We start from the raw sequence: 57,671 nt of genomic DNA on the forward strand, positions 1-57,671 counted from the left end.
GTACTGTAGCGAATAGTTATGCATTATTTATTGGTAACGGATTTAATCAAGGAACTAACGAAAATTTTTCAATATTTTCCGCTTCAAGCGCTGATTCGTACTTTTTCGGAAATATAGGTGCAGGTATTTTTGCGCCACAAAGAAAGTTACATGTTAGTGAAGCTATGCGTTTAGAACCTCAGAATGACCCACCAGCTAATGGTGCACTAGGTGATTTGTATGCTGATACCGATGGAAATTTGTATTTTCACAATGGTACCGAATGGAAACAGGTACAATTAGCGCCTTAATTTGATAACTTTTTAAATTCATTTTTATTTGTATAACTAGAAAAAGTTTTTACATTTGTCATAACAATGAGATCAATTTTAAATTATACATGGTGGTGGAACTTTCGAAATGTAAACTTCGTGAAGTAACACCTGCGTATATTTAAACTAATAATATCAAAAAGGCTTGTCATTCACGACAAGCCTTTTTTTAATTGAGAATATGTACACATTAAAAACACATTATAAAAAAATTATAGCCGATACGATTACGCCTGTAAGTATCTATCTAAAAGTGCGAGATCAGTTTCCTAATAGTATTTTACTAGAAAATAGCGATTATCGCGCTACCGATAACAGCTTCTCGTATGTTTGTTTTAATACAATAGCCTCTATAAAAGTGGCTGATGAACATGTGGTACAAACATTTCCCGACGGAATCAATAAGAAGGTTAATATAACCAAAGAAACAAATGTACCAGCCCTTTTTCATGATTTTTCACGAAAGTTTAGTGTTGATCTAAAAGAAAAATTTAAGTTTATTAGCAATGGAATTTTTGGATATACAGCTTATGATGCGGTTCGCTATTTTGAAGATATTGAGATTTCAAAAAAAGAGGCTTCACTCAGAATTCCAGATATGTACTATGCCGTTTATCAGAATATCATTGCGATTAGTAATTTTGAAAATGTAGCCTATGTTTTCTCTAATAGCTTTGATGGCAATCACAATGTAGATGAAATTCATCAGTTACTAAAAGCGAAGAATTATGCAACGTTTGATTTTTCAACAGATGGCGAAATAGTTTCTAATCTTACAGATGGTGAATACAAAGAACATGTTGACTTGGCGAAAAAACATTGTGCCAGAGGAGATGTATTTCAATTGGTTTTATCGAAAAAATTCTCGCAAAAATTTAAAGGAGATGAGTTTAATGTGTACAGGGCATTAAGAACCATAAATCCTTCACCCTATTTGTTCTTTTTCGATTTTGGTGATTTTAAAATTTTTGGAAGTTCCCCAGAAGCGCAACTAGTAGTAAATAAAGGAATAGCTGAAATTCATCCTATCGCAGGAACCTTTAAACGTACAGGAGATGATTTAAAAGATGCTGAATTGGCAAAACAATTGGCCGTTGATGAAAAGGAAAATGCTGAACATGTGATGTTGGTAGATTTAGCACGAAATGATCTAAGTCGTCACGGCTCTGAAGTTACTGTAGATCGCTATCGTGAAGTACAATTTTTCTCTCATGTTATTCATCTAGTGAGTAAGGTTACTGGTAAAAAGCACGAGAAAAATTCAACCATGCAAGTAGTCGCAGATACCTTTCCGGCAGGTACCTTGAGTGGCGCTCCAAAGCATATGGCGATGCAGCTTATTGAAAAATATGAAAAAACGAGCAGAGAATTCTATGGTGGCGCCATAGGCTTTATGGATTTTGAAGGTAATTTTAATCATGCCATTATGATTCGAACTTTTTTGAGTAAAAATCACACATTGCATTGGCAGGCTGGTGCTGGGTTGGTTTCAAAATCGAACCCTGAGCATGAGTTGCAAGAAGTATATAACAAATTAGGTGCTTTAACAAAAGCATTAGAAGCCGCAGAAAGAATAAAGTAACGTCATTACGAGGAATAAAATGACGAAGTAATCTCACATTAACAGATTGCCATGGCTTAAAGCCTCACAATGACGAAAAGTAATAAAATGAAAAAAATATTAGTAATCGATAACTACGATAGTTTTACGTATAATCTTGTTCATTATTTAGAAGATTTAGATTGTGAGGTGGTGGTAAAACGAAATGATAAATTAACCTTAGAAGAAGTTAATGAGTTTGAAAAAATAGTACTGTCTCCTGGACCTGGCATACCCGATGAAGCAGGTTTGTTAAAACCGATTATAGAGAAGTATGCTTCTACAAAAAGCATACTAGGTGTATGTTTAGGGCAACAGGCCATAGGTGAAGTATTTGGAGGAAGTATTTCAAATTTAGACACTGTGTATCATGGAGTGGCAACCAACGTTAAGGTAACGGTAGATGACGAGATTTTGTTTAAAGGTTTGGAAAAAGAATTTCCTGTTGGGCGCTATCATTCTTGGGTAGTCGATACAAATTTACCCGAGAGTCTAGAAGCTACGTCATTTGATGAAAACGGACAAATAATGTCCTTGCGTCATAAAGAATATGATGTTAAAGGAGTACAGTATCATCCTGAGTCGGTTTTAACACCTAATGGAAAACAAATATTAAAAAACTGGATTGAGAGCTAGACAATAGATATAAGAAATGAGATTTTAGAATATGAATAATTATAAAGAATTAAAGGTTTGGCAGAAATCTATGGATTTGGTTGAACGAATTTATAAGATTACTTCTTCTTTTCCTAAAGAAGAAAAATATGGATTAATAAGTCAAATTCAACGAAGTGCAGTTTCTATACCTTCAAACATCGCAGAAGGAGCGGGACGAAATTCTAATAAAGAATTTAGAAATTTTTTGGGAATTGCAAATGGTTCATCAAATGAATTGTCAACTCAATTATTATTAGCCATCAGAATAATAGGGTATTTGGATGGAGAAGATTGCAGAGAAGTTTTTGAAATGATAAATGAGGTACAAAAGATGAACTATACTTTAATTAAAAAATTCTCTAATATCTAATGTCTCAAATCTATTATCTATGAAAAAATTATTAAACAGATTGATCAATCATGAAACCATTTCTAGAGAAGAGGCTAGAACTGTGTTAGTAAACATCTCAAAAGGTGAATACAATCAAAGTCAAATCGCTTCTTTTTTAACGGTTTATATGATGCGAACCATTACAGTAGAAGAATTAGAAGGTTTTCGAGATGCGTTGTTAGAGTTATGTATTCCACTCGATGTTTCAGATTATAATACCATAGATCTATGTGGTACAGGAGGCGATGGAAAGAACACATTTAACATTTCTACACTATCCTCTTTTGTAGCGGCTGGTGCTGGCATTCATGTGACTAAACATGGTAATTATGGAGTATCATCGATTTCTGGATCTAGTAATGTGATGGAGCATTTGGGTATTAAATTCAGTAATGAGAGTGACTTTTTAAAGAAATGTTTGGATGAAGCAGGTATCTGTGTACTGCATGCACCTTTATTTCATCCAGCTATGAAAAATGTCGCACCTATCCGTAGAGAATTAGGCGTAAAAACTTTTTTCAATATGTTAGGCCCGATGGTGAACCCTGCCTTTCCGAAAAATCAATTGGTAGGTGTTTTTAGTTTGGAATTGGCACGATTGTATGGATATTTATATCAAAAATCTAACAAAAATTTTACAGTGTTACATGCATTGGATGGATATGATGAGATTTCGCTGACGGGGAATACTAAAATGATTTCTAATCATTCTGAAGATATGTTATCTCCAGAGGATTTCGGCGTAAAAACTATCCGTCAACAGGATATTTTTGGTGGTAATTCTGTGAAAGAATCAGCAGCTATTTTTATGAAAGTTATTTCAGGAAATGGTACTGAGGCGCAACACAATGTGGTATCAGCAAATGCTGGAATGGCGATTGCAACAGTAAAAGGATTGCAACCAAAAGAAGGATTTGAACTAGCAAAAGAGTCCTTACTATCAGGTAAGGCACAACAGAAGTTAGAAAAGTTAATAACTTTGAGTGATGCTTAGCGTCATGCTAGATTTATTTCAGCATCACATAATAATGATGAGATCCTGAATCAAGTTCAGGATGACAAAACAAGTTTTGAATGACGATACTAGATAAAATAGTAGCCGATAAACGCAAAGAAGTTGAATTAAAAAAGCAACTAATTCCTACAAAACAATTGGAACAATCTATTTTGTTTGAAAGAGAGACTGTTTCATTAGTCGAAAGATTACGAAAAAGTACTTCAGGTATTATTGCTGAGCACAAAAGACGCTCACCATCAAAATCAGTAATTAATCAAAGCTTAAATGTACAAGATGTTGCCTTAGGATACGAAGAAGCTGGTGTATGTGGTATGTCTGTATTGACTGATGGAAAATATTTTGGAGGTTCTTTAGATGATTTACTATTAGCGAGAGCAAGTTGCGAATTACCATTACTGCGTAAAGAGTTTATCATAGATGAATATCAAATTATAGAAGCGAAAGCACATGGAGCTGATGTCATTTTGCTGATTGCGGCTATTTTGAAGAAAGAAGAACTTAAACAGTTTTCAGAATTAGCACAAAGTCTGGGCTTAAATGTATTGTTAGAAGTTCATAATGAAGAGGAATTGCAAAAATCAATAATGCCAAACATAGATATGTTGGGGGTTAACAATCGAAACTTAAAGACCTTTGAGGTAAGCACTCAAATTAGTAAAGATTTAAGTGTGTTAATTCCTGCTGATTTTGTAAAAGTATCAGAAAGCGGTATTAGCACTGTAAATACTATTAAAGATTTAAAACAATATGGATATCAAGGGTTTTTAATTGGGGAGAATTTTATGAGAACTAACGATCCTGGATTGAGTGCAGAGAAGTTTATAAATGAATTAGAAAAATGACTTGTCATTCCGCACTTGATGCGGAATCCATTGAAATTTTAAGTGTAATTAAAAAAGATCCTGAATCAAGTTCAGGATGACAGAAATTATGAAACTAAAAGTTTGTGGTATGAAATATAATGCGACCGAAGTTGCTATGTTGCAGCCAGATTATCTGGGCTTTATATTTTATGATAAGTCTCCCAGAAACTTTGAAGGTGAAATTGCTGAGTTGCCAGATAGTATCAAAAAAGTGGGCGTCTTTGTTGATGAAAAAATAGATGTGGTTCTTGAAAAAGTAATTGAATATGGTTTAAATGCTGTTCAATTGCACGGCAATGAATCACCAGAATATTGTAAAAAGCTGAAACGTCATTACGAGAAATGTCAGTTCGAGCGCAGTCGAGAACAGAATAACGAAGTAATCTCATTAAACAGATTGCCACGCTCAGCTCGCAATGACACATTAGAAATTATAAAGGTATTTTCAATCAAAGAAGAATTTGATTTTTCGGTATTGAAGGATTATGAAGAGGTTTGTGATTACTATTTATTCGATACAAAAGGGAAATTACCAGGTGGTAATGGATATGCTTTTGATTGGAATGTTTTAAAAGAATACCCTTCAACAAAACCTTACTTTTTAAGTGGGGGAATTGGATTGAATGAAGTTGAAAATGTTTTGTCATTCCTGTATAGGCAGGAATCCAGATATTGCTATGCCATTGATATTAATAGCAGGTTTGAAACCGAACCTGGATTAAAGAATATAGAGAAGTTAAAAAAGTTTAAAAACATAGTTATTACGAGGAATGAAATGACGAAGTAATCTCATGAAACAGATTGCTGCGCTCAGCTCGCAATGACGAATAATAATAATTATGAATTATCATGTAACAGAAAAAGGATATTATGGGGAGTTCGGTGGTGCGTATATTCCAGAAATGTTATATCCAAATGTAGAAGAATTACGTCTGAAGTATCTTAAAGTAATGGCTGATCCTTCGTTTCAGGAAGAGTTTAATCAATTATTAAAAGACTATGTAGGGCGTCCTTCTCCATTATATTTCGCCAAGCGATTAAGTGAAAAGTATCATACCAAAATATATCTAAAGCGTGAAGACTTAAACCATACGGGTGCTCACAAAGTAAACAATACGATTGGGCAAATATTAATGGCAAAACGTCTTGGTAAAACCAGAATAATCGCCGAAACAGGTGCTGGCCAACATGGTGTTGCTACAGCAACAGTTTGTGCTTTGATGGGTCTTGAATGTATTGTCTATATGGGTGAGATTGATATTGCTCGGCAAGCTCCCAATGTAGCGCGTATGAAAATGTTGGGAGCTGAGGTGCGCCCAGCACTTTCGGGAAGTCGTACCTTAAAAGATGCTACTAACGAAGCAATACGTGACTGGATTAATAACCCCGTAGATACGCACTACATTATTGGTTCAGCAATTGGGCCACATCCATATCCCGATATGGTGACTAGGTTTCAGTCGGTTATTTCAGAAGAAATTCAATGGCAATTAAAAGAACAAGAAGGAAAGGAAAATCCTAATTATGTAGTAGCTTGTATAGGTGGTGGTAGTAATGCCGCAGGAACTTATTATCATTTTTTAGAAAATGAGAAGGTTGGTATTATTGCCGTAGAGGCTGCTGGTAAAGGGATTCACTCTGGAGAAAGTGCAGCGACTTCAGTTTTAGGAAAAGAAGGGATTATTCATGGTTGTAAAACCTTGTTGATGCAAACCAATGATGGCCAAATTACGGAACCGTATTCTATTTCGGCTGGGTTAGATTATCCTGGGGTTGGTCCTCTGCATTCACATTTATACAAAACAGGGCGTGGAGAATTTTACTCGGCTACAGACGATGAAGCCATGCAAGCTGGGTTAGAATTGGCAAAATTAGAAGGCATTATACCAGCTATTGAAAGTAGTCATGCGTTGGCAATATTTAAATATAAGCAATTTAAACCAGAGGACATCGTAGTTATTAGTCTTTCAGGAAGAGGTGATAAAGATTTACAGAATTATATTGATTATTTCAAGCTTTAGCTTGAATGCTGAACTCGATTCAGCATCTTATTAAATTAAAGGTCTAAGTTTAATCAAAAAGATACCTGCTTTCGCAGGCATAAAATGAATAGAATACAACAAAAACTTCAAGAAAATAATGGGGCCGGTGGTAAGGAAAGAAAACTACTATCCATCTACTTTACGGCAGGATATCCTAGTTTAAATGATACCGTTTCAATCATTCAAAACTTAGAAAAAGTAGGTGTAGATATGATTGAAATTGGGTTGCCATTTAGCGATCCTTTAGCAGATGGTCCAACCATTCAGGCAAGTTCTACACAAGCGCTTAAAAATGGAATGACTACCGAAACGTTGTTCCAACAACTTAAGAACATCCGTGAAAGCGTTCAAATTCCGCTAATTATTATGGGTTATTTTAATCCCATACTACAATACGGGGTGGAAACTTTCTGTAAAAAATGTCAGGAAATAGGGATTGATGGATTGATTTTGCCCGATCTACCTGTAGATGTGTACAATGAACAATACAAAACTATTTTTGCAAAATACGGATTGATCAATGTGTTTTTAATTACGCCTCAAACAAGCGATGAGCGCATCCATTTTATCGATTCTGTTTCTAACGGATTTATCTATATGGTGAGTTCGGCAAGCACTACTGGAGCAAAAAGCGGCTTTGGTGATGTACAAACCAATTATTTTAAGAGAATAGCAGAAATGAATCTTAAAAATCAGCAAATAGTTGGATTTGGTATTTCTAATAATGAGACATTTATGCAGGCAACTCAATATGCTAAAGGAGCAATTATTGGTTCAGCATTTGTAAAACATCTCACAAATAATGGCATAGAGAAAATAGATACATTTATTCAATCTATTCGTAACTAAAATTTATCTACTACTTCAAATAATTCTTGTTTTACTAAAGAATAATGCTTTCTTAAAATAAAATGATTTGTTTTAGAAAGTGAGATAGGTTTCAGCAAAGTTTTAGATACTTTACTTTTAATGAAATTCATATTTTCATACGGTACAACACGATCGTCGGTACCATGAATATAGGTGATTGGTGATTTAATTTTCTCCCAATCATTTTCCATTTTTATTAGTTCTGATACATGAGCTAATTTTTCATCATTGGCAATAACAAATGGCTTCGGAACCATCCATTTTGTGAGTTTCCAATCAATAAGTCTAGCTATGGCAAAATAGCGTTCGTGTTTTGGTGAAATAGCACCAGCAAGTAAAATACTCGCTTTAATTTTGTTGTATTTATAAGCCATTTTTCCGGCGATTGGTACACCATACGACCATCCAATAACCACAACATTTTTTAATGCATGCTTTTTTATTATGGTATAGATACTATCTGCTTGTTTTTCAATAGAAGTTTCAGAATTTCCATGATCTGAATATCCATATCCTAAACGATCAACTGCTATAAGATTCGCTTTTGCTCCTAATTCTTTATCTTTCAAAAATTGAAAAAAATTACTTGACGAACCAGGCGCTCCATGTATAAATAAAAGCGTCAGATAATTTTTATCGATCACTTTGTTAGAGATGTAACGAAGGGTTTTTCCCTCAAAATCAGCATACTGTATTATGGGTACAATTCCGCTATCTTTGAATTTACGATAGACCTTTTTTTCTCCTTTTCTAAAACACACCTTAGCGGTGTTGACAACCATATTATATAATGCCCTAATAGTTGAAAAATTTAAAGTGAAATTTGATTTTTTATCCTTTTTATACGCACCAAAAGTAATTAAAAATTAGGAACGATATTTGCTATCTTTACGCCAATAGATTTTTATGCAGCTTAAAAAATTATCCTTACGACTTCGCATTTTCTTAGCAATGATATTGCTGGTGGTTGTAGCCTCTGTACTGATTGCATTGGTAACAATTTACCATTATAGAGAGCAAGCGAAAGATTACCATCGCGCTCGTTTAGAACGTAAAGAAAGTACCATAAAATATAGTATTGACCTCGAATTAATGAGAAGAACTACGTACCCAGTTGATACAGATTATTTAGACGAAATATTTAAAGATCGTATTTATGATATTTCAGATATCAATAAGATGGATGTTTATATTTATGATCTTGAAGGAAAGTTAAAGATAAGTTCGGTATCTACGTTTAGTCGAGATACCACAGATTATGATATTTCTAAAGAAACACTTGCCAAAATTGAAGATGACGCAAATCATAGAGTAGTCTTAGAAAAATCAACACCTCAAGGAGCTAGATATCAATCCTCCTATTCGTATATTAATGACAATAAATTCAAGCCTATTGGTATTTTACATTTGCATTATCTTAATGACAATACATTTCAGGAAGAAGAACTCAAAGAATTTTTAAAACAGTTAGGTGTTAGTTTTTTACTAATGTTACTTAGTGCCATTACGATCGCTTACTTTATGTCAAAGTATATCACAAAATCTATAAAAACGGTAAGTGAGAAGATTAATCAAACAAAATTACATAAGCGAAATGAAAAGATTATTCTTGAAGATGCCAGCGAAGAAATCTACAATTTAGTGAATGCATATAATGATATGGTTGATGAGTTAGGAGAGAGTGCTGTAAAATTAGCTAAAAGCGAACGCGAACAAGCTTGGCGAGAAATGGCAAAGCAGGTAGCACATGAGATTAAAAATCCGTTAACACCCATGCGCTTAACGGTACAAATGTTTGAGCAACGATTTAAATCTGATGATCCTCAAGCTAAAGAAAAGTTGAATGAATTTAGTAAGTCACTTATACAACAAATCGATACAATGAGTTCAATTGCCTCCGCATTTTCGAATTTTGCTGAAATGCCGAAGCAAAAAAGCGAAGAACTTAATGTCGTAGAAGTAGTACGATTATCGCTTGATATTTTTTCTAAAGATTACATACATTTCTTTTCGAAAAAGGATGAACTTATTACTAAACTAGATAAAACGCAACTTACACGTGTGATCACAAATTTGATAAAGAATGCAGATCAGGCGTGTGAGAATATTGAAAATCCAAAAATTGAGGTGAAGGTATTAGAAGAAAACGGCAATATTGTGATAAGTGTTGCCGATAATGGTAAAGGAATTTCTGATGAAGATAAACCAAAAGTTTTTGAACCGAAATTCACGACAAAATCAAGTGGTATGGGACTTGGTTTACCTATGGTAAAAAATATTGTAGAAGCTTACGACGGAAATATTACTTTTGTGTCTGAAATGAATCGAGGTACCGTATTTACAGTGACAATTCCAAAAAAATAACATATGAACTACAACAATATTTTAGTTTCTAATGATAATTGTATTACAACAATAACCATTAATCGTCCATCAAAATTAAATGCTTTAAACAGAGATACAATTCAAGAATTACATGATGCTTTTGAGGAGGCTGATTCAGATACAGCAACTAGAGTTATCATTATTACAGGCAGTGGTGAAAAAGCATTTGTTGCTGGGGCAGATATCTCTGAATTTGCAGATTTTGATGTAGCGCAAGGAAGTGAATTAGCAAAAAAAGGGCAAGAATTATTATTTGACTTTGTTGAAAACCTTTCAACTCCTGTAATTGCTGCCGTAAATGGATTTGCGCTAGGAGGCGGATTAGAATTAGCAATGGCAGCACATTTTAGAGTAGCTAGTGATAATGCAAAAATGGGATTGCCTGAAGTGAGCTTAGGAGTCATTCCAGGTTATGGTGGTACTCAACGCCTTGGGCAATTAGTAGGTAAAGGACGCGCAATGGAACTAGTCATGACAGCAGGAATGATCTCAGCTGAAGAAGCTTTAAAGTATGGTTTGGTGAATCATGTTACTTCTCAAGAAGAATTACTTCCCTTAGCTGAGAACATTGCGAGTAAGATTATGCGAAATTCATCGACGGCGATCGCATCAGCAATTAAGGCAGTAAATGCTAATTTTAAAGATGGCGTGAATGGGTATGCTATTGAAATTACAGAATTTGGTAATTGCTTTGGTACCGAAGATTTTGAAGAGGGTACTACAGCGTTTTTAGAAAAGCGCAAGCCGAATTTCAACTAATGAAGGTTATAAATCAAATATTCATACTATTTATTTTTTTAGGATTTGCCAAGTTTGGAAACACACAGTCTTCACAAAAGCTGTATAATTCAATTTTAGAAAATACTCGGTTGAATCCGAATAAAGCTATTGAAGATTCCAAACAATTATTGACCTTAGCTAAAGAACATAAAAGCTATGATACAATTGCTATTGCGTATATGTATTTAGGAAAAGCAAGTCGTGTAGCTGGAAACTTTAAGCAAGCCTTAGCATATGTTGATTTAGGTATTGAGTTTGCTGAAAATAATGCTATTTCAAAATCAATTTTGGCTGAATTGTATTTAACCAAAGCAAATAACTTAGCAGATTCTGGTAGATCAGATGAATCTGCTAAAGTAATGTTTAAAGGAGAAGAAATTGCCAAAGCATCAGGTGATATTAAAGCGCAGGTACTACTAAATCATGGGTTAGGATATACCTATTTAGCATCTCAGAAGTATAATAAAGCCATTGCTATTTTGAAAAAAAATATTTCTGTGATCGAACAGAATGAGCTTTTAGATAAGAAGAGCTTCGAGGCGTATTATAAAGGCATGGCAATACTTGCTAGAGTTTATGATAATAAAAATGAACCAGATTCTACATTAGTATATTTAAACAAAGGTTTAAAACATGTACTAACTACGGATGATATTTTCAGTACAAATGGATTTTATGAGGGTTTAAGTACTTTATATCTTGATAAAAAAGAATACAAAAAAGCATATGACGTACTTATTAAGAGTAGAATTCTTGATTCGAAAATTGGCAATGAACTTACAAGTAAATCTTCTGACTATAATTTAGCAAGATACTACTACGAAACTAATGATTATGAGAAGAGTATCGCACAATTAGATTCTATTGTTAGCTATTATGAAACTAATGAGAGTATTGTAAACCCTGAGGTATATAAACTTTTGGCTAAAAGTCATAAAAAGTTAGGCAATCTTGAAGAAGCAAATACATATTATGAGCTGTATGTGATTAATTATGATAATGCAAGCATGGCTAATAAAAAATTGTCAGATCTTGTTCAAGATAAAGAACTTGAAGAATTAAAATCTGATAAGGAGCGCCAAAAGAAAATTGCATCGTATTCTCTAATTGCTGGAGGATTGGTTATTCTTTCCCTTATTAGTTATGTATTCTTTTTCTCTGTAAAAAGAAAAAAAGAAAAGGCTTATTTTGAATCGTTACTATCAAAAATTAATAGTTCTGAAACTCAAAAAAGAACTACTGTTATTGACACCAAAGATCTTATAGTAGAAACAACATCGACTTCTGAAATTAATGAGGAAACTACACAAGAAATTATTAGTGGATTAGAAAAATTAGAGCAGCAAGAATATTTTTTAAATCAAGAATGTAATTCTTATAATGTCGCTAAAAAGATAAAGACCAACACGTCATATTTATCGAAAGTGGTGAATGCCTATTATCAGAAAAATTTCAATACATATATTAATGATCTACGTATTAATTATGCAATTCTTCGCCTAAAAAACGACAAACAATTTCGCTCGTATGCGATTCAAGCTATTGCCAATGAAGTAGGGTATAAAAGTGCTGACTCTTTCACAAAATACTTTAAAAAACATACAGGTTTAAATCCATCTTTTTATATTAAAAAGCTCAATAAAATAACTTAGCGCAAATTAAAAGTACCACTAATAACCCTAAATTTATAAAAATAGGGTTGGTAATATTCCTTCTTACAGCACTATTAAAAAATAAGTTTAAACAGCTTAAAATCAAATAAATACTATTTATTTTTTGAACCCTAATTTTCTAAAATCAGTGATACTTCACTTTTTTTTTCTGATATCTCATCATTTCTTTGTTTTCGAATTAATCACAAAAAATAACATATGAAAACATCAGTAAAAACAATTTTAACAATTATAGTATTTCTAATTCTAGGATTACTTTTTGGATATACTACAGGCTCATTTTATCATGCAAATGATAGATCAGAAAAGGTTGCGGCCATTTTAAAGGAGAACTGTGATTGCAAAGTGGTGAATCAAGTTATCTATGCAAAAGGTATGCAATTTGGTAAGGATGGTATTACTACCGAAAAAGGAGAATATGAACTCATAGATTGTGAAATTTTGAGCTCTTTTAAAGATGAAGCGAAAAGACTCAATGCAATTTTAGATCAAAAAATTAAAGGCTATGAAAAGATTGATCTTTTAGAATTAGAATTTATCAATGAGAATGATCATGAAATTATACAAATAAGAAACGGTAAAATTCAATAACAAATGATAGTGGTAATAATAAAATTAGTAATAACCATAATTCAATTAATATTTTAAAAATTTAAAACTATGAGTACATAGACAAAAAGTTATAAGAAAAAACAATTAATAAAATTTTGTTTTGGGCTTGTTATCGGAGCAGTACTATACATTCTCAAAGAAGTCACTTTTTAAACAAAATCAAATTTTAAATAAACTAACATCACATTAAAAACACAAAAAATGAAAACAATAAAAAAATTACTTTCGATTATAGTTATAGCGCTAGTTACTGTAACAACATATGCACAAGAAGAGAATTCACTTTTATGGAAAATAGAAGGAGATAATATAAAAACATCCTATTTGTTTGGTACTATTCATATGCTTCCTCAAAAAGATTTTAAATTAAATGAGCATGTAAAAAAAGCATTTGATGATTCAGAAATAGTGACGTTAGAATTAGATATGGATGATCCTAGTTTTATGAAAGATGTAATGAAATATTCGTATTTAGCTGAAGGAGAAACGATAAAATCATATATGGATGAGAGTGAATATAACCTACTCGATAACTTTATGAAAGAGAATTTAAAGGTTGGGATGAAGCAGTTCTCAACAGCAAAACCATTACTATTAATGTCTTCTATTTTAATTTCATTTGTAGGAGAACAGTTGGCGAGTTATGAATTTACATTGATTAACATGAGTAAACAATCGAATAAAGAGGTCAAAGGATTAGAAACATTTGCTAGCCAAGTTGCAGCATTCGATGTACAGCCATACGAAAAGCAAATTGATGGATTGGTAGAAATGATTGAAGACTATGAAGAATATAGTACTTATTATAAAGAATTAGTTAAATCATATAAAGAAGAAAACATTGCTGCTATTTATGAAAAATCTAAAGAATATTTTAAGGAAGATAAAGAACTAGAAGAAAAATTACTAAATGAAAGAAACAGAAATTGGATTCCAGAAATAGCAAGAATTTCTAAAGAAAACAAAGTTTTCTATGCTGTAGGAGCCGCACATTTAGCTGGTGAGCAAGGCGTAATTAATTTACTAAAGAAAGCAGGATATAAAGTGACTCCTATTTTAAAATAAACAACTCAGTATTTTTAAAAACCTTTAGTGAAAGCTAAAGGTTTTTATCTTAGAGACCTTTCTCAAATATTATTTTAGTTTGCCCACTATCGTTGGTATAAACCTGTTTGATATCAAATCCGTTTTTAAGATTTAAAATCATCATGGCTTTAAAACGATTCATCGATTTGGTTCTGAGCTTAGCGTATCCTTTTTTCTTTGCCCAACTTTCTTGTAGCTTGGCTAGATGCTTAGCAATACCTTTTTCTCTGTGCTTAGGTAAAACACCACCAACCCAACTATAAAAAGTGTTTTGGTTATAGCGATAGCCAATTTTGAAACCCACCGCTTTTTTATCTTTAAAACTGATAATAGCCAATATATCCTCTTTTTCATTCAGTCGTTGTTCAAAAAAAAGCGGTTTTGCATCCTCAAAAATAGCTTGATATAATGCTAACAATTCTTGCATTTGAATAGCATTTGGAGTGCCTTCAATGAGTTGAAAGCGTAAGTCATCATTTTTCCCCATTCCATTCATCATAAAATTGTTGAAGATATTTTTCCATAAAACGATGACGTTGTTCAGCAATTTTTCGCCCTGTAGATGTATTCATTTTATTTTTTAACAATAGTAATTTTTCATAAAAATGATTGATTGTTGGTGCAGTTGATTTTTTATAAGCTTCTTTAGACATTTGTAGGCTTGGTTCGATCGAAGGATTGTACAATTCACGATTTTTAAAGCCACCATAATTAAAAGCTCTGGCAATACCAATGGCGCCTATGGCATCTAATCTATCGGCATCTTGAACAATTTCCAATTCTTTTGAGGTAAACTTTATGCCGTCTGCTGAAAGGCTATTCTTAAACGATATGTTTTCAATGATCTTAACAACATGTTCAATAATCAAACTATCAACATTTTGCGACAGCAAAAATTTTGCTGCTTTTTTTGGACCAATAGTTTCATCACCATCATAAAATTTAGGGTCTGCAATATCATGAAGTAGAGATCCGAGTGCAACTACAAAATCATCAACATTTTCTCTTTTTGCAATGAGCTGAGCATTTTTTAACACCCTATGGGTGTGAAACCAATCGTGACCTCCTTCAGCGTCAACGAGTGAATTTTTTACAAAAGCAATCGTATTTTTTATAAGTTGTTCTTTGTTCATAGTGCAAAATAAAAAATCCTCTAAATAGCATAGAGGATTTGAGAATTATATTTTTCTTTATTTAGCAGAATTCAGCGTAGGCTTCACTCAAATTTTCGGCAATCATTTCTGCAGATCTTCCTTCAATATGATGACGCTCTAGCATGTGTACTAATTCACCGTCTTTAAACAATGCGATGGCAGGAGATGATGGCGGAAAAGGAATCATATGTTCACGGGCTTTATCAACGGCTTCTCGATCTACTCCAGCAAATACGGTAGCTAAATTATCAGGTTTTTTAGCACCTTGAATAGATGCAATAGCTCCGGGTCTTGCTGTACCTGCAGCACAACCACAAACAGAATTTACCATCACTAAGGTTGTCCCTTCTTTTTGCAATATATGTTCAACTTGATCGGCAGTAAACAATTCGTTAAAACCAGCTTCAACTAACTGCGCACGCATAGGTCTTACTATTTCTTCTGGATACATATTTTCTTAATTTAAACTTCATTGCAAAGATACATATATTTATATTTGAAATTTATTAGAAATAACTACAGTTTATGAGTTTTGCAAAATGGTTAGGTGCTAGTTTAGGATGGTCTTTTGGTGGGCCTATAGGTGGTATCGTTGGTTTTGCTTTAGGAAGCCTTATTGATGGTTTTGCTGAAGGAAGTACTAGAGAGTACAAACGTATTGAATCAGGAACGGGCAATCGCCCAAGAAGAACACATAGAGTTACCACCTCGGGTGATTTTGAGGTGAGTTTATTGGTATTAGCCGCTGTGGTTATAAAATCTGATGGAAATGTAGATCAGCGTGAACTTAATTATGTACGACAGAATTTTAAACGTATGTATGGTGAACAACGTGCAAGTAAAGCATTTAAGTTGTTTAAAGGTATTATGCAGAATAATAATATTTCTACACGTCAAGTATGTTATCAGATTCGCAGTCATATGGATCATGCTTCGCGTTTACAGTTGCTTCATTTTTTGTTTGGCATTGCTAAAGCTGATGGTAATGTAAGTCAAGTTGAAATGCAATCAATTCAACGTATTGCTGGTTATTTATATATAAGCCAGAAAGATTTTGAATCGATTAAAGCGATGTTCTATGATGCAGTAACAAGTGCTTATAAGATTTTAGAAATTCAGAAAAGTGCTAGTGATGATGAGGTTAAAAAAGCCTATAGAAGAATGGTAAAAAAGCATCACCCAGATAAACTACGTCATTTAGGAGAAGAGCATGTAAAAGGAGCTGAAGAGAAATTTAGAAAGATACAAGAAGCTTATGAGAAGATACAGAAGGAACGAGGATTATAAATACAAATCTAAACTTTTTGGACCCTCTAAAACAGTTCGTACAATTTTAGCTTGATTTTCTTCATCAATACTATTATGCCATTTTACCAATGAAATTTCTAAGTCTTTAATTTCAATGCCAATAATAGACTTTGGGTGCACACAGCTACCATCGTTAAAATAAGGAATATCACCTGGTTCAGGAAAACGAGGTCTATGCGTGTGCCCTGCAATTACCATTTGATTATTGTTATTAATAATCCAATCTTGTAATCTTCGTTCGACTTTAATTAAATTTTTGTAGTTTTTTGCTGGGCTCGTAGGGTCTTTCACGTTAAACCACTTCTGTAAAGGCATCCATAAATAACGCACAAAGAACATACTGAGTTTCCAAAATTTATAATTAAACCAATCTGCCTGATGACCATGTAATAACAAAATACTCTTGTCAGTATTTTCAATTTCTAACAAAATACTTTCGTTATAATGTAAATTAAAAAGTCGCTTTTTTTCTCGCAATTCATCAGGGGTATAAATGTACTTATAGACCATGTCTTCAACGACTAAAGGATCTCTAAAGATCATGTCATGGTTACCCCAAATCATATAGGCGCGGTTTTCTAAATGAAACTGACGTAGTAATTCAAAAGTATCTTTATGAGCATTATAAATCGGCTCGAAAGAAGTGTTTTCCCACAGTTCAACACCATCACCTAATTCAAAATAGGTAAATTCATCTTGGTAATAGGTTTGCAGCGCATGTTGATAAATTTCCATATTATGTGAGAAATCATCAGCATAACTATTATCACCACGATGTAAATCACTGAAAAAAATAAGCTTAGAATCACAATTTATAGTGACTTTTTTTGCATTGCTAAGGGCGTTATCTAAGATAGAATTCATGAGGGGTAGGAAAATTTCACATAATTCAGTAAAATTATTTGATTTTGGCGACAAATATGTCTTTACCTCCTTTGTTCAGAGTGATATCTCCATCATTACTCTCTGTTTCACCTACAAGAATAACACTAGCATCTGAAGTTTGTATAACTCCATAGGTAAAATCTAATCCCGACCCGCCAAGAGATTTTTCAAATAGTAATTTGCCATTTGTATCAATTTGAAAAATCCAGAAATCATTTTCTCTTTTATTTTCTGAAAGATCACCGTCATTACTTTTAGAATTACCACCTATAATATAAGAGCTGTAAATACCATTACTTCTTGCAATAGCATGTGATGCTTCAAAGGCAGAACCACCGAATGATTTTTCCCAAATTAAATCACCATTTTCATTGATTTTAATAAGCCAAATGTCTGCATTACCATTAGGATTAGAAATCATACCATCAAAACTAATACTAGTTCCCGTTACAAGATAATGACCGTCATTAGTTTTTATAGCTGCAAATCCATCATCGATACCTGAGCCTCCGTATGATTTTTCCCAAACTTTAGTACCTTTTGTATCTAATTTTACAACCCAAAAATCATAACTACCATTAGCAGCACTTATATCAAAATCGTTACTTTCTGAAGAACCAAACAGCATGTATGAACCGTCATGACCTTGAAGTACTTTATATATCCTATCATTATTAGTGCCTCCAAAATATCTACGCCATTCTAACTCACCGTTAATGTCTAATTTTTGAGCCCAAAATTCACCAACCCCATGTTTCGTAGTCGTTTTGGCACCTATAGTTTCGTTACCAGCTCCTTCAGAGGCTGTTACATCTAAATACCCACCGATGAAATACCCGCCATCGTTGGTTTGAAATAGTGAATGACTGTGATCATGACCCGCAAAGCCATACGATTTTTCCCATTCTATATTGCCTTGAGCATCTAATTTCACTAACCAATGATCATGAAAACCTTGATTTTGAGAGCCATCTCCATCTGCACTCATACTCGGTCCAGTTACGGCAAAACCACCATCTGAAGTTTGTATGATAGCGCGACCTTTATCATCACCACTACCGCCGTATGTTTTTTGCCATTCTATAGAGCCATTACGATCTAATTTTAATACCCAAAAATCATTTTCAGCTACTGTTTTATCTGTAACATCTCCATCAATACTATTTGTATAACCTACGACTGCATAACCACCATCTGATGTTTCAATAACACCTCGTGCTGAATCATTACCAGAACCTCCAAAGCTTTTAGTCCATACTAACTCGCCTGTTAATTTATTTTCCTGAAAAGTAGTACTTTCTTTTTCACAGCTGATCAAAGAAAATAATATCAAAAGAAGGATGAATAAGAATCGCATTTAATTACTTTTTTTCAGAATAAATAAACCTCTATTTATATCACTTACAACAATGTTTCCACTCTCAAAATATGGATATACGTTCCATACACCATTAAAATTTGCTGAATTATTAGTGGGAAAAGTATCAAAAAAACCAACTTCTGTTAAATTACCGTTTGATATATCAGAAATATCTATAGTTCTTAATCCTGCTGTATAATTAGCTAAGTAAAAAGTATTTCCTTTAACATAGCCATTGTGATCAATAGCTGGGGTTGGACTAGTATATTCAACTTTTAAGCTAGGATTATCTAAATCAGAGAAATCAAAAACAATGGTTCTTGTATTGAATCCAAAATTACTTTCATCTAATTCATCTCCTAATAGAAAATAGCGTTGATCTTCTGTAAACCATCCTTGATGTACATACCCTACGTTAGTATATGATATGGTCGAGATTCTTTTAGGATTAGTTTTATCAGTAACATCAACAATGGCAATTTCATTTTCATTACTACCAATTAGAATTTCTTTACCTGTATAATCTGAGTCAGGTCCACTATAAGTCACAACTTGTGCATCATGACTATAAGAGTCATCTCCATAACCACCTTCATCAATAGGGTTTTTTGGATTCTGAATGTTTATAAATAAGGGACCTCCACGAAAAGTATTACTTCTGCTAGTTCCTACAGGATAAGCATAACCCGATTCTTCATTGATGACAATATTATGAGCACTTCCAAAACCAGTAAATCGAGTATCTGCACTAAAAGTTGCTGGAGCATCTGAGACATTTCTTAATCGTGTTAAATCAAAAACTTGCATACCGTGATTTCCAACATTATCAGCAACAATAAATGCATGATCTTTATATACTTTTACGTCGCGCCAAGAACTAGCTACAGTAGCAGTGGGCAGTTTTCCTAAATATAAGGCTTCGCTAGGGTCAGAGATATCAATAAAAACAACACCATTGTCTAATGCCATTAGCGCATACTCTTTTCCAGTAGTAGTATCTGTCCAACCCCAAGAATCATTTCCAGAGGATGCTTCAAATACGCTTAGAGGAATATTTAGCATCAGGTCATAGTCATTACACGGAAATTCACCAGCAGATCCGTCAGAGCAGGGTTGTGATGAAAATTTAAAAGTAGGATCACAAACATCACCTACACCATCATTGTCACCATCATTTTGGTTTGCATTCGATCTATCAGGGCAATTATCAACATCATCATTAATTCCATCATTGTCTTTATCATTTTTAGCAGCAAGATCTGGAGTATCTATATCATCTGAAGAAGAACAAGAAGGAGTAAAAAATAGAAGAGATACACCTAAAATTACTAGAATAAACTTTTTTATCATAATTGTGTGGATGTTATTAAGGTAATTATCAATCAAAAATCATGCTTAATTGTATTTAAATGGCGATTTTTGCATAGCAAATGTATAAATTTCTTTATTGCTATACTTGAATTATGTTAGAAGATAAAAATCAGAATCGTACATTATTATCAGATTTAGGCGAATTTGGGTTGATAAGGCATTTAACAGATACTATAAAGCTAGATCATAAGTCTTCTGTAAAAGGAGTTGGTGATGATGCTGCAGTATTACAATTTGAGAAACACATTTTAGTAACTACAGATCTATTGGTTGAAAATGTGCATTTCGATCTTTCTTATATGCCTTTAAAGCATTTGGGCTATAAAGCAGTGATGGTTAATTTGTCTGATGTGTATGCTATGAATGGAAATGCTACCCAAATTACAGTGTCTATTGCAGTGTCAAATCGTTTCTCGTTAGAGGCAATAGAAGAATTATACAATGGTATTCATTTAGCATGTAAAACCTACGGTATAGATTTAATAGGGGGAGATACTACTTCATCAACTACTGGTTTGTTAATTAGCATTACAGCTATTGGCGAAGCCGATAAAAAAGATATCATTTATAGAAAAGGAGCAAAGACCAATGATTTAATTGTGGTAACAGGAGATTTAGGAGCCGCTTATTTAGGTTTACAGGTGCTAGAACGTGAAAAGCAGGTATTTCAAGCGAATCCGAATGCACAGCCAGAACTGGATAATTATGCCTATTTGGTTGAGCGACAGCTAAAACCAGAAGCTAGAAAAGATGTTATTAAGCTTTTAAAAGATTTAGGAGTGAAACCTAGTGCTATGATCGATATATCTGACGGTTTGTCTTCTGAAATAATTCATATATGTCAGCAAAGTGATGTTGGTTGTAATTTATTTGAAGAGAAATTACCATTAGACCCCCAAGTTATTTCTACCTGCGAAGAATTCAAGATAGACGCTACGATGGTGGCTTTGAGTGGAGGGGAAGATTATGAGTTACTATTTACAATTTCTTTAGATGATTATGATAAGATTAAGGCAAATCCGAATTTTACCGTTATTGGCCATATCGCAGAAAAAAGCGAAGGGATGAATCTAATCACGCGAGCAAACCAAAAAGTAGAATTAACTGCGCAAGGCTGGAATGCTTTACTAAATAATGATTAATTTAATTTTTTGCAATTAATTCATTAATATATTTAGTGAGTTCTTCTCCATGCAAATTCTTAGCTAGAATCTTACCATTTTTATCAATTAAAAAATTATCGGGTAAAGCCGTAACGGCATAATTATAAGCTGCGGGAGTTTTAAAACGCTCAAGCGTAGAGACATTCGTCCAGGTGCGATTATCTTTATCAAGAGCTGCTAACCATTTGTCTCTATTGTCATCTAAAGAAACTCCATAAATGTTAAATTGTTCTCTAGAATAGTTGTTTATCAATTCATTTAATTTAGGAGCTTCTCTTCGACAAGGCCCACACCAACTAGCCCAGAAATCAATGAGTATATAATCTGCCTTTAAAGATGATAAACTCACCAAATCTCCAGCAGCATTAGGCATTTCTATAGGTGCTACATTTCCTCCGATAGCGGTTTGTTGTAATCGATTTACTTTTTCACGAATCTTTTTAGTAATAGCCAAGTTTGGGTATGCGGTTTCAAATTTAGTTGCCAAAGAATCAAAACTTGCTAGTTGATGGGCTCCTTTCCAGCGGATAGAAGTAGCATACAATCCTAATGTAGAAATCTTATTTTTTTGAAGATACCCTACTAACTCATCAAGGTGTTTGTCATAGTTGGTCAATTCTAATTTGCCCAATTCAGCAATCTTTTCTTGATCTTTATTTTCAGCCTTTTTTAATGTCTTAATTTCATTTCTAACCGACTTTACCAATCGTTCTAACGATTCTTTTCGAAAAGTCTCATATGCTAATAATTCTTCAGTATCCTTTGAACCTTTAGCTAAAGCTTTAAAATCATTGGTGTCATAACCTAAAATGTCTAAATGTAGGTTTTGACCAGTGTTTAAAGCAATATCAATTTTCTTTTTATTCGGAAAATTTAGTGAATATAAATAAGGCTCGTCTGTGAAAGAAACTTGAAATTTTCCTTGCTTATCTATTGTTAATGTATCTATAACTTCAGTAATCTTTCGTTCAATATCGGTTTCTTTTTTTAGAATCACATATTCTGAAGTAGCAGGACTTAAGGTGCCTGAAAGAATAAAAGCAGGAGCTTCTTTTTTAGCGCACGAAATAAAGAAAGCAAATGTGATTGAAAGAAGAATTATTTTTTGAAGCATATTATTTATTTAATGAAGCAGTAATCGTTAAAAGTATAGTATAATTACACTAAGATTTGTTAAAAGTATATTAAATTGTTAACTACATTTCTTGATAAACCATTGTAATTCAAAAAGGCATTCTTCATAATTTTCTATATAGCTCATGTGTCCGTCAGGTAATTCAACAACCTCAACTTCTGTATTCTTTGTTTGATCAACAAGCGAATCATAATCTAATACTGGATCTTTCTTACCTATAATCATCAGTTTTTTATAAGGTGAAAAATGTAACAACATTTCACGATCATCACGTATTTTCATACCTTCTAATGCTGCAATAATTCCTTGTAAAGGTGTTCGTAAAGCTTCCTTTTTTAGCACTTTAATTTCTTTGTTAAAGATCTTTCTATTTTTAGGCCTAAAGAGATTCGAGATTGACATTCTGATAAATGTTTTATGATTTTGCTTTACCACTTGTATGGCTTTGTCTCGATTTTTTTTCTTTTCAAGAGTATCTGCTCTAGCCGAAGAATTTAAAAGACATATACCTTTTAATGCATCTGGGTTTTTTTCCGCGAAAGCGAGTGCAACATAACCTCCCATAGAATGACCGATCATTACAGATCGTTTAATCTTTAAATGCGTTAAGACCGCTTCAACAATTTCTGCCATTTCTTCCATGGTATGAATGTATCCTAGGCATCCTGTTGTACCATGCCCCAAAAGATCGATACAAATTACTCGGTTCTTTTTAGCTAATACAGTAGCGATTTGATTCCAGATAGAAGAATTCTCTAAAAAACCATGCAATAGAACTACGGCTTGACCTTTACCTTGGTCAGTGTAAAAAATATCAACACTCTTATGAGAAACAATCATTTTAGTTATATTGGTCGAAACAAAACTAATGAATAAAACTAAAGAAATATTGATCGCAGGCTTTGCCTTATTCTCTTTGTTTTTTGGAGCAGGAAATCTATTATTACCACCTTTATTGGGTTATAAAGCAGGTAGTAACTGGTTATTAGTAACAATAGGTTTTATGATTGCCGCTGTAGTAATTCCATTATTTGGAATCTTGGCACATGCACGTCTGCAAGGTACGATGTTTGACTTTGCAAAAAAAGTATCGCCAGTATTTAGTGTTATTTATTGTGTTATTGTTTATATTATCTCGATTACCTTGCCTTCACCACGAACAGCCGCTGCTACACACGAGATTGCTATACATCCTTTTTTTGGTACAAGCCCATTACTAACAAGTACCATTTATTTCGCATTGGTGTTAATTTTTGTGCTGAATCGTTCTAAGATTTTAAGTTTTATAGGTAAATATCTTACCCCGCTTATTGTGCTTATTTTATTTTTAGTGATTGGTGTCGGATTATTTGCTAGTCAAGGTTCGATGAACGAAAGTGCTTTTGCAATACCTTTTGTAGATGGTTTGCTAGAAGGGTATCAAACGTTTGATGCTATTGGTGCAGTTGTGGTAGGTGGTGTTATTATTATATCTCTAAACTTGCGTGGGCATACTACATTTGAGAGTAAGAAAGAATTGATTACCAAAGCAGGATTTATTGCAGGATTAGGATTATTTATCATCTATGCAGGTCTTATTGCTGTCGGAGCTTTTTATGGGTCAGAAATTTTTATTGATGGCTCTTTGAGCAGTGATATGCAACGCGCTAATTTATTACGTGGTATTAGTTTGGCTACACTTGGAACTATTGGGAATACTTTTTTAAGTGTATTAATTGCTCTGGCTTGTTTTACCACTGCTGTGGGAATCGTTACAGGAACCGCCGATTACTTTAAAGGTTTGTTTAATAATTCTCAAAAAGTATATACAATTACTGCTATTATAGGATGCTTGGTAGGTATAGGTGTAGGTCAATTAGATTTTCATTCGATCATAGTAATTGCATTACCTGTATTGATGTTTATTTACCCAATTACTATTGTATTAATTTTACTAAATGTAGTACCCGAGAACTATGCTTCGCACATAGTATTTAAAATAGTAGTTGCAATTACTTTTATATTTAGCATACCCGACTTTTTAAAGTTTATCATAAATCCAGAGAAACTCACGGGAATACAAACTATACTGCCACTTTCTCAATATAGTTTAGGATGGGTATTGCCAGCTATAGCAGCTTTTATTTTGGTAAATTTATTTAGAGAAAGTAGGGTAAAATTTTAATTACACGTATCGGTAACGTATAAGAAATAGTTGTGTTTTAAATAACTAAATAAAAACTGAGTTATTCTTTTACAATTTCCATATTTCTTTTTGTCTTCTCGATTAGTTTCTATTTAGGATGTAATTTTATTTAGTAAAATTTTCCTTTGTTTTGGTGTATCTTTCCAAGTATCTACCGCACAAATGACCGCAACTATACTCATAAGAAATGATATTGTCTAATCTATAAAGTTTGTTTATATCGTTTCTAGGAGTCATCTATATTGCTAAAAATAGGCTTGAAATTGTTAATTGTTTTCAAAATAACTGTGTCTTGATTATCAACATAATACACAAATAATTAATCGCAAAAACAATAATTATTATTTGATTTTTCTATTATTTATAACAAACTTTGTAAGCCTAAGACCTATTGAAAAGTATGGGTTTTCCCTGTGACGAGATGGCGTACCTGAGGATTTCTAAAAAAAAGCATAGTTTAGCGTACGAAGCAAAGTGGTTCGCCAAATCTATAAATCAAGATAATAGGGTAGATATCACTAATTGGGACGAAAACGGAAATTTAATATCATAATCTAAATGACGAAAAAATAATTTTAATAATGAAAAAAATATTTTTAATAATTCTATGCTTAGGATTTTTACTTAGTGGTGCACAAACACATAATAACTATAAAATCTCGTTTAAAAATGCCGTACATCACGAAGCTGAGGTAGAAGCAACATTTACAAATTTAGAGAATAAAGTGCTAGAACTACGAATGAGTAGAACGTCTCCAGGGCGTTATGCAGTTCACGAATTTGCCAAGAATGTATATAATGTTAAAGCTTTTGATGGAGCAGGTAACGAGTTGAAAATTACGAGACCAAATCCACATCAGTGGAATGTCGCTAATCATGATGGTACTGTAAAAGTTACCTATACATTGTTTGCAAATAGAGGAGACGGAACGTATGCACAAATAGATGAAACTCATGCCCATTTAAACATTCCTGCAACGTTTATGTATGCCAGAGATTATACACAACGCCCTATAGAAGTAACATTTAATGTACGTAAAGATTTAGGTTGGAAAGTGGCTACGCAGTTAAAATCACTAGGTAACAATATGTTTTATGCACCAAATTTAGATTATTTTATGGATAGCCCAGCAGAAATAAGTAACCATGCTGTCCGCAGTTTTAAGGTAAGCGATAATGGTAAAGAGAAAATAATCAAGTTTGTATTGCACCACAACGGTACGGATGCTGAGTTAGACAAATATTTTGAGGGTGTTAAAAAAGTTGTAGAACATCAAAAAGCTATTTTTGGAGAATTACCAAACTTTGATTATGGTGAGTACACATTTTTAGCATGTTACATGCCAAATGCTTCTGGCGATGGTATGGAGCATCGTAACTCAACAATTTTAACAAGTACGCGTAGTCTAGCAAATGGAGGTATGCAACGCAATATGGGTACTGTTTCGCATGAGTTTTTCCATGCATGGAATGTGGAGCGTATTCGTCCAAAAACATTAGAACCATTTGATTATGAAGAAGCTAATATGTCTGGTGAATTGTGGTTTGCAGAGGGTTTTACAAGCTATTATACCAATCTAATATTGTGTAGAGCAGGATTAATGTCGCCTGAAAAATATGTGCAAGGTTTAGCGGGCGGACTCAATTATGTTTTAAATTCACCAGCGCGTAAGTATTTTAATCCAATCGAAATGAGTTACCAAGCGCCATTTGTAGATGCTGCCCGTTCGGTTGACCCTGTAAATCGAGAAAATACATTTATTTCTTACTATACGTATGGTAGTGTGCTCGGATTAGCATTAGATTTATCGTTGCGTAACCTTGACGGAAATAAAAGTTTAGACGATTTTATGAAACTTGTATGGCGAACTTATGGGAAGCCAGAAATTCCGTACACAGTAAGAGATTTACAAGATTTATTAGCAGCTTATGCCGGGGCAGCATTTGCCAATAATTTCTTTACTAGGTATATTTTCGATAGTAAAATGCCTGATTATAAGACTTTGTTTGCTTCTGTAGGTGTGAGTTTTGAACAGCCAAAATTAAATGAAGCAAGTCTGGGTGTGCGTTTAAATAAAGAATTTAAGTTAGTTTCCAATCCGCAAGAAGGTAGTGCAGCTTTTAAAGCAGGTTTACAAAATGGGGATAAAATTATTTCTGTGAATGATATTGCTGTAAAAGATTTAAAACCAAATAATTTTATAAAGAATTTTAAACCAAGACAAACTGTAAAAATAATGTTTAGCCGTTTTGAAAAAGAAAAAGAAGTACAATTACTTTTAGGAGCAAATACCAGTTTTGAAACTGAACTACTTAAAAAAGTAAAAAAAGATGTACTTAAAAAACGCCTAAATTGGCTAGAAGCCAAGTAAGATATGTTAATAATTGATGTTACGTAGTAAAATAGTAAATTTGAGAGATGAATGTTAATAATTTACTAGATTTATTCACAGACTATTTATTAGCAACACCAACCTACACGTTATAACATACTTATCTGCTGTAATCAATACTTCTAAATATGTACAATCTAAATTCTCATTATAAGATTTAAACAAGCTTAAAGAAAAATTAGAAAGCTTAATGCAAAAAAAACTTACCTAAACAATAAATTCCCAAAATCTGAACTGGCTGAAATGTTAGGAATTAGCAATTCTGAAATGGCAAGTTTACTAAATGAAAAATAGGTATGAACTTTTTTTGATTTTGTGAACTACTATCGCATAAAAGAGTTTATAAAACTAGCCGAATCTGAAAAAGCAAAACAGTTAACCTTGTTTGGGTTGCGCAAGAAGCTGGATTTAATTCAAAAACGACCTTCAACAAGTCTTTTAAGAAATTGATGGGAATTTCACCTTCGCAATATTTTAGTGATTAAGAGGCGGAGGTAATTTGTTATTTGTTAAATTTAGAAAATTTTACGACTAAAGTTTAACAATAAATTTTAAATGGCTGTTCAAGAAATACAAACGTATAACTATAAAGACATCTTCTCGTTAACTGTAGTTAATTTTGAAGAAGCATGTGTAGTGAACAAAGCACAACAGGTAGATTCGTATCGTATCTACTGGATCAAAGAAGGAAAAGGATCTTATAGTATTGATTTTAATTCATACGATTTTGATGGTGAGGTATTATTTTTTTTATCACCAGGTCAGGTGTTTTCTGTAGTTTCAGAAAAAGTTAAAGAAGCATATCAAATTTCTTTTAAGCGTGATTTTTACTGCATCCAAACACATGATAAAGAAGTGTCTTGTAATGGAGTTTTGTTTAATAATATTTATGAGTCAACATTTGTAAAACCTAGTGAACATGAAAGTAAAAAACTAACGAACGTACTTATCAGTTTAATGGAAGAATTCCGCTTAGAAGATACCGCGCAGTATGATATGTTGCAAGCCTATTTAAAGCAATTTATAGTGCAATCTGTTCGTATTAAAAAAGAACGAGATGTTATAAAAAATGATACAGAAACTAAACTATTTAAAGATTTTAGTATGTTGGTTGATCTCAATTTTAAAAAAGAACACTCAGTTACCTATTATGCCGAACGGTTAGGGCTCTCACCTAAATCATTAACAAAACATTTTCAGAAAATAGGAGCTCAAACACCTAGCGATTTCATTAAAAATAGAGTTATCCTTGAAACGAAGCGAAAATTGATTTATACAGATGATTCTGTAAAGCAAATAGCTTACAATTTAGGATTTAATGATCCTGCCTATTTTACCCGTTTTTTCACAAAAGCAGTAGAAAAATCACCACTTCAATTCAAAAAAGAGCAAAAGAACTAACAATTTACAAGGTTTAGGAACTTTTGTCCATTTTCTTATACCATTTTTTATCACATTTTTGCATCATAAAAATTAATTATAACCAAAATAGATATAGTATGAACACTGGAAATTTAATTATTAGAATCGGAATGGGCTTGCTTTTTGTATGGGGAGGCTTAGAAAAATTTTTTGAAGGTTTTTTGGGAGGTGTAGGTCTTCAAAATATGGCGAATTTTTTGAAAAGTAGTGGATTGGCCTTTTTAGGTGATACAGGAACCTATGCTTTAGGAGCCATTCTAGCTTTATTAGAATTGGTGGCTGGTATAGCAATCTTAGCGAATAAAAAATTATTCGAGGCATATGCTTTTTTAGCATTTATTATGTTTATGGCATTGGTGTTAGTGCACATTCCTTCTGGCAATTGGATGAATATAATGATTCATATTGCCTTGTTATTCACCCTTGCAGGATTGGCATTAAACAATAAAGAAAGAGTATAATATTATCAATTAAAAAGCTAAACCCAATTCGAAAGAATTGGGTTTTCTTTTTTAATGTAAAATGGGTAGTCCATGTTTTTGGAACTTTTGTCCATTTTCTTGCCTTATTATTCATCGCATCTTTGTATCAGAATTAAAACAAACATTTCTTAATGTAAATCAAGATTTCATCTTAACTGTCATTCCTGCGATGGCAGGAATTTAAAATAAAGAATTATGAATATACAATTAGATCAAAAAGATTTTCAAACAACAGTAGAAACTCATAAGAACGTATTAATCGATTTTTATGCTGATTGGTGTGGTCCATGTCAAACTTTATTGCCAACAGTTCATAAGTTGGCAGAAGAGTTTGAAGGAGATGTAACTATTAAAAAAGTAAACATAGATCAAAATAAGGAACTAGCAGCTGCTTTTGGAGTGCGTAGTATTCCAACTTTAATTCAATTAACTGAAGGTAAAGAAGTAGGCCGTATAGTAGGCTTGGTTTCTGAAAGCGATTTACGTGGTAAAATTAATGAACAAAAAACTGCTTAAGAATGAAAAATTTAAAACAATGTCCGAATTGCTGGGGCTATCAAGAATATGAGGTAGCCAGTTGCGGGCAAGAAGTAAAGAGTAATTAATAATAGCAATTAAAAAATAGAAATTATGAGTACAAGAATTGAAACATTAAACCCAGAAACAACAACAGGAGCATCAAAAGAATTATTTGATGCTGTAAATAAAAAATTAGGTTTTATTCCTAACCTTATTAAAGTATTTGGTAATTCGCCTGCTACGTTAAAAGCATATTTATCATTAGGAGAAATTGCAGGAAGTGGAAACTTTAACGCAAAGTTTAGAGAGCAATTAGCATTAGCAATTGGTGAAGAAAATAGTTGTAACTATTGTTTATCTGCACATACTGCCATTGGTAAAATGAATGGACTATCTGATGAGCAAATTGAGCAAAATAGACAAGGTTTATCTGATAATGCTAAAACGCAAGCAGGATTAAAATTTGCACAACTGGTAACAAAAAATAGAGGTGTTGTGAGTAATGAAGAATTACAAGCTGTTAAAGATGCAGGTTATACAGATGGTGATGTCTTAGAAATCGTTTTAAATGTAGTCTCAAATACATTAACGAATTATGTAAATCATATTGCTGAAACTGAAGTAGATTTTCCGAAAGTAGAAGCAGGAAAATTTGCAGTAACACAATAAATTATAAATTACGAGTACCATTAACTTAATGGAACTCTTTGAAATTAAAAAAATATGGAAAACCAAATTAAAGAAGCACTTAAAGATTTAAAGCAATTATTAGGTAAAGGACAATTTTTAGAAGCAATGAATATATACTTAGCTGATGATGTTGTATTACAAGAAGCTAATGAAACTCCAAAAGTTGGTAAGGATGTCTGCATTAGAGCTGAAGAAGATTTGCTAGCTAATGTTTCTGAATTTATAAGATACGATATTAAAAATGAATCTGTTTCAGGAGACATTTCTTATTACGAAGCTACCATGGAGTTTAAAACAAAAGATGGAGAACATCATAAATTTGAGCAAGTAAATAGAACACAATGGCAAGATGGTAAAATTATTAATGAACGGTATTACCATGCTTAATTAAAATATATAAAATTAGAATAATTAAAAACAATTTAAAAATGAAAAAAATGAAAAATTTATTAGTAGTATTATTTTTAGTAACTGCAACTTTTACAGTTACTGCACAAGATAAAATGATGAAAAAAGATGCTGTAAAAACAGTTTCTTTAGAGCAAACAAAAGGTGAATTTACACAAAAACAATTAACGCTCTCTGAAGGTACTTATGTTTTTAAAGTATCAAATAACAATGCAGCACCAGAGGTAGGTTTGGTATTAATAGAAGAAGGTAAAGATGGCTCTAATCCTAAAAATCATATTAAAGAAGCCTATGTTTCACAAATGGTTAAGCATGGTAAAACAGAATCTTCTAAGCAAGTAAATTTAAAAAAAGGAACCTATAAATATTTTTGTCCTTTTAATAAAACGCCACAATACACTTTAATTGTGAAATAAATACTCTAATTAATAATAGCAAATAAAGCGAGCTCGAGCTCGCTTTATTTGCTATTAAAAGACAAATTGATTTATCTTTAGATAAAATATAAACACTAACAATCTTTTTAGTGTTAATATTTACATTTCAGTTAAACGCGCAAGATAAAGAGCAAGCCAAAAAAGATGTAACACAGGCAGCTTATAATTATATAGATACTTTTTCAAGGCAGATCCTTTTTAGCTTATAAAAGTGTACATAAAGATGTACGAAGAGTAGATTGGTGGTATGATAAGAAAAAGAGTGCTTATTTCGATAAATTAGAAATGCCTTTTGCTAACTTGATAAGTTTAGCAAAATGTTGGAATACCAAAGGAGATTGTACTAATTCAGATTCTCCAAGAATAGTTGAGATTCTTGAAGTTTCTAACAAGGTTACCGTAGCTAAAATAATCGCCGTTTGAGGTATTGATTACTTGAGTATGGTAAAAACAGCTGATGGTTGGTAAAGGCATCAACATCATATGGCAATCACTACCGTAGTTTTCGTTAAAAGAATAAAACCAGTCTAAGACTGGTTCATCAATTCCTCAATTTCCTCAGCTTCTATAGGTATATTCTGCATTAAATTAAAGGGTTCGCCTTTTTCTTTGATAACTACATCATCTTCTAAGCGTATGCCAAAACCTTCATCAGGAATGTAAATACCAGGTTCTACGGTAAAGACCATATTGGCTTGCATTGGTTCAGTCAAAATACCATAATCGTGTGTGTCTAAACCGATATGGTGCGAAGTGCCATGCATAAAGTACTTCTTATAGGCAGGCCAATCTTTATTTTCATTTTTTACATCAGCTTTATCTAATAGCCCTAACCCTAATAATTCTGAAGTCATTAGCTTACCAACTTCCACATGATAGGCTTCCCATAAGGTACCAGGAGTTAGCATTTTGGTTGCTTCATTCTTTACGCGTAGTACAGCATTGTAAACTTCTTTTTGTCGCTTCGTAAATTTACCAGAAACAGGTATGGTACGTGTCATATCACTACAATAATTAGCATATTCGGCACCTACATCCATTAAGATAAGCTCTCCAAGTTTACACTCTTGATTGTTTTCTATATAATGCAATACATTGGCATTGTTACCTGAAGCGATAATTGGGGTGTAAGCAAATCCTTTAGAGCGGTTACGTAAAAATTCATGCATGTATTCAGCTTCTATTTCATATTCCATAACACCTGGTTGTACAAAGCCTAAGATGCGTCTAAATCCTTTTTCGGTGATGGTACATGCCTTTTGCATAAGGTCAAGTTCGATCTGATCTTTTACTGAACGAAGTCGCTGTAAAATAGGATTACTCTTAGCAACGGCATGTGCTGGATATTTCTCTTTTAACCATTTCGTATAACGGTCTTCACGAGTTTCAGTGACTATAGAAGCGCGATAATGTTCATTAGTATTTATATAAACGGTATCGCATTGTGTCATGAGTTCAAACATGATTTTCTCCATATCATGTAACCAATACACCGTTTTAATACCACTAGTTTCAAAAGCCTTTTCTTTAGTTAGTTTTTCACCTTCCCAAATTGCGATATGCTCATTCGTTTCACGCAAGAACAAGATTTCACGATGCTTTTCTTTGGGGCAATCAGGAAATAGCACTAAGATACTTTCCTCTTGATCTACACCGCTTAAATAAAAAATATCACGATGCTGCTGAAAAGGTAATGTGCTATCAGCACTTATCGGATAAATGTCGTTAGAGTTAAAAACAGCTAAGCTATTGGGTTTCATCTGAGCTATAAAATTCTTGCGATTTTTAATAAAGAGCTTACGATCTATGGGTAGGTATTTCATCAGTAGTTTTATTTAGAGTATCAAAAATAGAATTTATGTGGTATTCAACAATAAAAAAAGCACTCAATTTGAGCGCTTTACTAATTCGTAATCTATACTATTATTTATTCATAGCATTTTTAATCATTCCGACGATTGCCATAAGCACACCGCCGCCAACGCCGCCACTGGCAACACTGCTTAAAATGCTAGCAAGATCTAAGCCACCAGCATCGGCTCCAGTTGCAGTTGCAGCTCCAATACCAAGCATACCTAGTAATTTTCCGCCGATTCCTCCTCCTAGAATACCTAGAATTGAGTTTCCTAAAGTGCCGAGAGAGAATTTTTTCATTAAAGATCCTGCCACGTTTCCGCCGACAGCACCACTTACTAATTGAATGATTAATGGGAGTAGATTTTCCATAAAAAAAATTATTTTAGTTAATTAATTGTAAATTAACAAAATAAATGTTGATTTAACAATTATTAGTGTTTTAAACTATCAATATCTTAAATTATAAAGGTATTTTTAAATGGTCTTTAGAAAAACAATGCATTTTAAAAAACTACTTTACGTATTAATTTCTTTATTATTTCTTAATTGTTCACCTACGCTAAAAAAATCTTTTTCTAAACTTTCAAAACCTGAAAAAAAGTGGGTTGTTTTTCATCATTTTAAAGCAAAAAAGGCTTATAGAATATCGCTTGAGGCAGAAAAGGTTAAAGATTCGATTTCCAAAACTGGATTTATTAATAATGATAATAATGGAGGACAATTAGATGCTTTTAAACATGCCTATTGGATGGCACGTTTAACACAAGGTATAGGAAAACGTGCCGCTTTAAGTTTGGGGAAGGCTCATGAAAAAGGAAATTATCAAACATTCAAAAAAAAACAGTTAGAAGATGGATACTTACCCGATAAACCTTCAACAGAAATGGACTTGCATAATAACAATGTTGGTATTTCTATTGGGAAAGTTTTCAATAAAAAAAACAAGCGACAACTTATCGAGATTGTGATTGATTCTGTTAAAAGCGGTAAAATGAAAATTCTATTAAAGGATGTCGATGGTAATTTTTTAGATTGCTCAAGAAAAAGAATTCCACTTGACTCACTTAAAGGCAAGTGGAATACTCAAAAATGTTTGGTGTCATCTAATGAAACATCATTTTGAATGCAACAAAATTTCGATCAAAAATCTACTCTTTCAACTCTTTATAATCTTTAAACAAGCTTAAGTTCAACCCTTCAATTTGATTTCTATATTTAGGCCAATCTGTTTTATAAAAATTAGTTATGGGTTTCATAGCATTATCAACTTTTTCATTTGCATTTTTAATGGCATCTTTTTCAGTTTTGCCGGGTGTTTGTAATAAAGAGCCTACATAGCGTCTGGCTGTAGATAAAAAGGTTAAAGGTGTTGGGTCTGGGTTTCGCGTAATACCTTGGCGCTTATCTTCTTTGCCAATCATTCCGTCTATTAATTTACCAATCGATTTTGTGATAGAGTCTGTTGCTTTGATGGCGTCTTTATATTGATCACCTTTTTGTTCTTTTAGCTGCTTCTTATAAGAAGCAGCTATCTTTTTTGATTCTTTTAATTGCTCGACAGCTTTCCCTGCTAAAGCTGTTTTCTTCTCTAATTGTTTCAATAAATCATATTTGGCTTTTAAAGTAGCTATAGGCATGTCAACTCTGGGATCATAAGCAACAGCAACAGTTGTTGAATCTTTAGCTTTATTATAATGAATTACCACTTTATAATTACCTGGTAATACGGTAACTCCTCTAGGTTCTGGAGCATTTTTTCGAGCTGCTCTACGTGACGGACCACGAACGCCTTTTTCACCTAAATTCCAATACATACGATGTATTCCATTTTCTTTTGGAGTTTTTCTTTTTAAAGTTCTTATAAGTTCATTGTCAGTATTATATATTTTTACAATCAACGAATCACCCTTCTTTTTAGGTGGTTTTATGGCTTCGTTCTTTTCTGTATCTTTTTTATCAGAAACTTCTTTTTTATTTTCGGGTTTGTTAATACTATAGGTAATCATCGCTCCTAGGCTTCTATTTTCACCATTAAACATAGCGTTACCGCCGAAACGAGTACCTAAAGGCTGCTGAATCTGATTAATATGAGCTTTAGGAGCAGAAAAAACCTTTAATGTCTTATTGAGCTCAGTAGTACCATTTTTAGCAAGTTCTCGTAACGGGCGAATATCATCTAATACATAGAATGAACGACCAAAAGTACCGATGACTAGATCGTGTTCACGAGGATGAATTCCTAAATCCATCGTAGGTACAGAAGGATATCCTTCTGTCCATTTTGTCCAGTTTTCACCCTCGTCAATAGAAACGTATAAACCATTTTCAGTACCCAAAAATAATAGGTTCTTCTCTACAGGGTCTTGGATTAATGCTAACGAATACCCGAAGGTCACCCCTTTTTTATCCAATAGGCTTTCCCATGTTTTTCCGTAGTCACGTGTTCTAAAAAGATAGGGTTTAAAATCGAAATTTCGATAATTATTCACCACGGCGTAGGCTTCACCAGCAGTAAAAGGCGAAGCTTTAATTTGTGCGACCCAACTTCCTTTTGGGAAACCTTTGAGTTTCGGTGTCACATTATTCCAAGTTTTACCTCCATCACGCGTTAATTGAATTAAGCCATCATCGGTTCCAACCCATAACAGGCCTTTTTCAAGTTTAGTAGGCTCAATCACTAAAATAGTGGTATGATTTTCTGCACCTGTGGCGTCCATGGTAATACCCCCGCTTTCATGCTGCTTTTGCTTCTGAGGATCGTTTGTTGTTAAATCAGGTGAAATAATTTCCCATTCATGGCCTTTATTTGATGATTTGTGCACAAACTGACTTCCAAAATAAATAGTTTCATTATCATGAGGGTCGAGTGCAATAGCAGAATTCCAATTAAAACGCAATTTTATGTCAGGATTTGGATGTGTTGGACGCACCATTTTACCATTTCCCGTTTCTCGATCGTAGCGTACCACAAACCCTTGCTGTGACATACTATATCCATACCGTGAATTTTTAGGATCGGGCACTACATCAAACCCATCACCAAAAGATATTTCTTGCCAATACGCATTTCGAATTCCCTGTGCTTTTAAAACATAAGCAGGTCCGGCCCAAGAACCGTTGTCTTGCATACCGCCATATAGATTGTAAGGATATTCCATGTCATAAGCAATATGATAGAATTGCCCAACAGGAAGATTTTCTATAAACCGCCATGTCTTACCACGATCTTTAGTAATGTTTAATCCGCCATCATTACCATCGATCATAAAATTGGGATTTTTTGGATGTATCCACCAAGCATGATGGTCGGGGTGAACTCCTACACTAGTGCCATAAGCTGGCATTAATTGCTTAAATGATTTGCCGCCGTCATTACTCACATTTACATAGGTAAACACACTGTAAATTCTATTTTCATTTACGGGATCTACAAAAATATCGGAATAATAAAAAGGTCGATTACCTATACCAGGTTTATCATTTATTTTTTTCCATTTGTTTCCGCCATCTTCAGATTTGTATAATGCATTTTTTTTAGATTCGATTAAAGCATATACAATGTTTGGATTACTGGGTGCGATAGCTAATCCCATTCTACCTAAGTTTCCTTTAGGCAACCCGTCTTCATCAGTTTTCTTTTTCCAGTTTTCTCCACCATCATAGGTAATATATAATCCTGAGCCTTTTCCACCAGAATTAAACGTCCATGGCTTACGACGATGTTCCCACATGGCTGCAATCAGTTTGTTTGGGTTTGATGAGTCCATGACTAGATCGGCAGCTCCGGTTTTATTGTTTACGAATAGGATTTTATTCCATGTTTTTCCTCCATCAGTTGTTTTAAAAACTCCTCTCTCAGGATGTTCTCCCCATGGTGAACCAATGGCTCCAACATATACTGTATTTGGGTTGTCGCGATCAATAATTATTCTATGAATATTGCGTGTTTTTTCAAGCCCCATTGATTTCCAAGTTTGACCACCATCTAAGCTTTTATAAATACCATAACCTCCATTTAGTGAATTACGAGGGTTACCTTCGCCAGTACCTACCCAAATCACATCGGGATTACTTTGCTGAATGGCTATAGAACCAATTCCCGTTAAGGGCTGTTCATCAAATATGGGTTTCCAATCGATTCCGCCACTTTCAGATTTCCAAACACCGCCAGAAGCAGCTCCCACATATATAATATCGGGGTTGTTATTTACAACATCTATAGCCGTAATTCGGCCACTCATTCCGGCAGGACCTATAGCACGAGGCTTCATGCCTTTTAATTTTTTAATATCAATTTGTTGAGAGCATACCGTGGCGCTAATCATCACCACAAGAAGGAATAATTTTTTCATTTGAATTGAGTAAGTTTAAAGCGCATCTAAGGTAGTTTGATTTTTATTGAAAAACAATTTTTTAACAGCTAAGTAACTTTGCTAGTAAATGATATACTAATAGATTAGGATGTACATTTTTAGTATATTGCATTTTTAAAACTTGGAGAACTCAACTTATGCAAAACCAAAAAGATACTTGTATAAAAACAGCACTTTTAGTACTGTTTTTAGTTTTTGCATCTAACATTCTTTTTTCTCAATCAGAAATTCCAAAAAAGCCTTCGTTTATTCCTCCAATTATAGATAGTACCAATACATTATCTGTTTATGAAAAGCAGTTGCTATTTAGCAAGTTGAAAAAATATAATGATACTACTTCTACAGAGTTATTCGTAATGATTCAACCAACTACTTTTGGAGAAAGTATTGCGAGATATGCTACCGATTTAGGTCATAAATGGGAAATAGGTCAGAAAGGAAAAGACAATGGTATTATTTTATTAATAGCGAAAGATGATAGAAAAGTAACCATTCAGACAGGTTATGGAGTTGAGCATTTATTAACAGATGCATTATCACGAAGAATTATTGAAAACATTATAACTCCAGAATTTAAAAAAGGCAATTTTTATGGAGGTGTTGATAGAGCTACATCAGCTATTATGCAAATAATGAATGGAGAATATAAAGGAAATCCTAAAAGCAGAAATGAAGGAGGTGGAATTCCTATATTCTTTATTTTTCTTTTCTTTTTTATTCTCATGATCATTTTATCGAATCGAAATCGCGGTAATAGAGGCGGTGGCAGAAGATATTACAGAGATAATGATGCCGCAAGATCTATTTTAGAAGCCATTATTTTAAGTAAATCGGGTCGTGGTGGTTTTGGCGGCGGTGGCGGTTTTGGAGGAAGTTCAAGTGGCGGATTTGGTGGTGGCGGTTTCGGAGGTTTTGGCGGCGGCGGCGGCTTCGGTGGCGGCGGTGCTTCTGGAGGCTGGTAAGTCAGAATGAAACCTTATCTTTTAATTCTTAGCGTAGCCTAAGATGCTGTTATCCTCAAATTACGTGTCAAAAGAATTGCTGTCAACAAGTTTATGAAAATTTAGACTATAAAAGATTTGTAAGTGCTATTGCTTTAGTTGACCCTATTTCAAATGAAAGTTGAGGTTTTGATGCAACCCCTGATTTTACCTAGCAAACTAAAATTTTGTAAAAATCTTTAAATGCTAAAGAATTTACTGAAACAGTTGGTTATTTGATCAATAATCAAAATAAAAGAGCATTGTTTATTCTAGATATTGATAAATGGAATAAAAACATTATTGAATTTATAAAAAGAGTCGATGTAGTATTATTAGACGCTACTTTCTTTAAGGATGGCGAAATTATCGAGTTGAATTAACCTTTTAACTTGACTCTTAAAATATAAGTATTAGCAGTTATAAAAAGCTCGGTTTTATCTTTATTAAAAGCACAATTAGAAGTGTGCTGCTCTGTATTGATCGTTCCCAAATGTTCACCTTCAGAAGAAAAAACCAAAACGCCACCTGGTCCTGTAGCAAATACATTTCCTCGATGATCAACTTTTAATCCGTCTGGTAATCCTTTTTTTGAAGCAACCATATGAGTGACATTAAAAAACTGTTCACCTTGATTAAAATTACCTTCTTCATCTATATGATAAACTGCCCAAAATGCTTTTTTAGGATCTGAATTAGCAACATAGCATTTTGTGAAATTTTGATTAAAAACAATACCATTAGGTTTTGTTAAACTATCGACCATTACACTAAGATTTCCTTGTGTATCTAACTTGTAGACACCGTTGAATGAAATTTCTTTATCCTCAGATGCGTCTAAACCTTGTAACCCGTAAGGAGGGTCTGTAAAATAAAGATTACCCTTATCATCATACACGGCATCATTAGGGCTGTTTAGTTTTTTACCTTTATAATTATCAGTTACTGTAATAAATTCAGACTTCGGGTAGTCTAATGAGGCGTTCATTCTCGCTACTCTGCGATCACCATGTTGGCATAAAACAAGATTTCCATCTTTATCTAAAAGCAATCCGTTAGAACCGGGTTCGTTGCTAGAACTCGTGGTGTCGCCCGTATAACCAGAAGGTTTTAAATATACTTGTGTATCTTCACCTTCTTTCCAACTGTAAATAGTATTTTGTGGTACGTCAGGCCATAGTAACTGCTGTTGTTTTTCTAACCATAGTGGTCTTTCAGACCAATCAAACCCTTTTGCTATTATTTCAATTTTAGTATTTGATTCAATCAATTCATCAAGTTTTAGGCTCAATCGTTCAATTGTACCTAATGTTTTGTATGTAGCTTTTTGAGCTACGATTTCCTGTTTTTCTTTTTTATCCTGTTTACAGGAGATAATAATAGAAATTAGCAATACTACAATAAGTAAAGGCTTTTTTTTCATACTATTTCTTCCTAAAATAAATAACAATAGGTACACCGTTAAAATTAAAATGTTCGCGAAGTTTATTTTCTACAAAACGCTTGTATGGGTCTTTAATATACTGGGGTAGGTTGGCAAAAAAAGCAAACTGAGGGGTTGGTGTTGGTAACTGTGTACAGAACTTTATTTTAACATATTTTCCTTTATAAGCTGGAGGTGGATTATGCTTAATAATGTCTAACATGGTATCATTTAATTTGCTTGTAGAGATTCTATTCGTTCTATTCTTATGAACTTCGACTGCGGTTTCAATAGCTTTAAAAATTCGTTGCTTCGTCAATGCTGAAATAAACAAGATAGGTACATCTGTAAAAGGTGCAATTTCTCTTCTTATTTTAGCTTCAAAATCTTTAGAAGTCTGATGATCTTTTTCTACCAGATCCCATTTATTAACGAGAATTACAATTCCTTTTTTATTTTTTTCTGCTAACCAAAAGATATTCTGATCTTGCCCCTCAAACCCGCGAGTGGCATCTAAAACTAAAATGGTAACATCACAATGTTCGATAGCACGAACTGAGCGCATTACAGAATAGAATTCTAGATCTTCTTTCACTTTAGCTTTTCTACGAATCCCAGCAGTGTCAACTAAATTAAATTCAAAACCAAAGCGATTATATTTAGTGTCAATAGCATCTCGTGTAGTTCCGGCAATATCTGTTACAATATAACGATCTTCACCAATAAGCGCATTAATAAAAGAAGATTTTCCTGCATTGGGGCGACCTACAACAGCAAAGCGTGGTAATTCATCTGTAATTTTCTCTTCTTTTTCTGGTAAAGCTTCTATGAGTGCATCTAATAAATCTCCTGTGCCACTACCATTGATACTCGCAATTGGATAGTAGTCACCTAATCCTAAAGAATAGAATTCTACTGCATCTTCGCGGCGTTTATTATTGTCAACTTTATTAATAGCTAAAAGCACAGGTTTTTTAGCTTTTCTAAGTAATTGTGCAACATCTTCATCCATACCTGTCACACCAGATTCTACATCTACCATAAAAATGATAGCATCAGCTTCATCAATTGCAAGTTCTACTTGTTTATCAATTTCAGCTTCAAAAATATCATCAGAGCCTACTACATATCCACCAGTATCTATTACTGTAAATTCTCTACCATTCCATTCAGACTTACCATAATGACGATCACGGGTAACACCACTTACAGCATCTACAATTGCTTCGCGACGCTGAATTAAGCGATTAAAAAAGGTAGATTTTCCTACATTAGGCCTACCCACTACAGCTACTATGTTTCCCATATTGACTTATAATTGGTGCAAAGATAATTTATTAGAGATAGATTTGATAACTTTATGATGTAAATGAATCTATCTCAGAATAATGGAATTGTCGTCTTTTGATAATCAATTAAACAAGATTTTATTAAAACCAAGATTCACTCTTGAGTATAGTGAGTCTAAAGAAGCTATTCTTAAGAAATTTAGCGTAGTTTTTAAAGAGAATTTAAAAGGCTTTAGAGGTAAAATAGTTGGAGGTCATGTGGTAATTGATGTACCGAAGCAAGAAGAACATCTTTGGTCTCCTCAATTACAACTAGAAATTGAAGAGAAAGAAAATAATAGATCTTTTATAAAAGGTTTATTTGGACCTAAACCTACGTTATGGACGCTCTTTATGTTTGTCCATTTCGGAGTAGCTTTGGCTTTTGCAATTTTTGCAACGATGCTTTTTACAGATATAAGTCTAAAGCAAGATTATTCATTATCCTTATTATTAACAATTTTGATGCCTGTATTATGGATACTTTTTTACCTCTTTGGAAGATGGGGAAAAAAGAAAGGGCATGAACAGATGGTAGCATTAGATGGTTTTATGAAAAGCGTTTTAAGAGCTTAAAAATAAGCTGCCATTTCTTGCTGCAATGCTAAGGCCTTTTCTTGCGCTTTTTTGGCAAAATCTTTTGTATTAGAAGCATAAATTATTCCCCGAGAAGAATTTACAAGCAACCCAATATCATTATTGAGTCCGTATTTACAGACATCTTCTAATTTTCCGCCTTGAGCGCCAACACCTGGTACTAAAAGAAAATGGTCGGGTATTATCTTACGAATTTCAGCAAAATATTTGGGTCGGGTAGCACCCACTACATACATAAGCTGATTCGAATTTTTCCAGTCTAGTGATTTTCGTAATACCTTTTTATACAGTGCTTCATTCTCAATTTGTAATGTTTGAAAATCAAGTCCACCAGCATTAGAGGTTAAGGCTAACATAATGGTAAACTTATGTTCAAAGGCTAAAAAAGGCTCTACAGAATCCCTTCCCATGTAAGGAGCTACGGTTATAGAATCAAAATTTAAATCTTCAAAGAACGCTTTTGCATAACGCGTTGACGTATTACCAATATCGCCTCGCTTTGCATCAGCTATGGTAAAAATTTCGGGATGCTTATTGTTTAAGTATTCAATAGTTCTTTGTAATGATTGCCAACCTTTAATACCATACGCTTCATAAAACGCTGTATTTGGTTTGTAAGCAACAGTTAAATGATGTGTAGCGTCGATAATTTGTTTATTGAACTCAAAAATAGGATCTTCATGTTCAAGTAAGTGCGAAGGTATTTTTTCGAGATCTACATCTAAACCAATACATAGAAAAGATTGCTTTTTTTTTATCTGATCAACAAGGTCTTGCTTGGTCATTTAATAGGCTAAAATAGTTAAGCAAAAGTAAAGAATTTATTTCTGTAAAATTACTATTGTGCTTTTTGTTTCTCTATATTTACAAAAAAATAAGCCAACTTGTTCAGCTATATTTTAAACAAATCTTTTTACGGTTTTCTTACGCTTTTTGGTGTAGTCACGGTTATTTTCTTTTTGTTTACTGTGCTTCCTGGTGACCCTGCTAGAATGATGCTTGATCAACGTGAGGATAGCGAACAACTGCTGGCGGTTAAAAAAAAATATGGTTTTGACAAACCCATTTTTACCCAGTACGTGTATTATCTGAATGATCTTTTACCAATTTCTATCCATTCTAAGAATACAGATGACTACACATATTTAGATAAAGGTAAATATAGTTTTAAAAAGCTTTTTTCTATTGGTAACAAAACATGGGTTCTTAAATGGCCATATTTACGAGAATCTTTTCAGAAAAATGGTAAGACGGTCGCTTCAGTTATTGGTGAAACATTACCAAATACCTTTGTATTAGCAGTTTCGGCCATCACTATTGCAATAAGTATCGGAATTATTTTTGGGGTGCTTTCAGCCATTTTTAAAGATACTTTTTTTGATAGATTAATTTCTGTAATTAGTACACTAGGTATGAGTGTGCCTTCCTTTTTTTCAGCAATTATTTTTGCATGGTTTTTCGGTTTTGTATTGCATAAATACACGAACTTGAATATGACAGGTAGTTTGTATGAAGTGGATGATTTTGGTGATGGGAAATACATCGTTTGGAAAAATTTAGTATTACCAGCAATTGTTTTAGGCATACGGCCGCTTGCAGTTGTTATTCAGCTAATGCGGAATTCATTGTTAGAAGTGATGAATCAAGATTATATACGTACGGCGAAAGCAAAAGGGTTAACAATGGTAAAAATTGTTAGAAAACACGCATTGAAAAATGCTTTAAATCCGGTGATCACGGCTATTTCAGGTTGGTTTGCGTCTATGTTGGCGGGAGCAGTATTTGTTGAATATATATTTAATTGGAACGGTCTTGGCAAAGAAATCGTTAATGCTTTAAATACCTTAGATTTACCCATTATTATAGGAAGCGTACTTGTTATTGCTACCATGTTTATAATTATCAATATTTTTGTGGATGTCATTTATGGATGGCTAGATCCACGTGTAAAACTTAACTAAAATTATGAGAAAAAAAATTGTTGCTGGTAATTGGAAAATGAATTTAACGAAAGATGCCTCCTTAACGTTGGTTGATGAAATTAGTAATGGATTGGGAAGCCTTGATGAAAATATACGGGTTGTAGTAGCTCCGCCATATATCAATATTCCTTATGTGCAAGACACATTAAATAGAAATAATACTATTGAAGTTGCAGCTCAGAATATGCACTTTGCAGAAAGCGGTGCTTACACAGGTGAAGTTGCAGCTGATATGTTACAAGTTATTGGAATACATACCGTTATTCTGGGTCATTCTGAACGCCGTGAATATTTTAAAGAAGACGCACAGTTACTAGCGAGAAAGGTTGAACAGGCGTTAGAACATAAAATGGAAGTGATCTTTTGTTTTGGTGAAAAATTAGAAGATAGAAAATCTGGGAATCATTTTGATATTGTAAAAGAGCAGTTACAAGATTCATTGTTTCATCTAAATGCTATTGATTGGGATAAAATTATTTTAGCATATGAGCCTGTTTGGGCGATTGGTACAGGTGAGACCGCCACCCCAGAACAAGCACAAGAAATGCATGCATTTATTCGTAAGCTTATAGAAGATCAATATGATGATGAGGTGGCTGATCGTGTTTCGATTTTATATGGTGGGAGTGTAAAACCAGGCAATGCAAAAGAAATTTTCTCAAAACCAGATGTAGATGGTGGTTTAATAGGAGGTGCTTCACTAAAAGCGGAAGATTTTTTAGCGATTATTAACGCTATTTAATTGGAAACCTTAAGAAATTAGACTAATAAATGTCAAGTACTTACATCGCGTATCACTTTGCTATATTTCCAAAAGAACCCGCAACAGAAATTCTCATTGCTGAATTGGGACAAGTTGGTTTTGAAAGTTTTGTAGAAACTAAAAATGGAGTTACTGCCTATATACAAAAACAAGATGTACAAGAAAATATTCTAGATAATATTTTTATTCTTAAAAGTGAGGAGTTTAATATCTCATTTATAAAAGAAGAAATAACTCAAGTAAATTGGAACAGTGAGTGGGAGAAAAACTTTCAACCCATTCAAGTTGATAATCTGGTAAGTATTCGAGCGCCTTTTCATGAAAACCCAAAGCTAAAATATGACATTGTCATAGAGCCCAAAATGAGCTTTGGCACTGGGCATCATGAAACGACACATATGATGGTGCAGCACCTTATCGATTTAGAGTTGCAAGATAAAAAGGTATTAGATATGGGGTGTGGTACAGGTATCTTAGCAATCTTCGCTGAGATGAAAGGTGCTAAAGCCATTGATGCTGTAGATATTGATCATTGGTGCTATGAAAATTCATTAGAGAATTGCGAAAGAAATAAGTGCACAACTGTTGTAGTATATCAAGGTGACGCATCCTTATTGTTGAATAAGCGATATGATGTTATTATTGCAAATATTAATAGAAATATTCTGTTAACAGACATAAAAATATATAGTAACTGTTTAAATAAAAACGGAACCTTACTTCTCAGCGGATTTTACCAAGAGGATATTCCTCTTATTGATAAAGAAGCTTCAAAATATAACCTAGTTCTCGATAAAATTATTGAGCGAAATAATTGGGTAGCGCTTAAGTATATTTCTAACGAACATTTATTTTAAAATTTAACTCATAGTTTTTGTATATATTAAAAAACATTCATTTTTGATTATTGTATTTTATACTTTTAGATAACGATATTTAATCATAAAATCTGTTAAAAAATTAACAGATAATTAAATTTTGTTAGAAAAAATTAATTTTTTAAAACTAACAAATGTTTGTTAGTATCTTGAGCAACGAATAATCAAAATCAAATTAACATTATGAAAAAACTGAATTTTTTTAGTATTACAGTTGTAGTACTTATGATGTTTGCATCTTGTCAAAAAGAAGACGAAGTAGTTCTTCCAGAGCAATCTGTACAAGAAAAATATCCAGAACTTGTAAAAGCTTTGGAAGCAAATTATTTTAACCCTATTAATTTAGAGGAAATAGATTTTGTATTACCAAATGGTGATATACAAAAGTTGTTTAAGGTAGAAGAAGACTTAATGTTTACCAAAGAACAAATATTGAACATGGATTCTGGAGACGGAATTACGACTAAACAATATAGAACTAATAATTTAGTCTCTCTTAGAACCATTAATGTTATTGGTTACACAGGTGGTGGCGGATTTGGCCTTTCAAGAGGTGAACAAACAGGATTGCAATGGGCGATTAATAATTATAATAGATTAGGGTTAGATATTCGTTTTAATCTTACTTTTGGAACAAATTATCAACCTCAAGATATAGTTGTTTACCATAATCCATCTAGAAGTTCATTTGGAGGTGAAGCTGGTTTCCCAAGTAACGGAAGACCATTTAAATGGGTGCAAGTATATGGTACGGCAGGTTCTGATAATAATACCTTGGAACATCTAATGGCTCATGAGATCGGACATTGTGTTGGTTTACGTCATACAGATTGGTTTAGTCGTCAAAGTTGTAGGCAATCTGGAGAGCCTGCTCAGCCAGATGGTGCAATACATATACCAGGTACACCTACAGGATACGATTCTACATCTATTATGCTTGCTTGTATAAGATCTGGTACTGATGGAGAATTTAATAATAATGATATTACTGCCTTGCGCTATTTATACTAAAAAAGTATATGAATACTATTCATAACAATTAGTTAGGTTAATATCAGTAAAATTAATTCATGCATTGAAGAGGTGTAACCGTTGGTTGCACCTCTATTTGTATATGATTATTTATTAAATTTGTACAAATAAGTAGTTTTTGAGTACAAGAGAAAAATACCAAGAAGAAGTTGATGTCCTAGAAAAGGAAGTAAACTTACATGAGATTATTTTATTTAATGATGATGTCAACACGTTTGATTTTGTAATCGAATCTTTAATTGATGTTTGCGATCATACACCAGAACAAGCTGAACAATGTACAATTTTAGTGCATTATAAAGGCAAATGCGCTGTTAAAACAGGTGAATATGATGAGTTAAAACCACGTTGCACACGTCTTTTAACATTAGGTTTATCTGCTGAAATCGTTTAAGGCATTAAAATTTACATAAAAATTTGTTTTTAGGTTGGTAAAAACTCTTTCCTATTTTTATATATTTTTCATCAAAAAACATTAAAAATTACATATTTTTCAATAATTATCCCTTTAAAGGAATTTATTTTAAGATTATTTAAAAAATAATTCAAAAAAGAGTAGCTTTGCATCTGTTAATTTAACCAATATAATAAAGTATGGCATTCGATATAGATATGATTAAAAACGCCTATAAAATAATGGGCGAGCGTATTGAAAAAGCAAGAGAAATTACAGGCAAACCATTAACCTTATCTGAAAAGATTTTATACTCTCATCTTTCACAAGGTATGCCGACGGAATCTTATCAAAGAGGTAAATCGTATGTCGATTTTGCACCTGACAGAATTGCATTGCAAGATGCTACTGCGCAAATGGCGCTATTGCAGTTTATGCAAGCAGGTAAGAAAAAAGTTGCTGTACCAACTACTACACATTGTGATCATTTAATACAGGCAAAAATTGGCGCTAAAAAAGATTTACAAAACGCCTTAAATACGAGTAACGAAGTTTTTAATTTTTTAGAATCTGTCTCTAAGAAGTATGGTTTAGGATTTTGGAAACCGGGTGCAGGTATTATTCATCAGGTGGTTTTAGAAAACTATGCATTTCCAGGAGGGATGATGATTGGTACAGATTCACATACGGTTAATGCGGGTGGATTAGGGATGGTGGCCATAGGTGTTGGTGGTGCAGATGCAGTTGATGTGATGGCCGGGATGCCTTGGGAATTAAAATTTCCAAAATTAATAGGTGTTAAATTAACAGGTAGATTATCAGGTTGGACAGCTCCTAAAGATGTTATTTTAAAAGTAGCGGGTATTCTAACCGTAAAAGGTGGTACAGGTGCTATAGTAGAGTATTTTGGTGAAGGCGCTAAAAGCATGTCTTGTACTGGTAAAGGTACCATCTGTAATATGGGTGCAGAAATTGGTGCAACTACATCTACGTTTGGATATGATGAATCTATGGAACGTTACCTCAGAGCAACCGATAGAGATGATGTAGCAGATGCAGCGAACCAAGTAAAGGAGCATTTAACAGGTGATGACGAGGTATATGCTAATCCAGAACAGTATTTCGATCAGGTTATTGAAATCAATTTATCTGAATTGAAACCACATTTAAATGGTCCATTTACTCCAGATCTCGCTACGCATGCTGGTAGAGAAATGACTGAAAAAGCAAAAGACAATAACTGGCCTTTAGAGGTAGAATGGGGCCTTATAGGTTCTTGTACCAATTCTTCGTATGAGGATTTATCTCGGGCCGCTTCTATTGCGCAACAAGCAATTGATAAAGGTTTAGAAACCAAAGCAAAATTTGGTATTAATCCAGGTTCTGAGCAAGTACGTTTTACTGCTGAAAGAGACGGCTTATTACAAAAATTTGAAGATTTAGATGCTACTATTTTCACCAATGCTTGTGGACCCTGTATTGGGCAATGGGCGCGCTACAGTGATCCTAAGAATGCACCTAAAAATAGCATAGTACATTCTTTCAATAGAAATTTTGCGAAAAGAGCTGATGGGAATCCCAATACTCATGCTTTCGTAACTTCTCCTGAATTAGTAGCTGCAATTGCAATTGCAGGAAGATTAGATTTTAATCCGGTTACTGATACCTTAGTTAATAAAAATGGAGAGGAAGTAAAATTAGATGAGCCTACAGGATGGGAATTGCCGCCTAATGGATTTGATGTAAAAGATGCTGGTTTTATTGCGCCTCCAGAAGACGGCTCTGGTATTGAAATAGCTGTAAACCCTGAATCTAAGCGGTTACAGTTGTTAACACCTTTTACACCTATTGGAGATAGTGTTAATAATGCCAAGTTGTTAATTAAAGCCAAAGGAAAATGTACTACAGATCATATTTCTATGGCAGGGCCTTGGTTGCGTTTTAGAGGGCATTTAGATAATATCGCTGACAATACATTAACTGGAGCCGTAAATGCATTTAACGATAAGACCGACACGGTTAAGAATCAGTTGACTGGTGAGTATGGGTCGGTTCCTGCAACACAGAGAGCTTATAAAGCGGCTGGTGTTCCAACCATTGTTGTGGGTGATCATAATTACGGTGAGGGTTCTTCCCGAGAGCATGCTGCTATGCAACCTCGCCATTTAGGTGTGGTAGCAGTTTTAGTAAAATCATTTGCTAGAATTCATGAAACGAATTTAAAAAAGCAAGGAATGTTAGGGCTAACGTTTGCAAATGAGTCTGATTATGACAAGATTCTAGAAAATGACTCGTTTGATTTTGTTGATCTAAATGAATTTGCTCCTGGTAAACCCTTAACTATTCTTGTAAAGCACGAAGATGGATCTCAAGATACTATTTTGGCAAATCATACCTATAATGCTGGTCAGATAGATTGGTTTAAGCATGGTTCTGCATTAAACCTAATTAAAAAGGAGAATGCTGCTTAGATAAATAAAAAGTTAGATATTGACTAGTCCTAAATAATCGATACAGATTAATAAAGATTAAATTTAATATTTAAATCTGGTTGAAGCTAGCTTCAACCAGATTTTTTGATTTATAAGTTTTCATTTCAATATGACTTTGCAAGTGCATTTGTTTTGGTGTCATCATGTGATTGGATAAATGTGGTCTTAGATCATTGTAAATGGCTACTGCTTGCTTGACTAATTGACATCTTATTTCATTTGTAATATTGGGTTTAGCAACATCGAACTCTTGTTTTAAAATACCATTGACTCTTTCTGCAACCGCGTTTTCATATGGATCATATTTTTCTGTCATACTTGATTTGATGGAGTTTTTAGATAATAATTCTTGATACTCGTTTGAGCAGTATTGTAAGCCTCTATCTGAATGGTGTATCAACGGTAAGTCCTTATTGGTTCTATTACACAACGCCATCTCTAGAGCTTGTACACTACCATCCACAGCAAGACTTTCAGAGACATTATATCCCATAATCTTTTTTGAATAAGCATCAGTGACTAAAGCTAGATAGCATGGGTTGCTTCTAGTGCCCAAATACGTAATATCACTAACCCATACTTGCTCTGGCCTATCAATCTTCATAGTAGTAACAATGTTTTTGTGTTTTCTGAAGCGATGATGAGAGTTTGTAGTGATCTGGTACGCTCTTTTTGGTTTTATAAGCATGTGGTTGGCTTTTAATATTCTAAAAAGCTTATCTCTGCCCACTTTCAATAAACAAAGCTCATGCCTTAAAATATAATACAACTTTCTGGCACCTAACTTAGGCATAGCAGCACGTACTGATTGCACTAAAGCTATTACTTGCTTTACCACAGATTGTTTATGATGCCTTGATTTAATGGCCCGATAGTAAACCTGTCTATCTAGCCCGAGTAAGTTACAGGTAGAAACTATTGTTTCTTTTTGCTCTTTTTGGAAGCGTTCAATAACTCGGGCGTATAATTTTTTCTGATAGCAATGTCATATTCCTTCTCTGCCATCTCAACTAGCATATCAAAGATGATAACTTTCTTGTCTGCACGCTCTGCCAGATGCTCTGCACGAGCTTTTTGCTTTTCTAGAAGCTTCACTTTTGTCTCTAGTTCCTTAATTCTTTGTTCTGGTGTTTTTGACACTGTAGTTAAAGGTAAATCGTTCCAGTCAAAGGTACCATATTTACGCAACCAATTAGTAATGGTCGAACGCGCTTGAATACCGTACTTTAAATGTGCGGATAATCGGTCTAAACGACCCGATTCGATTTCTTCTACAACTTGAAGCTTAAAAGAAAGCGAGTAGTCTTTTTGGGTTCTTTTGGAATAACCCGATTTTGTGGTATTTTTCATTACACTAAAAAATTAGTGTATCGATATTTCAGGACGGGACATATCAATCAATATAAAAACCTCCTAAATTTTTAGGAGGTTTTTATATTTGGTAATGCTTTATAAAAAAATAACTCCCAAACAAAATTATGTTAAGGAGTTATTCTGGCATGTATAGGGTAATTTGTTAATTAGGCTAGCTTACTTTTAGCTTCTATAATCTTACCATCTATAATGTTTAACTTTTTTCCAGCAGGCAATCTAACTATTTTCCCTTTGTAGTTAAAACTAAGTTCACCTTCTTTACAGATAATTTCAAAATTATTAGCACGTTGTTTTACACTAAACTTAGTACCTACTAAATCTTCAATTTTACCAGACCATGTTACTACTTCAAATGTAGAACCTTCTTTTACTTCAAAATCAGCTTCACCTACAAGATTTACAACTCTATTGTTTTTGAAATTAGATTTTTCATATTGTAACTGTGAAGAACTATTCAAAGCTACTAATGAAGCGTCTGGTAACGTAACAGTTTTTTGATTTTCTGCTGTCGTAACGGTTTTAGTACTTCCGTAAAACGGACCAAAATAAACACCTAAACCGACTAAAAACACCGCAGCAATTTGCATCAATGGTTTTAATGTATTAAACATAGGGATAGTTTTTGTTTCTGAATTGTTTGTTGTATTTGTTGATGATACTCTTTTCTTAGCAAGAATATCGTTTAGCTTCGCATATTCAGACTTTACATCATACGATTCGTCTTTAAATAGCTTAGCAGCATTAGATATTCTTATATACGAGTTAGATTCAGGTAACTTTTTAAAAGCTCCCATTTCTGAAGCTGTTAACTCTTCACTCAACCATTTTTGTATTAACGCTCTCTTTTCCATAAAATTAAATTCTATATGTATAGAACAACCTTGTTGTGAAACTTCCTACCTTGCGAATATAGAAATTTTTAAGTTGTTATATTTTGGTTTATATATATAGAACATTTCACTTTAAATTTTTCCTACTTTAAATACCATCTATTTCTTGTCTCAGCTTTTCTAAAGCACCGTAAATACGTTTCTCTACGGCTTTTCTAGAGATTCCTAAAATTTCGGCAATCTCTTTATGTCGTTTTCCTTCAGTCTTATTCATTAAAAAAGCTACACGTTGTCCTTCCGTTAGCTTAGCCAAAGCATTTTGAAACTTTTGCATGAACTCTGATTCTTCCATTTTATATTCTGGATTTTCATGCGTATAATCTTTATTTGGTTTGCTTTGTTGATATTTTAAAACTACCTTTTGATGCTTTACTTCATTTAACATCATATTATTTGCAGTAGTAAATAAAAAAGACTTTACTTTTTCTGGAGTTACTTTTTTGCAATTATCCCATAACTTTATAAATGCCTCTTGAACCTTATCTTTAGGGTTCAAATTCTCACCATAACGATATCTTAAAAAGTTAAAAAGGTCTGTTGAGTAGGTTTCAAACATTTTAGAGTATATGTGTTCTTTACACACATCAGTATCTAGTGATCTGACCATATTTTATAGGTTAGCTTCTGGGTAATTAGGGTTAAATTAATAAATAGTATCTAAAATACATATTATTAATAGTAATACACAATTTAAAAACTATGCTTGTTGTGGTTTATAATAATTATAAAACACTGATGATTATAACTGTTTTAGCAACTATTTATTGCGTCAAAAATATAAAAAAACAAGCAAACTAAAAAGCTAGAAGCTTGAAATAGAAATATTTTCATTATGGCTAGGTAGGAATTTTCTGTCTTGGGTTGTTGTGTATTTACTCGAGCTAGCTTTAGTTTAAAGTTGAAGAGTGTGAAATTTAAAACGTAATGTTATGAAGCTAGATATAAATAGTATTGGCATAAAAAAAATTAACCGAATTATACTTCTTATGATGTCAGTATTCATATTTACATATTGTAATACCTCAGAAGATGAGGTACTTCTAGTAGAAGATACGGGGTATATTACAAAACAATCGAGTCTCGCGCTATTAATTAAAAATGCTGTTTCAGAGAATCAATCAGGCAATTCTTGTGTTATATATAAGTATCCTTTTAATTTTATAGTAAAAAAGCCTTCTGATACTAGTTATAAAGTTATGAGAGTAGTATCTGATGACGATCTCAAACATTTTTTTAATAGTTTAACTACGCAGGATAGATTGAAAATAGATTTTCCTATGTCTTTAATAGATGTTGACTTAGAAGAAACGGTGATCTCATCGCTAGAAGAATTAGAAAATACTTTAGAAATGGCCACAGACGCATGTGCTGGTAGTACTGAATATGAGTATTGTCATTCAAACAATAAAAAAGTATATGTATGTCATAATGGTACTACTATTTGTGTAAGTATTAATGCTATAAACGCTCACCTAGATCACGGGGATATTTTAGGACAATGTTCTGGTAGTTAATTAGTGTGATAAATAGCAGATAAAAATCCTTCAATTTAAAATACTGAAAATCAAACAATTATAAAATATAATATAAAAAAATTATTTTTAAGGTAGGAACTTTTTATGTCCTGTTGTTTTATTAGTGAAAGTCATTAATAGCAATTTAAAAAGCTACCTAATAACGATCAAATAACAAGTTCAAACTGACATATTTTAGTTTTAAAAGATTCACTAAATAATAAGTGAAACATAAAGTAAACTCACGTGCTGGGTCCCTAAAAAGAAACATTTATTGAATCATTTTTATATCTTTTAAAACTTATATTATATAAAAATTAGTTTCTGTTAGTTTCATTTTGATGAAGGGAAAATTGCTGTGAATTAATTTAGGTAAGCTGCCTATAGATTAGCTTCTTTAGGTAGCTTTTTTTAAAGTCGAAAAAACAAATCCTTTCTCCCTTTACTTTAGAATCAAGTATAAAATTCCAATTCATGATAAGTAAAAAGCGCTATCTGTGTTATACAGGTAGCGCTTTTTCGGTTTTAAGTGAAGCTATTTGTCTTTCTGTATTTGATATTTTAATTAAAACACCCCCCTTAAAATACAGAAATAACACCTCAATTATATTTTGTATATGTTTTCTTTGGTAAGCTATAAATCTTATTCCTTATTAAATGGAAAGAATATCTACTATAAACCTTATTTTACTTATAAGTTTTGTTATTAGTTTGTGTTGTGCTAATCCGAAATTAGATACAGTTGAAAGAAAAGCAAATAACTTAGACCCTGTTGAGTCTGTTCCTGAATGGCTAAAATTGAACGTAGATGAAGCTCTACCATTAGATGAACTGAATATTTGGGTGCCTACTAACAATTTTCAAACGTCATCCCTTATTAAAGTACCTAGATTTCCACGCAAGTTTTCTGATGACGAGTTAAAAAAAAATAGAGCCCTTGAAAGTTTCAACATTAAACCTTTAACAGAGGATATAGTACTCAAGATTTCTGGAGTTAGGAATGAGCAAATTTCATCTCAAATTGCTATTGCCGCTAAAGAAGATATCACTGATCTGGAGCTTACAATTGAAAACCTCAAAACTAACGAGGGACATTTTTTTGACAAGAAAAATATACAAGTAAGATTTGTAAAATATGTACCCGTAGAAAGAGCTAGAAGTGAATATGTTTGGTCACCAAAGTATGAAGAAATTATAGGTGAAGAAGTGTCGGGAAATATGAACCCAAATCTTGTGGCTGATCCACTTATAGAAATTGATAAAATAAGTGTCCCTGCTTACAGAGCACAACCAATTTGGATAACCTTTAATATTCCAAAAGATATTAAACCCTCAGCGTACAAAGGCAAATTAAAAATTAAAACCAAAGAATTTGGTGTCAAAGAGTATAATTTGATTGTACAGGTTGATGATTTTCAATTACCAGATTATAATAATTATAAATTTCATTTAGATCTTTGGATAAACCCTAGTGCTATCGCTAAATATTATAAAATACCTCATTGGTCTGGAGAGCATTGGGACTTAATAGCTGAATATCTAAAAGATTATGCATCAAGGGGTGGAAAGAATATTACTACAACTATAACGCATGAACCATGGCATAAACCATGGATAAATAATACTACCAGATCTCAAATTGAATTTGGATATGAAAGTATGGTCAAGTGGATCAAAGATGAGAATGGAATTTGGAAATTCGATTACAGCGTATTTGATAAATATGTTGAACTGGCTAAGCAAGTGGGCATTAGGGAAAATATCAATGCCTATTCATTGACCCCATTTCATACAGATCAAAAAATCACTTATTGGAACGAAGAAAACAATAGGGTCGAAGAAGTTTATTTGAATGTCAATGACCCAGATTACGCACATATTTGGGAAGTTTTTTTAGAGGATTTTCAGAACCACCTTACTCAAAAGGGATGGTATGAGGAAACGTATCTAGGGTTTGACGAAAAACCAAAGGAAATACTGGACAAATTAATGGAAATTATCAAAGAAGCCTCACCTGGATTTTTAGATAGAATTGTTGTGGCAGGTCATCCAGAGGCGACGGAGTATGCGCAAAATCTGTCTATTTCGTACATGTTTTATCCTCGACAACCCTTAGAGAGCAAAGCTGCGGTTCCAGTAATTCCGACAATAGAAAAACGGAAAAAGGAAGGCAAGACTACAACATTCTATTTATGTGCAGAACCTGCACATCCAAACTCATTAACTTTTTCGCCTGCAATAGAGTCAAGAATGATTCCTTGGCTTGCTCTTAAATATGGAGCAGATGGATATTTGAGGTGGGCTTACAATAATTGGACTTCAGATCCTTTCAACAACCCCGTTTTTCTTCATACGCAAGGAGATGATTATCAAATTTACCCAGGAGAAGACGGACCTATATCCTCCATTCGATGGGAGCTTTTAAAAGAGGGAATTGAAGACTATGAATTATTTTCATTGGTCAAAGATAAAGGAGAAATAGCAGTTGATTCTCTTAACAAAGCCATAGAATTGGCAACTAGAAATCAAGACGGCAGATATAAAAATGTGATTGACTTAATAACTTCTAGGAAAATTCTTGTGGGCAAATATGATTAAAAAGATTTGTTTGTCAAAAAAAAGGGAAGAAGATCAAATACTATTTCCCAGATAGTATCTAGTAGTCGTTTTGAGATGCTTGGAGAGGGTGTTGAGGATTATGAAAAGTGAGTATACTAAAATCAACTCTCTAAATTCGTCGGGCTTCAATGATCAAGAAATTTTGAACCAATTGAATGATATTAATGCTAATTTTGTTAGCACAAGTAAAGCTGAGCAATTAGTCACAAATGCCTAATACCAGTTCTGATGCTAAATTACACAGTAGAAAAATGATGCGTTTTTCCTAACGTGAAAAGGCGTATTTTAATTGAGCCATTTAGAATTAGAAATGGTATAAAGTGCATTAATAAAATAACTATTCCAGATAGTATTACCTCAGGTATATATTTTTTAAAGATTAGTTCAAATTATAGAACTTATATGTATAAAATAATTAGACAGTAATTTAAGAAAGTTGAAAGAAATTAAAGCATACACTGTCAAAAGGATAAGTGATGGTAAATTGATTATTAATGGAAAAGCTGATAATCAAATATGGCATGAAGCAATTAGGTTGACAGATTTCATTTTGCCTTGGAATACGTCATTTCAATTGAAAACAGAATTTAGAGCATTATACGACGCTAAAAATTTCTTTTTCTATTTTAAGGCTTACGGCAATACAATTCATATAGAAAAAGCAGATGATAGTTTTCAAAGTATTAATGCTTCAGATAGGGTAGAATTATTTTTTAAAAAAGATAATAATTTAAACCCTTATTATTGTTTAGAGATTGATAGCCTGGGAAGATTAATGGATTTCAAGGCTCGTTTAGGTAGAGATTTTGATTTTGATTGGAATTGGCCTAAAGAAGCGATACAATTGAGGTCAAACATATCTCATGAGTCCTATACCGTTGAAGGTGCTATATCAATTAAATCCTTAAAACAATTATACTTAATTCAAGACGATAAACTTCAGGTAGGATTGTTTCGAGCAAAATACTTCAAAGTAGGAGCAATCTATCGGCCAGAGTGGGTGTCATGGATTGATCCTAAAACTGATAAACCTGATTTTCATGTCCCCGAATCATTTGGTATTCTGCAATTAGCGTAAAATTATTGAATCAAATAAGAATCAATATTTTCAGAATTAATAATATCTATAGATAAGAGTTTATCTTTAGGTATTGGTTTGTTAAACAAGAAGTGCTCGGCGAGATAAACAATACTCAAGTAGGTCTGTTGTTTGGGATTCTGATAAATTAAAAAATCAATTTTCCTATCCTTTAGATAGGTTATATTTTCTTCTAAAAGATCATATCCGATAACTTTAGTAGATTTGTTTTTTAAGTCTGCCAAAACCTGCACAACTTTATAAGATTTTGAAGTGGTAACAAAGATTCCGTCAGTTTTGAGGTTTGTGTTGAGGTAATTTGCAAGTGTTTTTTCAAAACCTAAGTTTTTAATATTTAGTGTAGTTATACTAGGTTTATTTTCCTCAAAATTGCCAAAATAACTTCTAAAACCCTTTTCTTTTCGTTGCATATGAATGGCATTATTAACGGCTTCTTCAATATGAATAATGGTCAATGAAGCATTTTTAGGTATTATTGACTGCATTAAACTTGCAGCCACCCTTCCACTTTTAAAAAGATCTTGGCCGACATAATTTTTAACCAATGTAGAATCAACTTGATCATTAAAGATGCTAACAAGTATGTTTTTTGCACGATACGCTTTTATTAGTTGCATTGATTGCTTATGAAAAAGAGGAGTCAATAACACGGCATCAGGACATAAGTCTAAAATAGTTTTATTTTTTTTTCGAAAAGAAGAAGTACTTGTTGGATTAAAGAAATAGGTTTCTACAGAGATGCCAAAAGATTTGAATTCAGTTATAGCTTGATGAATACCATCTACACAGGATTGCCAATAGCTATCTTGTTCTGGGTCAGGTAGTAAAGCACATATAGTATAAATCTTGCTATTCTTTAAGCTTCTAGCTAAAATA

Annotated in this window: 57 protein-coding genes and 2 pseudogenes (2 of these 59 cut by a window edge); 39 read left to right on the plus strand and 20 right to left on the minus strand. The window is 33.2% G+C overall.

Annotation, left to right across the window (positions count from 1 at the left end):
* The 9 genes from AC1EUY_RS04635 to trpA all read left to right on the plus strand — a co-directional run.
* On the plus strand, positions 1-290 hold the 3' end of the coding sequence (locus tag AC1EUY_RS04635; RefSeq protein ID WP_480194339.1) for a hypothetical protein. It extends 688 nt beyond the left edge of the window; only the last 290 of its 978 coding nucleotides appear in the window; its start codon lies beyond the left edge, outside the window; the stop codon is at positions 288-290.
* 202 nt (positions 291-492) lie between these two features.
* Complete coding sequence (locus AC1EUY_RS04640) at positions 493-1,893, plus strand: anthranilate synthase component I family protein (protein WP_480194340.1); 1,401 nt, start codon at positions 493-495, stop codon at positions 1,891-1,893.
* A gap of 87 nt (positions 1,894-1,980) precedes the next feature.
* Complete coding sequence (locus AC1EUY_RS04645) at positions 1,981-2,547, plus strand: anthranilate synthase component II (RefSeq protein ID WP_480194341.1); 567 nt, start codon at positions 1,981-1,983, stop codon at positions 2,545-2,547.
* Positions 2,548-2,578: 31 nt separating this feature from the next.
* Positions 2,579-2,938: a four helix bundle protein gene (locus tag AC1EUY_RS04650; RefSeq protein ID WP_480194342.1), complete on the plus strand. Its 360-nt coding sequence runs from the start codon at positions 2,579-2,581 to the stop codon at positions 2,936-2,938.
* A gap of 19 nt (positions 2,939-2,957) precedes the next feature.
* Entirely contained in the window at positions 2,958-3,953 is a 996-nt protein-coding gene (trpD, locus tag AC1EUY_RS04655) for an anthranilate phosphoribosyltransferase (RefSeq protein WP_480194343.1), read from the plus strand.
* A gap of 80 nt (positions 3,954-4,033) precedes the next feature.
* The gene (trpC, locus tag AC1EUY_RS04660; protein WP_480194344.1) at positions 4,034-4,819 is read left to right on the plus strand and encodes an indole-3-glycerol phosphate synthase TrpC; all 786 of its coding nucleotides are present in this window, start codon (positions 4,034-4,036) and stop codon (positions 4,817-4,819) included.
* An 88-nt stretch (positions 4,820-4,907) separates the two neighbouring features.
* Positions 4,908-5,627 (plus strand): phosphoribosylanthranilate isomerase, encoded by a 720-nt coding sequence (locus AC1EUY_RS04665; RefSeq protein WP_480194345.1) that lies wholly within the window; start codon positions 4,908-4,910, stop codon positions 5,625-5,627.
* 52 nt (positions 5,628-5,679) lie between these two features.
* Positions 5,680-6,861: a tryptophan synthase subunit beta gene (trpB, locus tag AC1EUY_RS04670; RefSeq protein WP_480194346.1), complete on the plus strand. Its 1,182-nt coding sequence runs from the start codon at positions 5,680-5,682 to the stop codon at positions 6,859-6,861.
* 84 nt (positions 6,862-6,945) lie between these two features.
* Positions 6,946-7,731, plus strand: coding sequence for a tryptophan synthase subunit alpha (trpA, locus tag AC1EUY_RS04675; RefSeq protein ID WP_480194347.1), 786 nt, complete (start codon positions 6,946-6,948; stop codon positions 7,729-7,731).
* Here the strand turns inward: trpA and AC1EUY_RS04680 are convergent.
* Positions 7,728-8,534 carry an alpha/beta fold hydrolase gene (locus tag AC1EUY_RS04680; RefSeq protein WP_480194348.1) on the minus strand — a complete coding sequence of 269 codons (807 nt, stop codon included), beginning with the start codon at positions 8,532-8,534 and terminating at the stop codon, positions 7,728-7,730. The two genes, trpA and AC1EUY_RS04680, sit on opposite strands and share 4 nt — an antisense overlap.
* A 124-nt stretch (positions 8,535-8,658) precedes the next feature.
* On the opposite strand from AC1EUY_RS04680, the gene AC1EUY_RS04685 reads away from it, so the two are divergent.
* From AC1EUY_RS04685 to AC1EUY_RS04705, 5 genes are all read left to right on the plus strand, one after another.
* The gene (locus tag AC1EUY_RS04685) at positions 8,659-10,116 is read left to right on the plus strand and encodes a sensor histidine kinase (RefSeq protein WP_480194349.1); all 1,458 of its coding nucleotides are present in this window, start codon (positions 8,659-8,661) and stop codon (positions 10,114-10,116) included.
* Between the two features lie 3 nt (positions 10,117-10,119).
* Positions 10,120-10,896, plus strand: a complete 777-nt coding sequence (locus AC1EUY_RS04690) for an enoyl-CoA hydratase/isomerase family protein (RefSeq protein WP_480194350.1) — start codon at positions 10,120-10,122, stop codon at positions 10,894-10,896.
* Positions 10,896-12,569: a helix-turn-helix domain-containing protein gene (locus AC1EUY_RS04695; RefSeq protein WP_480194351.1), complete on the plus strand. Its 1,674-nt coding sequence runs from the start codon at positions 10,896-10,898 to the stop codon at positions 12,567-12,569. Before AC1EUY_RS04690 ends, AC1EUY_RS04695 begins: the two co-directional genes overlap by 1 nt.
* A 219-nt stretch (positions 12,570-12,788) precedes the next feature.
* The gene (locus tag AC1EUY_RS04700; protein ID WP_480194352.1) at positions 12,789-13,181 is read left to right on the plus strand and encodes a hypothetical protein; all 393 of its coding nucleotides are present in this window, start codon (positions 12,789-12,791) and stop codon (positions 13,179-13,181) included.
* A 222-nt stretch (positions 13,182-13,403) separates the two neighbouring features.
* Positions 13,404-14,267 (plus strand): TraB/GumN family protein, encoded by an 864-nt coding sequence (locus AC1EUY_RS04705; protein ID WP_480194353.1) that lies wholly within the window; start codon positions 13,404-13,406, stop codon positions 14,265-14,267.
* Positions 14,268-14,316: 49 nt separating this feature from the next.
* Here the strand turns inward: AC1EUY_RS04705 and AC1EUY_RS04710 are convergent, their stop codons facing one another.
* The 3 genes from AC1EUY_RS04710 to AC1EUY_RS04720 form a co-directional block, all read right to left on the minus strand.
* Positions 14,317-14,787, minus strand: coding sequence for a GNAT family N-acetyltransferase (locus AC1EUY_RS04710; protein ID WP_480194354.1), 471 nt, complete (start codon positions 14,785-14,787; stop codon positions 14,317-14,319).
* Positions 14,762-15,421 (minus strand): HD domain-containing protein, encoded by a 660-nt coding sequence (locus AC1EUY_RS04715; protein ID WP_480194355.1) that lies wholly within the window; start codon positions 15,419-15,421, stop codon positions 14,762-14,764. Before AC1EUY_RS04715 ends, AC1EUY_RS04710 begins: the two co-directional genes overlap by 26 nt.
* 61 nt (positions 15,422-15,482) lie before the next feature.
* On the minus strand, positions 15,483-15,893 hold the full coding sequence (locus tag AC1EUY_RS04720) for a BrxA/BrxB family bacilliredoxin (RefSeq protein ID WP_480194356.1): 411 nt from the start codon (positions 15,891-15,893) through the stop codon (positions 15,483-15,485).
* A 74-nt stretch (positions 15,894-15,967) separates the two neighbouring features.
* Here AC1EUY_RS04720 and AC1EUY_RS04725 point away from each other — a divergent pair, with 74 nt between their 5' ends.
* Positions 15,968-16,729, plus strand: a complete 762-nt coding sequence (locus AC1EUY_RS04725) for a TerB family tellurite resistance protein (protein ID WP_480194357.1) — start codon at positions 15,968-15,970, stop codon at positions 16,727-16,729.
* On the opposite strand, the gene AC1EUY_RS04730 is transcribed toward AC1EUY_RS04725, so the two are convergent.
* From AC1EUY_RS04730 to AC1EUY_RS04740, 3 genes are read right to left on the minus strand one after another with little or no spacing between them, the layout of a single operon-like run.
* On the minus strand, positions 16,724-17,614 hold the full coding sequence (locus AC1EUY_RS04730; RefSeq protein ID WP_480194358.1) for a metallophosphoesterase: 891 nt from the start codon (positions 17,612-17,614) through the stop codon (positions 16,724-16,726). The two genes, AC1EUY_RS04725 and AC1EUY_RS04730, sit on opposite strands and share 6 nt — an antisense overlap.
* A gap of 34 nt (positions 17,615-17,648) precedes the next feature.
* Positions 17,649-18,992, minus strand: coding sequence for a hypothetical protein (locus tag AC1EUY_RS04735; protein ID WP_480194359.1), 1,344 nt, complete (start codon positions 18,990-18,992; stop codon positions 17,649-17,651).
* Positions 18,993-20,345 (minus strand): choice-of-anchor B family protein, encoded by a 1,353-nt coding sequence (locus AC1EUY_RS04740; protein ID WP_480194360.1) that lies wholly within the window; start codon positions 20,343-20,345, stop codon positions 18,993-18,995.
* 113 nt (positions 20,346-20,458) lie between these two features.
* On the opposite strand from AC1EUY_RS04740, the gene thiL reads away from it, so the two are divergent.
* Positions 20,459-21,508, plus strand: a complete 1,050-nt coding sequence (gene thiL, locus AC1EUY_RS04745; protein WP_480194361.1) for a thiamine-phosphate kinase — start codon at positions 20,459-20,461, stop codon at positions 21,506-21,508.
* A gap of 1 nt (position 21,509) precedes the next feature.
* Here the strand turns inward: thiL and AC1EUY_RS04750 are convergent, their stop codons facing one another.
* The gene (locus tag AC1EUY_RS04750; RefSeq protein WP_480194362.1) at positions 21,510-22,643 is read right to left on the minus strand and encodes a TlpA family protein disulfide reductase; all 1,134 of its coding nucleotides are present in this window, start codon (positions 22,641-22,643) and stop codon (positions 21,510-21,512) included.
* A gap of 78 nt (positions 22,644-22,721) precedes the next feature.
* A complete protein-coding gene (locus AC1EUY_RS04755; protein WP_480194363.1) occupies positions 22,722-23,504 on the minus strand; it encodes an alpha/beta fold hydrolase in 783 nt (260 codons plus the stop codon).
* A gap of 28 nt (positions 23,505-23,532) precedes the next feature.
* On the opposite strand from AC1EUY_RS04755, the gene brnQ reads away from it, so the two are divergent.
* The 10 genes and pseudogenes from brnQ to AC1EUY_RS04805 all read left to right on the plus strand — a co-directional run bounded on the left by brnQ (position 23,533) and on the right by AC1EUY_RS04805 (position 31,179).
* The gene (gene brnQ / locus AC1EUY_RS04760; protein ID WP_480194364.1) at positions 23,533-24,828 is read left to right on the plus strand and encodes a branched-chain amino acid transport system II carrier protein; all 1,296 of its coding nucleotides are present in this window, start codon (positions 23,533-23,535) and stop codon (positions 24,826-24,828) included.
* A gap of 421 nt (positions 24,829-25,249) precedes the next feature.
* Positions 25,250-25,402, plus strand: a complete 153-nt coding sequence (locus AC1EUY_RS04765; RefSeq protein ID WP_480194365.1) for a hypothetical protein — start codon at positions 25,250-25,252, stop codon at positions 25,400-25,402.
* Between the two features lie 28 nt (positions 25,403-25,430).
* Entirely contained in the window at positions 25,431-27,221 is a 1,791-nt protein-coding gene (locus AC1EUY_RS04770; RefSeq protein ID WP_480194366.1) for a M61 family metallopeptidase, read from the plus strand.
* Positions 27,222-27,670: 449 nt separating this feature from the next.
* A pseudogene (locus AC1EUY_RS04775) lies at positions 27,671-27,727 on the plus strand (hypothetical protein); the annotation flags it as partial.
* A gap of 70 nt (positions 27,728-27,797) precedes the next feature.
* Positions 27,798-28,643 (plus strand): helix-turn-helix domain-containing protein, encoded by an 846-nt coding sequence (locus AC1EUY_RS04780; RefSeq protein ID WP_480194367.1) that lies wholly within the window; start codon positions 27,798-27,800, stop codon positions 28,641-28,643.
* A gap of 98 nt (positions 28,644-28,741) precedes the next feature.
* On the plus strand, positions 28,742-29,125 hold the full coding sequence (locus AC1EUY_RS04785; RefSeq protein ID WP_480194368.1) for a DoxX family protein: 384 nt from the start codon (positions 28,742-28,744) through the stop codon (positions 29,123-29,125).
* 216 nt (positions 29,126-29,341) lie between these two features.
* Positions 29,342-29,662: a thioredoxin gene (trxA, locus tag AC1EUY_RS04790; protein ID WP_480194369.1), complete on the plus strand. Its 321-nt coding sequence runs from the start codon at positions 29,342-29,344 to the stop codon at positions 29,660-29,662.
* 114 nt (positions 29,663-29,776) lie between these two features.
* Positions 29,777-30,334 carry a carboxymuconolactone decarboxylase family protein gene (locus tag AC1EUY_RS04795; RefSeq protein WP_480194370.1) on the plus strand — a complete coding sequence of 186 codons (558 nt, stop codon included), beginning with the start codon at positions 29,777-29,779 and terminating at the stop codon, positions 30,332-30,334.
* A 54-nt stretch (positions 30,335-30,388) separates the two neighbouring features.
* Entirely contained in the window at positions 30,389-30,742 is a 354-nt protein-coding gene (locus tag AC1EUY_RS04800; RefSeq protein ID WP_480194371.1) for a hypothetical protein, read from the plus strand.
* A 41-nt stretch (positions 30,743-30,783) separates the two neighbouring features.
* The gene (locus tag AC1EUY_RS04805) at positions 30,784-31,179 is read left to right on the plus strand and encodes a cupredoxin domain-containing protein (protein WP_480194372.1); all 396 of its coding nucleotides are present in this window, start codon (positions 30,784-30,786) and stop codon (positions 31,177-31,179) included.
* A gap of 548 nt (positions 31,180-31,727) precedes the next feature.
* Here AC1EUY_RS04805 and AC1EUY_RS04810 read toward each other — a convergent pair.
* Together AC1EUY_RS04810 and AC1EUY_RS04815 are read right to left on the minus strand one after the other, a co-directional pair.
* Positions 31,728-33,023 carry an aminopeptidase P family protein gene (locus AC1EUY_RS04810; protein WP_480194373.1) on the minus strand — a complete coding sequence of 432 codons (1,296 nt, stop codon included), beginning with the start codon at positions 33,021-33,023 and terminating at the stop codon, positions 31,728-31,730.
* A gap of 100 nt (positions 33,024-33,123) precedes the next feature.
* On the minus strand, positions 33,124-33,426 hold the full coding sequence (locus AC1EUY_RS04815) for a hypothetical protein (protein WP_480194374.1): 303 nt from the start codon (positions 33,424-33,426) through the stop codon (positions 33,124-33,126).
* Positions 33,427-33,553: 127 nt separating this feature from the next.
* On the opposite strand from AC1EUY_RS04815, the gene AC1EUY_RS04820 reads away from it, so the two are divergent.
* Entirely contained in the window at positions 33,554-34,180 is a 627-nt protein-coding gene (locus AC1EUY_RS04820; RefSeq protein WP_480194375.1) for a DUF6973 domain-containing protein, read from the plus strand.
* Between the two features lie 25 nt (positions 34,181-34,205).
* Here the strand turns inward: AC1EUY_RS04820 and AC1EUY_RS04825 are convergent, their stop codons facing one another.
* Entirely contained in the window at positions 34,206-37,409 is a 3,204-nt protein-coding gene (locus tag AC1EUY_RS04825; RefSeq protein WP_480194376.1) for a WD40/YVTN/BNR-like repeat-containing protein, read from the minus strand.
* Positions 37,410-37,567: 158 nt separating this feature from the next.
* Between AC1EUY_RS04825 and AC1EUY_RS04830 the strand changes: the two genes are divergently transcribed.
* Together AC1EUY_RS04830 and AC1EUY_RS04835 are read left to right on the plus strand one after the other, a co-directional pair.
* Entirely contained in the window at positions 37,568-38,392 is an 825-nt protein-coding gene (locus AC1EUY_RS04830; protein ID WP_480194377.1) for a TPM domain-containing protein, read from the plus strand.
* 245 nt (positions 38,393-38,637) lie between these two features.
* A pseudogene (locus AC1EUY_RS04835) lies at positions 38,638-38,793 on the plus strand (MBL fold metallo-hydrolase); the annotation flags it as partial.
* On the opposite strand, the gene AC1EUY_RS04840 reads toward AC1EUY_RS04835, so the two are convergent.
* Together AC1EUY_RS04840 and der are read right to left on the minus strand one after the other, a co-directional pair.
* A complete protein-coding gene (locus tag AC1EUY_RS04840) occupies positions 38,790-39,833 on the minus strand; it encodes an SMP-30/gluconolactonase/LRE family protein (protein ID WP_480194378.1) in 1,044 nt (347 codons plus the stop codon). The pseudogene AC1EUY_RS04835 and the gene AC1EUY_RS04840 sit on opposite strands and share 4 nt — an antisense overlap.
* Position 39,834: 1 nt before the next feature.
* Positions 39,835-41,139 carry a ribosome biogenesis GTPase Der gene (gene der / locus AC1EUY_RS04845; protein ID WP_480194379.1) on the minus strand — a complete coding sequence of 435 codons (1,305 nt, stop codon included), beginning with the start codon at positions 41,137-41,139 and terminating at the stop codon, positions 39,835-39,837.
* An 82-nt stretch (positions 41,140-41,221) separates the two neighbouring features.
* On the opposite strand from der, the gene AC1EUY_RS04850 reads away from it, so the two are divergent.
* Positions 41,222-41,737 (plus strand): GTP-binding protein, encoded by a 516-nt coding sequence (locus AC1EUY_RS04850; RefSeq protein WP_480194380.1) that lies wholly within the window; start codon positions 41,222-41,224, stop codon positions 41,735-41,737.
* Here AC1EUY_RS04850 and pyrF read toward each other — a convergent pair.
* The gene (pyrF, locus tag AC1EUY_RS04855) at positions 41,734-42,543 is read right to left on the minus strand and encodes an orotidine-5'-phosphate decarboxylase (protein ID WP_480194381.1); all 810 of its coding nucleotides are present in this window, start codon (positions 42,541-42,543) and stop codon (positions 41,734-41,736) included. The two genes, AC1EUY_RS04850 and pyrF, sit on opposite strands and share 4 nt — an antisense overlap.
* A 99-nt stretch (positions 42,544-42,642) precedes the next feature.
* Between pyrF and AC1EUY_RS04860 the strand changes: the two genes are divergently transcribed.
* The 6 genes from AC1EUY_RS04860 to AC1EUY_RS04885 all read left to right on the plus strand — a co-directional run bounded on the left by AC1EUY_RS04860 (position 42,643) and on the right by AC1EUY_RS04885 (position 49,278).
* Positions 42,643-43,719 carry an ABC transporter permease gene (locus tag AC1EUY_RS04860; RefSeq protein WP_480194382.1) on the plus strand — a complete coding sequence of 359 codons (1,077 nt, stop codon included), beginning with the start codon at positions 42,643-42,645 and terminating at the stop codon, positions 43,717-43,719.
* A 4-nt stretch (positions 43,720-43,723) separates the two neighbouring features.
* Positions 43,724-44,482: a triose-phosphate isomerase gene (gene tpiA, locus AC1EUY_RS04865; RefSeq protein WP_480194383.1), complete on the plus strand. Its 759-nt coding sequence runs from the start codon at positions 43,724-43,726 to the stop codon at positions 44,480-44,482.
* 29 nt (positions 44,483-44,511) lie between these two features.
* The gene (prmA, locus tag AC1EUY_RS04870) at positions 44,512-45,360 is read left to right on the plus strand and encodes a 50S ribosomal protein L11 methyltransferase (protein WP_480194384.1); all 849 of its coding nucleotides are present in this window, start codon (positions 44,512-44,514) and stop codon (positions 45,358-45,360) included.
* Positions 45,361-45,564: 204 nt separating this feature from the next.
* Positions 45,565-46,392, plus strand: a complete 828-nt coding sequence (locus AC1EUY_RS04875) for a M57 family metalloprotease (RefSeq protein ID WP_480194385.1) — start codon at positions 45,565-45,567, stop codon at positions 46,390-46,392.
* A gap of 139 nt (positions 46,393-46,531) precedes the next feature.
* Positions 46,532-46,807, plus strand: a complete 276-nt coding sequence (locus tag AC1EUY_RS04880; protein ID WP_480194386.1) for an ATP-dependent Clp protease adaptor ClpS — start codon at positions 46,532-46,534, stop codon at positions 46,805-46,807.
* Positions 46,808-47,007: 200 nt separating this feature from the next.
* A complete protein-coding gene (locus AC1EUY_RS04885) occupies positions 47,008-49,278 on the plus strand; it encodes an aconitate hydratase (RefSeq protein WP_480194387.1) in 2,271 nt (756 codons plus the stop codon).
* Between the two features lie 70 nt (positions 49,279-49,348).
* Here the strand turns inward: AC1EUY_RS04885 and AC1EUY_RS04890 are convergent, their stop codons facing one another.
* From AC1EUY_RS04890 to AC1EUY_RS04905, 4 genes are all read right to left on the minus strand, one after another.
* The gene (locus AC1EUY_RS04890) at positions 49,349-50,251 is read right to left on the minus strand and encodes an IS3 family transposase (RefSeq protein WP_480194398.1); all 903 of its coding nucleotides are present in this window, start codon (positions 50,249-50,251) and stop codon (positions 49,349-49,351) included.
* Complete coding sequence (locus tag AC1EUY_RS04895) at positions 50,215-50,649, minus strand: transposase (RefSeq protein WP_480194388.1); 435 nt, start codon at positions 50,647-50,649, stop codon at positions 50,215-50,217. The genes AC1EUY_RS04890 and AC1EUY_RS04895 overlap by 37 nt, the downstream gene beginning before the upstream one ends.
* A gap of 170 nt (positions 50,650-50,819) precedes the next feature.
* Entirely contained in the window at positions 50,820-51,524 is a 705-nt protein-coding gene (locus tag AC1EUY_RS04900; protein ID WP_480194389.1) for a FecR family protein, read from the minus strand.
* Between the two features lie 127 nt (positions 51,525-51,651).
* Positions 51,652-52,170 (minus strand): RNA polymerase sigma factor, encoded by a 519-nt coding sequence (locus AC1EUY_RS04905; protein ID WP_480194390.1) that lies wholly within the window; start codon positions 52,168-52,170, stop codon positions 51,652-51,654.
* Positions 52,171-52,492: 322 nt separating this feature from the next.
* Here AC1EUY_RS04905 and AC1EUY_RS04910 point away from each other — a divergent pair, with 322 nt between their 5' ends.
* From AC1EUY_RS04910 to AC1EUY_RS04920, 3 genes are all read left to right on the plus strand, one after another.
* The gene (locus AC1EUY_RS04910) at positions 52,493-53,077 is read left to right on the plus strand and encodes a hypothetical protein (protein WP_480194391.1); all 585 of its coding nucleotides are present in this window, start codon (positions 52,493-52,495) and stop codon (positions 53,075-53,077) included.
* Positions 53,078-53,734: 657 nt separating this feature from the next.
* A complete protein-coding gene (locus AC1EUY_RS04915) occupies positions 53,735-55,675 on the plus strand; it encodes a DUF4091 domain-containing protein (RefSeq protein ID WP_480194392.1) in 1,941 nt (646 codons plus the stop codon).
* Between the two features lie 457 nt (positions 55,676-56,132).
* A complete protein-coding gene (locus AC1EUY_RS04920; RefSeq protein ID WP_480194393.1) occupies positions 56,133-56,774 on the plus strand; it encodes a sugar-binding protein in 642 nt (213 codons plus the stop codon).
* Positions 56,775-56,776: 2 nt separating this feature from the next.
* On the opposite strand, the gene AC1EUY_RS04925 is transcribed toward AC1EUY_RS04920, so the two are convergent.
* Positions 56,777-57,671, minus strand: the 3' portion of a protein-coding gene (locus AC1EUY_RS04925; protein WP_480194394.1) for a substrate-binding domain-containing protein. It continues 155 nt past the right edge of the window; only the last 895 of its 1,050 coding nucleotides appear in the window; its start codon lies beyond the right edge, outside the window — the gene reads right to left on this strand; the stop codon is at positions 56,777-56,779.

Source organism: Maritimimonas sp. 2210JD6-3, from assembly GCF_056591795.1.

What these genes read in the sequence shown, in the direction of transcription:
- AC1EUY_RS04825 (WP_480194376.1), bottom strand. Translation starts at nt 37,409, where the DNA reads ATGAAAAAATTATTCCTTCTTGTGGTGATGATTAGCGCCACGGTATGC.
- brnQ (WP_480194364.1), top strand. Translation starts at nt 23,533, where the DNA reads ATGAATAAAACTAAAGAAATATTGATCGCAGGCTTTGCCTTATTCTCT.
- trpB (WP_480194346.1), top strand. Translation starts at nt 5,680, where the DNA reads ATGAATTATCATGTAACAGAAAAAGGATATTATGGGGAGTTCGGTGGT.
- AC1EUY_RS04875 (WP_480194385.1), top strand. Translation starts at nt 45,565, where the DNA reads ATGAAAAAACTGAATTTTTTTAGTATTACAGTTGTAGTACTTATGATG.
- AC1EUY_RS04735 (WP_480194359.1), bottom strand. Translation starts at nt 18,992, where the DNA reads ATGCGATTCTTATTCATCCTTCTTTTGATATTATTTTCTTTGATCAGC.
- AC1EUY_RS04700 (WP_480194352.1), top strand. Translation starts at nt 12,789, where the DNA reads ATGAAAACATCAGTAAAAACAATTTTAACAATTATAGTATTTCTAATT.
- AC1EUY_RS04725 (WP_480194357.1), top strand. Translation starts at nt 15,968, where the DNA reads ATGAGTTTTGCAAAATGGTTAGGTGCTAGTTTAGGATGGTCTTTTGGT.
- AC1EUY_RS04650 (WP_480194342.1), top strand. Translation starts at nt 2,579, where the DNA reads ATGAATAATTATAAAGAATTAAAGGTTTGGCAGAAATCTATGGATTTG.
- AC1EUY_RS04785 (WP_480194368.1), top strand. Translation starts at nt 28,742, where the DNA reads ATGAACACTGGAAATTTAATTATTAGAATCGGAATGGGCTTGCTTTTT.
- prmA (WP_480194384.1), top strand. Translation starts at nt 44,512, where the DNA reads ATGTCAAGTACTTACATCGCGTATCACTTTGCTATATTTCCAAAAGAA.
- AC1EUY_RS04680 (WP_480194348.1), bottom strand. Translation starts at nt 8,534, where the DNA reads ATGGTTGTCAACACCGCTAAGGTGTGTTTTAGAAAAGGAGAAAAAAAG.
- AC1EUY_RS04720 (WP_480194356.1), bottom strand. Translation starts at nt 15,893, where the DNA reads ATGTATCCAGAAGAAATAGTAAGACCTATGCGTGCGCAGTTAGTTGAA.
- AC1EUY_RS04805 (WP_480194372.1), top strand. Translation starts at nt 30,784, where the DNA reads ATGAAAAAAATGAAAAATTTATTAGTAGTATTATTTTTAGTAACTGCA.
- AC1EUY_RS04800 (WP_480194371.1), top strand. Translation starts at nt 30,389, where the DNA reads ATGGAAAACCAAATTAAAGAAGCACTTAAAGATTTAAAGCAATTATTA.
- AC1EUY_RS04770 (WP_480194366.1), top strand. Translation starts at nt 25,431, where the DNA reads ATGAAAAAAATATTTTTAATAATTCTATGCTTAGGATTTTTACTTAGT.
- trxA (WP_480194369.1), top strand. Translation starts at nt 29,342, where the DNA reads ATGAATATACAATTAGATCAAAAAGATTTTCAAACAACAGTAGAAACT.
- AC1EUY_RS04645 (WP_480194341.1), top strand. Translation starts at nt 1,981, where the DNA reads ATGAAAAAAATATTAGTAATCGATAACTACGATAGTTTTACGTATAAT.
- AC1EUY_RS04840 (WP_480194378.1), bottom strand. Translation starts at nt 39,833, where the DNA reads ATGAAAAAAAAGCCTTTACTTATTGTAGTATTGCTAATTTCTATTATT.
- AC1EUY_RS04765 (WP_480194365.1), top strand. Translation starts at nt 25,250, where the DNA reads ATGGGTTTTCCCTGTGACGAGATGGCGTACCTGAGGATTTCTAAAAAA.
- trpC (WP_480194344.1), top strand. Translation starts at nt 4,034, where the DNA reads ATGACGATACTAGATAAAATAGTAGCCGATAAACGCAAAGAAGTTGAA.
- AC1EUY_RS04715 (WP_480194355.1), bottom strand. Translation starts at nt 15,421, where the DNA reads ATGAACAAAGAACAACTTATAAAAAATACGATTGCTTTTGTAAAAAAT.
- der (WP_480194379.1), bottom strand. Translation starts at nt 41,139, where the DNA reads ATGGGAAACATAGTAGCTGTAGTGGGTAGGCCTAATGTAGGAAAATCT.
- AC1EUY_RS04810 (WP_480194373.1), bottom strand. Translation starts at nt 33,023, where the DNA reads ATGAAATACCTACCCATAGATCGTAAGCTCTTTATTAAAAATCGCAAG.
- AC1EUY_RS04705 (WP_480194353.1), top strand. Translation starts at nt 13,404, where the DNA reads ATGAAAACAATAAAAAAATTACTTTCGATTATAGTTATAGCGCTAGTT.
- AC1EUY_RS04740 (WP_480194360.1), bottom strand. Translation starts at nt 20,345, where the DNA reads ATGATAAAAAAGTTTATTCTAGTAATTTTAGGTGTATCTCTTCTATTT.
- AC1EUY_RS04710 (WP_480194354.1), bottom strand. Translation starts at nt 14,787, where the DNA reads ATGATGAATGGAATGGGGAAAAATGATGACTTACGCTTTCAACTCATT.
- AC1EUY_RS04730 (WP_480194358.1), bottom strand. Translation starts at nt 17,614, where the DNA reads ATGAATTCTATCTTAGATAACGCCCTTAGCAATGCAAAAAAAGTCACT.
- AC1EUY_RS04820 (WP_480194375.1), top strand. Translation starts at nt 33,554, where the DNA reads ATGCATTTTAAAAAACTACTTTACGTATTAATTTCTTTATTATTTCTT.
- AC1EUY_RS04685 (WP_480194349.1), top strand. Translation starts at nt 8,659, where the DNA reads ATGCAGCTTAAAAAATTATCCTTACGACTTCGCATTTTCTTAGCAATG.
- AC1EUY_RS04690 (WP_480194350.1), top strand. Translation starts at nt 10,120, where the DNA reads ATGAACTACAACAATATTTTAGTTTCTAATGATAATTGTATTACAACA.
- AC1EUY_RS04900 (WP_480194389.1), bottom strand. Translation starts at nt 51,524, where the DNA reads ATGGAAAAGAGAGCGTTAATACAAAAATGGTTGAGTGAAGAGTTAACA.
- AC1EUY_RS04885 (WP_480194387.1), top strand. Translation starts at nt 47,008, where the DNA reads ATGGCATTCGATATAGATATGATTAAAAACGCCTATAAAATAATGGGC.
- AC1EUY_RS04665 (WP_480194345.1), top strand. Translation starts at nt 4,908, where the DNA reads ATGAAACTAAAAGTTTGTGGTATGAAATATAATGCGACCGAAGTTGCT.
- AC1EUY_RS04910 (WP_480194391.1), top strand. Translation starts at nt 52,493, where the DNA reads ATGAAGCTAGATATAAATAGTATTGGCATAAAAAAAATTAACCGAATT.
- trpD (WP_480194343.1), top strand. Translation starts at nt 2,958, where the DNA reads ATGAAAAAATTATTAAACAGATTGATCAATCATGAAACCATTTCTAGA.
- AC1EUY_RS04755 (WP_480194363.1), bottom strand. Translation starts at nt 23,504, where the DNA reads ATGATTGTTTCTCATAAGAGTGTTGATATTTTTTACACTGACCAAGGT.
- AC1EUY_RS04895 (WP_480194388.1), bottom strand. Translation starts at nt 50,649, where the DNA reads ATGAAAAATACCACAAAATCGGGTTATTCCAAAAGAACCCAAAAAGAC.
- AC1EUY_RS04780 (WP_480194367.1), top strand. Translation starts at nt 27,798, where the DNA reads ATGGCTGTTCAAGAAATACAAACGTATAACTATAAAGACATCTTCTCG.
- AC1EUY_RS04695 (WP_480194351.1), top strand. Translation starts at nt 10,896, where the DNA reads ATGAAGGTTATAAATCAAATATTCATACTATTTATTTTTTTAGGATTT.
- pyrF (WP_480194381.1), bottom strand. Translation starts at nt 42,543, where the DNA reads ATGACCAAGCAAGACCTTGTTGATCAGATAAAAAAAAAGCAATCTTTT.
- AC1EUY_RS04750 (WP_480194362.1), bottom strand. Translation starts at nt 22,643, where the DNA reads ATGCTTCAAAAAATAATTCTTCTTTCAATCACATTTGCTTTCTTTATT.
- AC1EUY_RS04830 (WP_480194377.1), top strand. Translation starts at nt 37,568, where the DNA reads ATGCAAAACCAAAAAGATACTTGTATAAAAACAGCACTTTTAGTACTG.
- AC1EUY_RS04795 (WP_480194370.1), top strand. Translation starts at nt 29,777, where the DNA reads ATGAGTACAAGAATTGAAACATTAAACCCAGAAACAACAACAGGAGCA.
- trpA (WP_480194347.1), top strand. Translation starts at nt 6,946, where the DNA reads ATGAATAGAATACAACAAAAACTTCAAGAAAATAATGGGGCCGGTGGT.
- tpiA (WP_480194383.1), top strand. Translation starts at nt 43,724, where the DNA reads ATGAGAAAAAAAATTGTTGCTGGTAATTGGAAAATGAATTTAACGAAA.
- AC1EUY_RS04640 (WP_480194340.1), top strand. Translation starts at nt 493, where the DNA reads ATGTACACATTAAAAACACATTATAAAAAAATTATAGCCGATACGATT.
- thiL (WP_480194361.1), top strand. Translation starts at nt 20,459, where the DNA reads ATGTTAGAAGATAAAAATCAGAATCGTACATTATTATCAGATTTAGGC.
- AC1EUY_RS04815 (WP_480194374.1), bottom strand. Translation starts at nt 33,426, where the DNA reads ATGGAAAATCTACTCCCATTAATCATTCAATTAGTAAGTGGTGCTGTC.
- AC1EUY_RS04850 (WP_480194380.1), top strand. Translation starts at nt 41,222, where the DNA reads ATGGAATTGTCGTCTTTTGATAATCAATTAAACAAGATTTTATTAAAA.
- AC1EUY_RS04915 (WP_480194392.1), top strand. Translation starts at nt 53,735, where the DNA reads ATGGAAAGAATATCTACTATAAACCTTATTTTACTTATAAGTTTTGTT.
- AC1EUY_RS04905 (WP_480194390.1), bottom strand. Translation starts at nt 52,170, where the DNA reads ATGGTCAGATCACTAGATACTGATGTGTGTAAAGAACACATATACTCT.